The following is a 57,671-nucleotide window of genomic DNA, read 5'->3' as shown; positions in this document are numbered from 1 at the left end:
TTCCCAAAAACCTTCTGAAGTCCATTCTTCCAGGCTATGCCCAGTCAGTTTTTCCGCTTGTGCGGAAACATAGCTGAACCGCCTTAAACTTGGCAGATATTCCCATGCAACAACGTGAGTATGTTCGATTAATGACCGGTAAAACTCTTCACTTTTACTTTTTTCCAGTTCAGCCGCTTCTTTTTCAGCAATTAAGCGCTGTTTAAGCAACGCCTTGCCCAGTGTTCTCGGTAGTAACTCTAAATAAGCGCCTTCAAAGTCCTTGAGTACAAAATCTTCCGCGCCTTGCTTAATGGCATTGACCATTAATTGCATATCATTAATGCCCGAAATCATGATGCACGTGGTTTTAGGCTTCAATGCCAGAATAGACTTTAATACCTGAAGTCCATCCATATCGGGCAAATAAAAGTCGATCAACACTACATCGAAATCCTGGTCGCGCAATACCATCAAACCTTGACTACCGTACTCCGCATGCGCCACATGATAGTTTTCGCGCTTGAGTTTTATGCGTACCAACTCTGCAAGACCCAGGTCGTCTTCTATATATAAAATGTTGGTAGAGGGCATATCTAAATAGTGTAGAAAAAAGAACTTGGGTTATTTAAATGAAGGGACGGCAATAAGTCCAATCATCAGCCCCAATTCGCGTACAACTTCAGAGAACTGGTTAAATTCGACAGGCTTGGGCACATAGAGGTTACAGCCCAGGCTGTAACATTCGTCTATTTCACGTTGATCGTCGGTGGACGTTAAAATGATGACAGGGATATCGCGCAATCTATTGTCGTGTTTAAGAATCCGCAATAATTCCACACCGTTCATGACCGGCATGTTTATATCCAGCAGCAAAATACATCGATCAATAGGATTATTTTCAAAATCGCCGGATTTTCTGAGAAATTCCAGGGCTTGCTGACCATTTTCAAAGGCCTTGATGGAGTGGTTTTCGAGACCGCCGCGCCGTAAATTCTTCTCAATTAATTTCAGGTGGCCGGGATCATCTTCTATGATGATTGTTACAAACTGACTCTCAAGCACTTTATAACCCCAAAAATAATAATTGTATCAAATCGTCACCCATAAACTAACACTTACATTTAGCTTCATTACCAGCTATGAGTTTATTGGAAATAACAAGAATTACTAAAAATAATTTTTCATTTGATCTGAAAATCGACAGAGTATGGTTTTGTTTTTTCGCTAAGTGGTGGGTTTAGCCTCTTAAAATTAAGGCCAAGACTAACGTAAAGAAGTAGCATTATAAAATACGCCGCCTACGTTCAGCAGCAACGCCTTGCTTTTTATTGTTGTTGATAGACTGAAAGTATTGAACTCACCCAGCCGTTAATAAAATTTTCCGCCAGCAATACAATAGTATTTTCCACCTCGTCAATGCCGGCTATATCCAGTTTATCGGTCAGAGATAAGGTACAAATACCATGGACTCCGCTCCAGAGCGCACGTGCCGCCAGCTTACTTTGCTGCGTTGAACAGCCCGGCGCAAGTAGCGCAAACTGCGCTTCTAAGAGACCAAAAATCAGATTGATTTTCTGCCGATACCATTCGGGAAGCTCGGTATCCTGCACAAAAATCATATTCCAGCGATTAAGATTTTTGACGGCAAATTTTAAGTAAGCCCTGGCCAGCTCGACTATTTGGCGTTCAGGAGCGCAACGAGGTAGTTGTTGCAACTGCTCGGTAAGCTCATCCATCGTGTTCGCTTTAATATGCATAGCCAAATCCGCCATATTGGTAAATACCATGTAGATACTGGCAACGGTATAACCGATTTCCATCGCAATCTTTCGTACCGTCAACTCCGAATAGCCTTCATTAATGACTATGGTTTCCGCAGCGTCCAGCACCATTTCCCTTATTTCTTCCAGGCTGTGTTTGTTCCGTCTTGCCATATTTATACGCCTTTAGATGAACCTAAGCTCATTTTGCGAGTGTCGGTAAGTTTGTTATTTTCGGCAAAATACTTAACTAAAAAATGCACAAATGTCGCCAATTTGGCCGGCAGAAACCGTCTTTGCAGATAGATCGCATAAATTTCCAGCGATGGAATACGAAAATCCGTCAAAATTTCTATCAATTTTCCTTCTTCCAAATAATTCATAACCGACAGTTCAGGCGCTTGGGTTATACCCATGCCCAAAGCGGCCGCCTGGCACAGAGCCCGGCCATTGTTTGAGGCAAAGTGCCAGTTTGCTTTGATTCTAACCTCTTCGCCACCGTCATTAAACACCCAATAATCTTTATGCGGAGTATCCGTATAATGTAGACAGCGATGCGAATTTAGCTCATCAATGGTTTGCGGCTCGCCGTATTCGGCAATATAGCCGGGAGAAGCATACGTGCATAATCGTGTTTGGGCGATTTTTCTGGCAACCACGCCTTGATCAAGCGTATCCGTCACCAGGATAGACAAATCGAAACTGCCTTCGCTTAAATTAACCCGGCTGTTATGCAAGGTCATCAAGATATTGACATCGGGATAGGCGCGTTGATAGGCGTCAATGGCAGGTACCATATAGATTCCGCCAAAATCGATCGGCGCACTGATCTTTAATGTACCTTTTACCCGCCTTCCCATCTGGGACGTATATTCTTCCAGTTCCGAAAAATCATCCAGCAGCTGTTTGCTGCGGTAATAGTAGATTTTTCCCGCTTCGGTCATGCTCAACTGTCTGGTTGTCCGGTTTAATAAGGTGACTCCTAAAGATTCTTCCAGCTGAGCCATGTATTTGCTGATCATCATCGCCGAAAGATTCATCTCGCGGGCAACCGCTGCAAAAGTGCCCAGTTCAACAATCCGGCAAAATACTTGTATGTTGGTTAATTTAGCCATATATGTTTTTTATAAACTTTAAGTTTATATTGTATAACCTATATCGCTATTTGAAACCCTGCTTTATTGGAGTAGACTTTTAATTGGAGATAGTTTTACTGCCGCTTGGTCTTTATCATTCCCCTTAGTGATCTGGAACAAGCGGTTTTTTTATGGCCAAACAAAAATAATAAGAGGTGTTTATGAGCAAAATTCTTAATGAGGTTTTATCGGCAAACAGGGATTATGTGAATGATTTCGGCGACAAAGGCGATTTACCTTTGCCTCCCGGAAGGCATTTTGCGATCTTGACCTGCATGGATGCCCGTTTGGATCCGGCCAAATATGCAGGCTTATCCGAAGGCGACGCTCATGTCATTCGTAATGCCGGTGGCCGCGCTAGTGACGATGCGATCCGTTCTTTGGTTATCTCCTATAAGTTACTGGGAACGCGGGAATGGTTTGTTATTCATCATACCAATTGCGGTATGGAACTGTTTACCGATGAAATCATGCGTGATTTGTTGGGCAGCAGTTTAACAACAGCGTCTCTGGACGATAAAGGTTTATGGTATGACACCGGTGCAGGGCCTGGTTCGCATGAAGCTAAGCATATAAGCTGGCTGACCATTAGAGATCAGGAAGCTAGCGTTTTGGAAGATGTCACCCGCATTAAGAGCCATCCTCTGGTTCCTTCCGACATCCCTGTTTACGGTTATATTTACGACTGTAAATCAGGCCGGTTAATTGAAGTTCCTGCTGCAACAGAAGCAGGCAGAGCCGGTTAACTATCGTTCAGACATGTTCACATTCCTAGATGTGAACATGGTTTTAATTTTTCACAACGCGTAGCCGAAGCGATGGGTTTCGCGATGCTCTACCCATCCACAGACATGAATAACGAACTACTCTCTGTCGTTGATGAAAACGACTGTGTGATCGACACCTGCGCACGCCATATTATCCATGCGACAGGGCTTAGGCATCGCGCCGTACACATCCTGGTTTTTAACGAGCAGGGGCAGTTATTCCTGCAAAAACGCTCCTTGAAAAAAGATCTCAATGGCGGTCTTTGGGATACTTCGGCGGCCGGTCATGTTGACGCCGGTGAGGACTATGACGTCAGCGCCGGAAGGGAAATCGAAGAAGAGCTGGGCATTAGCGCTATGCACCCTCTGCAACCGCTGTTTAAATTACCGGCTACAGCGGCTATCGGCATGGAATTTATCCAAGTTTATCGCTGCATTCATAACGGCCCGTTCAATCTGGCAGCCGACGAAATTGACGAGGGCGGCTGGTTTAGCGTTGCTGAAATAGCCGAGCGCATTGCGTCGGACGATCAACTTTTGACCGAGACTTTTAAAGCCATTTGGCGACAATTTGAGGTTTTAGCCGCATGATCACCTGCTCGCAACTTAACGATTACTACCAAGCTTTACTTCGCCCTGAAACCTATGCCGACTATTGCCCGAACGGTTTGCAAATTGAAGGGACCGAGCAGATCGGGCGTATCGCTTTTGCCGTATCCGCAACCCGCGATTCCGTTAATCAGGCGGTTGAAAACAAGGCCGATGCGTTGGTCGTTCATCACGGTCTTTTCTGGACCTTTCATGGAGCCAAGCCGTTAACCGGCGCTTTCGCTCAGCGGGTTTTCCCTTTGGTAAAAAACGATATCAACCTGATCGCGTATCATCTGCCGCTGGACGGTCATCCCGACATAGGCAATGCTGCGGCTTTGGGACAGATGATCGGTTGCAATCAACAGCAACCTTTCGGCGATTACAAAGGCTCCGCGACTGGCGTTAAAGGCATACTTGATCATCCCCTAACTGCCGCCGGACTACAACAAAAACTGGAAACCGTACTCAAGCACAATGTCATTTTGGCAACGCCCGATAACAACGCGTTGATCAGATCGGTCGGCATTATTACCGGCGGCGCAAACAGTGAATGGCGTTTGGCCGAAAAAGAACAGCTGGATGCTTATATTACCGGTGAAATCAGCAAGCACGACTGGCATGAAAGCCAAGAGGCCGGCATACACATGTTTGCGGGCGGTCATAATGCGACTGAGCAATTCGGCATCCAGGCGTTAATGGAAAAAACCCGGCAGCAATTTGCAGTGGAGTGCTTTTTTATCGATAGCGAAAATCCGGCGTAGGGCGTGCCGTGCGCGCCTTCTTTATGGGCGCGCACGGCACGCCCTACGTTTCAGCAGATTTATAGTAAACTAGCGACTCCATTTTGCGAGGCTGAAACGATGACCGACAAGCAAGCATCTATTCCCCACGCAACATCCGAAAACATCATTGCGATTTTAAGTCTGCTTGGTATTAGCAGCTATCTGATATTGCACTATGCGCTCGATATTGGGCATGAAGTCTACATCCTATCGCTTAATACGGCTTTAAGCTCGGCGGCGGCTGAAATTTACCACGGGCAACTCGTTTTCCCTGTTGAACTGGCGTCTGTGCCGTTACTTGCCGTGCTGGCGTTGGGCGGCATTCCGCTGGTTTATCAACTTATCGTGAAATTGGGGCGGGGCGATTGGGGCGCCGATTTGCTGGCGGGTCTTTCCATAGTGACGGCAGTTTTGCTGGGTGAGTATCTAGCCGGAAGTTTAGTGGTATTGATGCTGTCCGGCGGTGTTGTGCTGGAATCCTACGCAGTACGCAAAGCCTCTTCAGTGCTTCAGGCATTGGCTAAGCGGATGCCGTCAGTCGCCCATAGAAAATCGGGCGATCAACTTGCCGACATTACCACCGGGCAAGTTAATGTCGGCGATACGCTGTTAATATTGCCGCATGAAATCTGCCCTGTTGACGGCACGGTATTGGAAGGTTCCGGCACCATGGATGAATCCTACCTGACCGGCGAACCGTACATGATGTCGAAAGTCAGCGGTTCGCAAGTGCTTTCCGGCGCGGTGAACGGCGATTCGGCGTTAACGATCCGCGCTGACAAGCTGGCTGTCGATTCCCGCTACGCCAAGATCATGGAAGTGATGCAATCGTCCGAACAGTACCGCCCGAACATCAGGCGTTTGGGCGATCAACTCGGGGCGTTATATACGCCGCTGGCCGTAATTATTGCGCTGGCTGCCTGGGCATTTAGCGGCGATGTGATTCGTTTTTTGGCCGTGCTGGTCATCGCTACGCCTTGCCCATTGCTGATCGGCATTCCGGTTACCGTTATTAGCTCGATTTCGCTGGCCGCGCGGCGGGAAATCATCATTAAAAATCCGGCCATTCTGGAAACCATCGGTACTTGTCGAACGGCGATTTTCGATAAAACCGGAACCCTGACTTATGGGCGGCCTTCTCTGACTGCGTTGATCCCCGGCGAAGGGCATAATGAGCAGCAGGTGTTGCTGCTAGTCGCCAGTCTGGAGCGCTACTCCAAGCATCCGCTATCCCGAGCGATTGTTACAGCAGCGGAAAAATCGGCATTATCTTTATTAAGCGTGACTAATATCACCGAATTGCCGGGGGAGGGCCTTAAAGGCAATGTCGCGGAAAAACAGATCCGGATTACCAGTCGCAAAAAGTTTGTCGAACAACACCCGGATGTTGCCAAAGAGTTGCCGGCAATCACCGGCGGCCTGGAATGCGTGGTGCTGATTGACGATGCTTACGCGGCGACCTTGCAATTTCGGGATGAGGTGCGCACCGACAGCTCATCATTTATCAACCACCTGCAACCCAGTCATCTGTTTGACAAGGTGATGCTGGTATCCGGAGACAGGGAGTCGGAAGTACGTTTTCTGGCCGACCAGGTCGGCATTGAACATGTTTATTTTAGTCAAAGCCCCGAGCAGAAGCTGGAGTTGGTGCGCAATGAAACCAACGCGGCAAAAACCGTGTATCTGGGCGACGGTATTAACGACGCGCCGGCACTGACTGCCGCAACTATCGGAATAGCTTTTGGACAGAACAGCGACATTACCGGCGAATCGGCGGATGCGGTGATCATGAACAGTTCGCTGCTAAAAGTCGATGAGCTGTTTCATATCGGTCAGAGGATGCGTAGAATTGCCCTGCAAAGCGCGATAGGCGGCATGGCGCTGAGTTTGATAGGCATGGTCTTTGCCGGATTGGGTTATTTGACTCCGGTAGCCGGAGCCATAACCCAGGAAATCATTGATGTACTTGCCGTATTGAATGCATTGAGGGCGGCTATTCCGCCAAAAACGCTTTCGGATTTTTAAAAAGGAACCCAATGCCACATCATCGAGAAACACATCGGACCCATCGCATCGGCTGGCTGCGCGCGGCGGTGCTGGGCGCAAACGACGGCATCGTGTCCACGGCCAGTTTGATTGTGGGCATTGCCGCCTCCCATGCTTCGCATAACGACATAGTTTTGGCCGGTGTAGCAGGTTTGGTTGCCGGAGCGATGTCGATGGCGGCGGGCGAATATGTATCGGTCAGTTCCCAAGCGGATACCGAACGGGCTGACTTAAAGCGTGAGCGGAAAGAACTGGCTGAAGATGGCGATCATGAACGAAAAGAGCTGGCAGCCATCTATGTATTGCGCGGGCTCGACCCGTTACTGGCCGGACAGGTTGCAGAGCAATTGATGAAGTATGACGCATTGGGCGCACATGCCCGCGACGAGCTGGGTATCTCTGAAACAGGCACCGCAAGACCCATTCAGGCGGCGCTGGCGTCTGCGGCCACTTTTGCTGTTGGTGCGGTGTTGCCGTTATTGGTCGTTGTATTGGCTCCCTATACCGATTTAGTCGTGCTGGTATCGTCCGCATCATTGCTGTTTTTGATGTTGCTGGGTATGTTGGCAGCCTATAGCGGCGGAGCGGGGATCATTAAAGGCGCTGTTCGCGTTACTTTTTGGGGAGCGCTGGCTATGGGACTGACCGCAGCCGTCGGTTCCGTTTTTGGGACGGTTGTGTAACGCTGTGAATTGGCAGGTTTATATCATCCTTTGCACCGATGACTCGCTTTATACCGGCATTACCAATGACGTTATCCGGCGCTTTAATCAGCATCAAGATAAACAAGGCGCTAAATATTTTCGCGGCAGGCAACCCAGAGAACTGGTTTATGTCGAAACCGGTCACGACCGCAGCTCGGCCAGTAAACGGGAAAGCGTCATAAAAAAGCTGTCTAGACTTGAGAAGTTGCAGTTGTTGGCTTCTGATAATAACAAGGTTGGTGATTTTCCGTTATTAATTTAGTAGGGATTTTTTACCATGAAGGACACGAAGAACACGAAGCTTCTTTCTTCATGTGCTTCGTGTCCTTCATGGTGAATTAATTAAAATTTTTTTCTCTTATATTGATACAAAGCAGCCACCTAAACCGACTTTAACAAAACATGTATCCCAAACAAATATTCGATCAAGACTGCAGACAGTGTAAGCGGCTGGATGATTTCCTGTGCGAAGTAAAACAAAAACACCCTGACTATCATGCGCGTCCGGTCGCACCGTTTGGCGATAGCTCGGCCCAATTGCTGATAGTCGGCTTGGCTCCCGGTATGCATGGAGCCAATGCCACAGGCAGGCCGTTTACCGGCGATTATGCGGGCTTGCTGCTTTATGAGACGCTTTACGAGTTCGGCTACAGCAACCAAGTAAAATCCGAGTCCTTGGCCGATGGTTTGATGCTTAAGAACTGTCGTATCACCAATGCCGTTAAATGCCTGCCGCCGCAAAACAAGCCAACCAATGCCGAGATCAATCAGTGCAATGACTATTTAGCCGTCGAGTTAAAAAACCTGCCGCAGCAGGCGGTCATACTGGTTTTAGGGCTGGTCGCTCATCAGGCGGTATTAAAAGCTTACGGGCTGAAACAGAGTAGCGCAAAGTTTGCCCATAACGCCCAGCATATTTTGCCGGACGGTTGTACGCTGATTGATTCTTACCATACCAGCCGATACAACGTGCAAACCAAGCGATTGACGAAAGAAATGTTTGCCGACGTTTTTAATGCAATTGAAGTTAAGCGGATGGCTTGGTGAATTTTTATTTATGTTATTGTTAAGCTGAATAATCTGGAAATACGGCCGCTAATAAAAGATGTCGCAAGCCGTATTTCTCTGAAGGTCTTGAATGAAAAATATAATATGTATATTAGCGCTATTCTTTTTTATCTCGGATTGTAGCGCTGACGCTAGAGTCTTGGCGCAATTAAGGGCGAAATCGAGCGCTAAGGCTAAAAGCGTGGTTTCAAAAACCAAGAAGTCGAAGAAAAATGTCAGGCATGTAAACCGTGTCTTAAAAAAGACAACGCCAAAACCAATAATTACTAAAAAAGACCTGGATATTAAAAATGATCTTGCTTATTTACCTAATGAAGATAAACCCTTTACAGGTAAGCATGAACAATATCATTCAAATGGAAAGAAATTTGTTGAAACAAATTACAAAGAGGGGAAGAGAAATGGATTACTTATCGTATGGGATGAATACGAGCATAAAGTAGGTGAATTAAGTTACATAGACGGGGAGCCGGACTAAATTCGCCAGGCATCGAATTTACTCTTCGGTAACTTAGCGATTACCGAAGAGCAAATATCTGTCTATGCAACAACTGTGTTTAAAATCAAACTGTTTTTGCAAAATCCGGACCTTATTCGTTTTCTATCCGGATGAAATCTTGCAGTATTACTCACGGAAAGAGTTCGAGCCAAGCCATCTGCGCTTTATGTGGATGGGTTGTTTCTTTTAGCGGTTTCCTTTCCAATTATGCCTGTGTTTTTAACCATGTTTGAAATTCTTCTAAAGCATATTGATAACCGATTTCAGCAATTTGCTCTCCATGCTTATAATCCCTCAATGAGAAATTAGTGACCGGCGGTTGCAAATAAAGATCCGCATAGCCATCCAGCATTTTTTTTCGTTGAGCAAGCCCCCCAATAATACTTGCACGAGTAAGTGTCTCAATCATATTTGGGATTTTAATCGTTGACGCTATCGGGTTTAATTTATTGAGCAAAACCTTCCAGCCGCTGATTCCGCCACTGTGCTCGGTGTTATTTAATAAGTCCTCGCGAGCATTAACATCGACAGCAATGATGGTGCCTTCTTCATTGTAGTTCCTCATAATGTCAACCGGGACATTATTAAGCAATGCGCCATCTACTAATAAATCCCCATGACTGACTTGAGGTGGGAACAACCCGGGGGGCGTATTACTGTTTAAAACAGCAGAAAGTAAAGAGCCTTTATCATGTGTCATAAGAGTTGCCCGGCTTATATTGCACGAGACAGTATAAAAATGGTGCCAGAGATCATCAATATGTATATCCCCAAACATAGCATGCAAACCTCGTGACATTCTCTTTCCGGAAAATATCGAGATAATAGGTAAAGTAAATTCGTCGCCGGCAAGGCAGAGTTGCATAGTCCGTTCAATCATATCCTTATGATGCCATTGCATGGCACTCTGCGCGGCGATAAGAGCGCCCATGCTATTACCGCCGATGAGGTCAATAGGAATATTTAATTGCTGTAAAGCACGAAGAATTCCGATATGCGCAAAGCCCCGCGCGCCTCCGCCTCCCAACACCAAGCCAACTGCTTTCCCTGTTAGAAATCGAGCTACTCGATCAAAATCGGATTGATTGGAATAACGTACATGATGGTGCATATCTACATTGCGTGGACTCAACCAGTGCGAAGTACCAAATGGAACAAGTTGCAGATTGTCGTGCATGATCAGCAATGTTTGTTTTTTGCTGGTCGATTCGATTTCATTGAGAATCTGAGTTTCAAACCGGCCTATTGCAGGATTATCTGTGGCATCAACAATAAAAATAATATGGTCCGCTTCGCGTAAGCAACGCAGGGTCCAATTGTTTAGCTCTGCATCAACAATGTAAATGACGTTCCTGTGAGCAATTTCCCATTCCGATAACCAATGTAATAAATCATCATTTTTCGGGTGGTTAAAATCTGTTTGCGCTGTACCCTTGCGACTGAATGCTTGATCAATAATCTCGCTACCGACAATAGAGGTTGAGCCCTGGTTAGCGAATGCGTCGGACAGATATTGAGCAATATCTTGAGTTTTAATTGAAGGCGACAAAACAACCATGGCAAAGGTTTCAGCAGCAGGCATTTTATGCTTTTTATGCATGGACAAGCGATTCGCAATGCTTTTTGAAAAAGCCCGATTTATTTGTAACGGAAATGACAGAAGTAATTGTTCAAATGATGCGCGACTGAGCTTGGCGACCATCGAATCCCGAGTCGCTAAAATGTCTACGGTTCTGGTGGTATCGCACAGCACACCCACTTCACCGATGGTTTCACCTCGCCCGACAACATCCAGGACAATGTTTTGACTATCCGCCGTAGCTTTTATAACTTGGAATTGACCATCAATAACAATACAAAGCTCAGTTGAAGTTACCCCTTTTTGGTAAAGTAGGGTATTGGCCGGAATTGATTCGATTTTCAGTTCTTTTGTTAGAGCCCGGACTATATCTTCACTTAAATCCCAAAATAATGGGCTTAAACGTAAAGCGCTGGTAATTTGATTCCAACATAAGCGATTGGTGACGCGGTTGGCTATTATCGAAAATTGCTGGGGGAAGGCCTTAAGTAAATTGTTAAAATCGGTAATAGATAAATAAAATAACTGGGAATCTTCGAGTGCAACTGCACTGGTTGTACGAATACTGTTGCCTAGCAGTAAAAATTCTCCGAATAAGTGATTATTTGAAGCATGCGAGAGAATATAGGTTTTCTTATTGCTACAGGTAAATATTTGCACCTTGCCTGAAACAACTAAATAAAGTCCTTTGGCTTCATCGCCTTGTTGATAAATCATACCATCTTGTTTAACGGTTACCTCGTGCAATTTTGTTGTTATTTTGAGCAAAATATTAGTGTCAATCCCGGTAAATAAAACATTATTATTAATAATGCTAACCCATTCAGGATGATTAATTATATTTTTGGGCATAGATAAAAAAATAAAATATGAAAAAGTAAATACTCACAGTAATTGTAATTATAGCAAAAACCTGTCCGGTTTCAGGTTTGCTGGGACGAAAGATTTGGCTTTCCGGAGTACAAAATCAGCTCTCCGGCATGAAATCGATTTAGGTGCTCCCAACTATAAAAGCAGAAACACGTCAAATGCTTTCATATTATCGAACAAACGCTTGCGCGGGTAATTTTGACGAATCAGACAAAAACTTGTCTTACATTAAATCTAAGCATAGGTAGCGAACAAAATGAGTATTTTGTTCGTAAGGAAAAAGCAATATATCCGTTTCATGCAAGAGCGGATTTATCTTCTGGTAATGTTATAAAATCTTCTTCTTAAATTAAACTTAAATGTCCACTATTTTTGCAGATTGCAACACTATCATAATCTAATTGATGTCAGTATTGGTTCGTTTGAATTAACTATGGTTGGTGAATTTGCTTTTAAGGTTTTGCCCATTTCCTTTGAAACGGGTTCTCCCATAAACTGTGCAATGCTAGTCAAGAGCTGATGTAATTGGCTAGCATTAGCAAGGGGTAAAAGAAAGGTGTATTCCCCCCTAGTCGGCAAGGTTGGGTTTAGATAGCCTGGATTAAGAAGTTTGAACTGCTCGTGACTCAGATTAACAAGCCGTGCGAGTACGGCAAACTTCTTGTCGGCTAGATATTTTATGCCGGTCTCTCGATCAATTTTTACTTTGACGAAATAAGGTTCGTTTTTTATTGGGGCAAATTTCAACCCATAAATTGCAGGGTTAGCAAAAATGTTGGATAAGGCTAATAAGCGTGGAACATATTCTTGTGTCTCTTCGGGTAAGCGTAAAGACCAGTAGTCGGTATCCAATCCATCGGAGAGATTACGACTAATGGCATTATCAATTGCACCTTGCCCACAATTATACGCGGCCAATGCGAGCAGCCAGTCTCCGTTGAAATGTTCTTTTAAGTCTGTTAGAAAGCGAATTGCCGCTTGAGTGGAGGCCAATATATCAAGCCTCTCATCATACTGGTTGCTTTGCTTTAAGTTGTAATCTTTGCCGGTGCTGGGGATGAATTGCCAGAGTCCGGCGGCACCTTTAGGTGATAGCGCTGTAGGTTGATAGGCGCTTTCCACCATGGGTAACAGAGCAAGTTCTAAAGGTAATTGGTTTTTACTGAGCCCTTCTACGATGTGGTACAGGTAGGGACGTGCGCGTTCAGCAACTTGATTCAGGTAGCCGGGATTTTGACTGAATACAGCAATATATTTATTGATTCGTTCATTAATCATCGCTTTTTTGGAGTTGTTTTGCTCCGCTATGTCACCTTGCTTCCTTGGTTTGTTTACGTTAACCAAGTGTTGAGCGGTACGGTTAATGCATGGTGTATGATTATTTGCTGTTTGGGCCGAAGAATCAGTCAATTCCGCTTTAGTTGGCAATATATTATTGGTGGAAGTTGGAACGGTATGCTTACGCAATTGGGCATGAAAACCTTGGGGTATGGAGTTCTCGGTACTGACAGTGTAATTGTTTTCAGATCTAAGTGTTTGTGCTTGCTGAGTTTGAGTCGAGGAAGATGCACAGCCGTCAGAGGTTGATGAGGGAGGGTTTGCGAATCTGAGGCGGTGGCCTAAAGGAGTGTAATTATGCAATGGGGCAATTGCGGTATGCGGTTGAATAATATATTTTGATTTAATCGGTTGTTCCGAGCTAGTGTTTTCTGCGGCTATAGATTCGCGCCTATTCTCGGTGGCTAAGGCTGATGGCGATGCAGAATGCAGGGAGTATATATTGGTGCGGCTATTTTTTACTGGAATCAGATCTTGCTTTGAGAGGGTTTGTGTTGAACTTGGCCAAGTAATTTTCATACCTAAACGAATGCGTTCCCATACGTCGCCAGAATTGTTTGGAACTTTTTCCCTAATGTATGTGTTCGCACGATACTGATTTTGTTCTTTGTTTGTCACCGAAGCAGCTAAAGTGCTACTGGTATTAACTGATAAAGACCCACAAATTACCAGATTTAAAATTAACACTCTAAAGTTTCGGATTTTATTTTCAGCCGTAAAGCAGCCATATATATTTGGTCTGCCGGTGTAATGTCTTAAATCAAAGTCAAAGAACGTACACAAGCCGTACGTTCTATACCTATTGTCGTCAAAGATAATGTTCGTGCTGTTGCAGTGTAGCTTTTGTTTCATCAGTACAAATCTCAAATATTTTTGGCTTCTTTGAAAAATCAACAGCTCAGCTGTGGCATACAATTTTAAAATATCAGTCGCTGACAAGGCGGTGTTAGCGACTAAGAATGACCCCCAATCTTTTGCTTAGCATATTGTCGGTGCCATCAATAACGAACAATAAGTGTACTCTAACTCATCATTATAGGGAAACGCTGATTAAATCCATTTATAGGCTTAGGTTGAATTATAAGTAATTGATTTTATTGATATTGATCTTTTCGAGCGATGAACGAAATCGATTTGATCAGCGCTTCCATTGCGCTTAAAGCCCTTCGTTAACTTAGTTGCGAAATTGAAAGAATTTGGCGGCCTTAAATTTAAGTAAAGTGGCCCAAAAAAATCCGGACAGTAGTTTAAGCTACGGCCTGCCGGAAAATAAGAGATGGGAAATAAACGAAAACTAAGGAAGATTTCTACAGGGATGAAAAAAACAAGGCAGTACTGGAAGTAACCAAGGATATGAAAGTGATCGCAAGCTGGTTCAGAGATTGATGCAAAAGTTAGGATGGGTAGGCAGGGCTTCCGGCTCTAATACCGGTAAGCTGATGTAGCTATACTAAGGGCGCACAATTAAAATATTGTGAAAAGAGTGTGATCCCAGTGTGGGAATATAATTAAATGTCGTTTTGGGCTTGTTCAGCTTTTTGACGTCGTATATATCTGTTAAAGGCTCGAAGTCCTACAAAATGTAAACGCTTCTTATGAACTGAACGCTCTGGAGCCCAATGTTTTTGTACTCTAATTATGTAGTAGAGTTCATATGCTTGCATGGTTAATTCTTTAGAGGTCATAGTCAATTCTCCAATCTCGTAAAATCCCATGTTGACCCTCATATGCGTAGTGCGTTCTGCTTACTGAGGTCTTTTGCCATGAATATACGTTAGGGCAAATAATTGAACATTGGTATATCGCCGAATACTTAGACGCTTTAGTCACGACTTTCTCATAAAAATCAATTTGTTTAGCTGCGAAAATTGAAAATTCAGGCGAACCCGTAAACTTTTGAATATATGCTTGAAAATTATGCTATCCAGTCTTTGTCGAGCAAAGTAAGCTCATGAAAAAAAACATAATTTATCCGTAATTTGCATTTGTCAGTCAGAGAAAGCGTAATCGCAAAATAGTCCTCGGTTTGGGCTTACGTGGATTACATTTTTCGGAGATCAAGGAGATCAAACAGCACAAAGCTTTATAAAGGCCTCAGCATGATGGAAATATGGTCTGTAGTAATAGACTTGATGGTGTTATTAAGATATTGAGGGAGAAGGGGCGATATGTTATATGTAACACAGAGAAATTTGTTCTTCTCGTTTTTTAAAAAACGGGTCAAATCAATAAGAAGAGGATATAATTGAATGGTGCCGAGGAGAGGACTTGAACCTCCACGGGGTTGCCCCCACCAGCACCTGAAGCTGGCGTGTCTACCAATTTCACCACCTCGGCAGAGGATAGCCGTAAAAGCTAAAGTGAGCGCGCACTATACCCATCCTCTTTAATTTTGTCAATTAAGCGTAAGTTTATCTAAACTTAAATGATCGGGTTAGGCATGGTGGCGCTAGTTTCCACAGTGTCTACAGTGAAGAATGCGGTTTTTTGTATACGACCAAAAGCTTTTTTCTTTCAATTCTAAATCGATATACTAAACCTATATACTAAGATATGTTTATTGTATCCATTCTTTTCAATTTTAATTATTTAAATGACATTGAAGTCTAAAAAAAACGTTGATTTTAATTCAATAAAAGATCCATATGCTCAGCGCGAAGCCGAGAAATATGAGAACCCCATTCCCAGCCGCGAATTAATTCTTCAATTAATCGAACACGCTGGAAAACCTTTGCGCCGCGAAGAAATAGCCGAAGCGTTTTCCCTTGAAACCGAAGATCAGTTAGAAGCCTTACGCCGCCGTATACGGGCTATGGAAAGGGATGGGCAATTATTATTTAACCGAGGAAAAAAATATTGCCTGGTTAATAATGAGGATTTAATTGCCGGCCGCATTATTGGTCATGCAGACGGTTTCGGTTTTCTTAAGCCGGATGACGGTTCGGATGACCTGTTCTTATCGCCCCGAGAAATGAATCCTCTGTTGCACAATGACCGGGCGCTGGTGCGTATTGCCGGAGTCGATAAAAAAGGCCGACGGGAAGGAGCGGTCGTTGAAATTCTACAGAGAAACACCCACCAGGTTGTAGGACGACTTTATAAGGAGGACGGCTTTATTTACGTGGTGCCTGACAACAAGAACATCGCGCAAACTATTCTGGTTCAAAAAGGCGGCGCGGGCAAAGCAAAACAAGGACAGATTGTCGTCGCTGAGATTGTCGAGCAACCGACCAAGCTTCACCAGCCTATTGGCCGAATCATCGAGGTCATGGGCGAACATATGGCGCCGGGAATGGAAATCGAAATGGCGATCCGTTCCTACGAACTGCCTAATCAATGGCCTGATGAGCTGCTGAAAGAAATTAAACCGCTTAAAAACGAGGTGCCGGAAGCGGCAAAACAAGATCGAGCCGATTTGCGGAAAACGCCATTGGTTACCATTGATGGCGAAGATGCCCGTGATTTTGACGATGCCGTTTATTGCCAGAAGACACCTAAAGGCTGGAAGCTGCTAGTCGCGATTGCCGATGTATCGCATTATGTGCAGATTAATTCGGAATTAGATAAAGAAGCTCAAAAGCGCAGTACCTCGGTATATTTTCCGGAGCGGGTTATACCGATGTTGCCGGAAATTTTATCCAATGGCCTGTGTTCGCTTAACCCTAATGTAGATCGGTTATGCATGGTCAGTGAGCTGCTTATCAACGAGCAAGGCCAAGTGACGCGATCACGCTTTTTTGACGCGGTGATGAGTTCTCATGCCAGACTGACTTACACCGAAGTTGCACTTATGCTTGTCGAAGGCGACAAGACACTCGCTAAGAAATACAAACTATTGATGCCGCATTTACAGGAACTCTACGCGCTTTACAAAGTTATGCGGGTGAGCCGCGAGCAACGCGGCGCGATGGATTTCGACACGCAGGAAACCCGGATTATTTTCAGCGCAGATCGTAAAATTGAAAAAATAGTTCCGGTGGTGCGTAACGATGCGCACAAATTGATTGAAGAGTTTATGATCACCGCGAACATGGCGGCCGCACGTTTTTTAAATCATAAAAAAATGCCCAAGCTGCTGCGGATACACGACGGCCCTAGCGCCGACAAGCTGCTTAACCTGAAAACCTTTCTTGGCGAACTGGGCTTGAGCTTAGGCGGAGGCGCTAAACCGACGCCGCTGGATTATATGCACCTGATCGATTCCATCAAAAACAGGCCCGATGCGCATTTGATCCAGACTGTATTGTTACGCTCGATGTCGCAGGCTGTCTATAGTCCCGAGTTAAAAGGCCATTTCGGCTTGGCATTGGAAGCTTACGCGCATTTCACGTCGCCCATCCGTCGTTATCCTGATTTATTGGTGCATCGTGCTATCAGGCATTGTTTGCAAGGCAAATCGGTGGAAAGCTTCTACTATGGAATCCCCGATATGGTTGTGCTGGGCGAGCAATGCTCCGCCAATGAACGGCGCGCCGATGACGCCACGCGCGATGTCGTGAGCTGGCTCAAATGCGAATATATGATGGATAAGGTCGGCGAAGAATTTCCCGGTATTATTTCAGCGGTCACCTCGTTTGGCTTTTTTGTCGAGCTAAACGAAATCTATGTTGAAGGCTTGGTCCATATCAGCAATCTGGGGCAGGATTATTTTCATTTCGATGCAACCAGTCACCAGTTAAGGGGTGAGCGTACCGGCATTAATTATCGCTTGGGCGATAGCGTCACAGTCAGCGTTGTTCGTGTCGATCTGGACGAGAAGAAGATTGATTTTGAGCTGGCGAAAAAACAAGCCGCGATGAATAAACCTAAAAAAAGACGCCGTAAAAAATGATTCGCAGTTGGGGCAGATCATTTCTTTATGACAAATCACAAGAGAATGCAAAATACGGATTTTATCTGCTACCGGATTTATTTCTGTTTGATTTGCATGAGCTGTCTTCTTTTTTTGTATTTATCCGTTGAGCTTAAGAGTGCTAGGGAAGCGCTGAACAAATTGATTCCATTCATGGTTCGACAAGGCTCTCCTGAGTACAGTCGAAGGACTCACCACGAACGGAATCAACAACTTATCGTTCGTCCTGAGCCTGTCGAAGGATTTAATCAGCGCTTACCTAGTGAACAATAAATCTGCTCAACCAAATAATCCCAAACACTTTTTATACAAACTGTCTTTGGTTTTGTGGATAGCGTCATTTGGACAAGCTGCTTCACAGAGGGGAGCCCCATAACATACGCAGCCAGTACACAATGCCGGATCAATGACATAAGCGTCTTCAGTCTGAGCAATAGCTCCATACGGGCATTCGGCATCGCAAACACCGCATCGCGCGCACTTATCTTCGTTAATAATCAGGGTCATACTTTAGTTTCAGCTAAATTTGTTAATTAAATATTGATGAACAAGTTCAGGGTCAAGATCTCACATGTAACTATGAAGTTTCCTCAATCAAACTTGGATAAATAGTTTCATAACTAAGCGCTTGATCATGTAATAGCTCAACAAACGCTTCCGCACTTAACGGAGGGCTTGTGAGATAACCTTGGTAGATATCGCAGTCTTTTTCCTGCAAGAACTTCAGTTGCGCCATAGTTTCCACGCCTTCCGCTAAGACTTTAAAGCCCAGAATATGGCCCATGGCGATAATGGTGGCGGCAATTTCCATATCATCTTGCAGATGAGGAATGTCATCGATAAAGCGTTTATCGATTTTTAGTATATCCAGCGGAAAGTGCTTAAGGTAAGCCAGCGACGAAAAGCCTGTGCCAAAGTCGTCAATGGCGAGACGAACACCCTGAGAGCGTAGCTTATGCAAAAGCTCGGTAACATTATCCAGGTTTTCCATCAGCCCGCTTTCCGTCATTTCCAATTCCAGGTACTCGGCCGGAAATCCTGTTTCACGCAGTGCCTCAGCAATCAGAGTACTTATATCGCCGCGACAGAACTGCTGAGAAGAAACATTGACAGCCAAGGTTAGCGGCGGAAAACCAGCATCCAACCACTGACGGCCTTGTCGGCAGGTCTCGCGCAATACCCATGCGCCAATTTCAAAAATCAGCCCTGTTTCTTCAGCAATGGGGATAAAGCGTAGCGGTGAAATCAGCCCTTCTACCGGGTCCAACCAACGCACCAAGGCTTCGGCGCCAATGATGCGCCCACTGACTATGTCTATTTGCGGCTGGTAGAAAACGCACAGTTCTCCTTGTTCGAACGCCCGCCGTAATCGGGTTTCCAATGAAATACGTTCACGAGCGGCTAGCGTCAAGTCTTCAGAAAAATAGGCATAGCAGCCACGACCGTGTTTCTTAGCTTTATATAACGCGGAATCGGCGCAGCTCATAAGCACTCCATAGTCGCCGCCGTGTTCCGGGTGCAGACTGATGCCGATGCTGACGCCAATACTTACTTCGTTGTTTTGATTTAATTGGAAAGGTTTGCTTAAAAAAGAGATGATTTCATTAGCCACCCGGGCCGCATCTTCCGGATGAGAAATGTCCTCCAGCAATACGACAAATTCATCACCGCCCAGACGCGCCACCGTGTCTACTTCACGTAGCCTTGCCAAGATGCGTACAGCAACCTGTTGCAGCAACTCGTCGCCAGCCAAATGCCCAAAGCTGTCGTTGACTACCTTAAAGCGATCCAGGTCAAGCATCAGTAATGCTAATTGCTTGCCGTCGCGTCTGTCTATTTCGATGCCGTGTTTGAGCCGCTCCTGCAGCAGCCGGCGATTAGGAAGCTGGGTCAGCGGATCATAAAAAGCCAGTTGTTTGATCTCATCTTCGACAGCCTTGCGTGAGGAAATGTCGGAAAACGAGGCAACGTAATTATTGACTCGCCGATTCAGATCATAAGGCTCCTTACTTGCCGTGATAATAAGCCATTCGGGGTATATTTCACCGTTTTTGCGCCGATTCCATATTTCGCCCTGCCATGCGCCCGTACGATTGATGGTCTCCCACATGTTGGCAAAAAATGCCTTGTCATGCTGTCCGGAACTGAGCATATGAGGCGTTTTACCAATGGCTTCCTCGGCGCTGTAACCGGTGATTCGGGTAAATGCCTGATTGACCTTGAGGATGACCTTGTCCGCGTCGGTGACCAACATCGCATCCTGTAATTCAAAAGCGGTGGCGGCGATGCGAAGGTCTATCTCATTCTGCTTTTGCTGGGTGATGTCGGTAACAAAACCGTGCCACAGTACGGAGCCATCCGTCTGCTGCTGGGGTAATGCATTGCCGAATAACCAGCAGACGGACTCGTCGTTAAATTTCAAACGGTATTCCAAATTCCATGGCGTTAAGTCTCGTGCCGATACCCTAATGGAAGTCTTGAAGTTCTCTAGATCATCCGGATGCAAAAACGTAAATATTATGTTCGCATCTTCGCTGACATCTTCCGGACTAACCCGGTAAATAGTGCGAATAGCCTCATTGGCATAAGGAATACAAGAACGGCCATCGGGAAATAACTGAAATTGAAAAACCAGTCCCGGCACTTGGCCGGCAATTTTCTGGAGGCGATTCAAGATATCTTGATTAGTCTGCTCGGCCTTCTTACGTTCGACCACCTCTCTAGCCAGCTGTACGGTGCGTGAAGAAAGCGCATCGAACATGGAGAGCATGGTTTCAATCAACACTCTCATTGCGCCACGCATCTCCTTATCGGCTTGCACTTTTGCCTGGTTTAACGGTACGCCCGATTGCACTGCCAGCAGTACCTTAGCCATCCGCATATCGGTATCCAGAATGTGAAAAGCCAACCATTGGGTCAAAAACCTAAGGATTTCCTCAATCACTTGCTCCGACGGGATAATATTTTGCTCACTCATTATTGAGTTTACTTTAGCCAGAAATTTACTGTGATCGCTTTTATGGTTTGTTTCCCAAATATCTTCAGGAAAAATTTTATGCCAAATTGTTTCTTCTGCCTGAAAGTGGTAAACGGTATACTCGAATAGTTCATTGAAAACATTAGCTAAAGTTGGCATATCCGATTGATGAATCAGATGACCGGCTAACACGTTTAATAACTCAACCAACCTTTGGTGCTGCTCATCGATCAGTGGCACTCCAACCTCGAAATTTTTATTCCATGGAAAAATTTCAACTGAATACATATCGGTTAACCTAAAGATTAATATATGGGATAAATGCTGTGGATTTTGTATTAGTTTTATAAAACAACTAGATGAGTAAATATTGGCGCAAGTCGTAACTTACAAAGGCGTATCAAAATTTGTTTTAATTCGGTTTCTAATCTCTAATATGAGAAGTAATTAATTTCTTACTTACCGGTTTAGATCTAAACTTAAACTAATACCGTCCACTTACCGTCTAATTACCCCCAGATATTTTTTACCTATGCCCAAAGACTTAAAAATATTGTTGTTGGGCGGATTTAATGTTCAGTTTGATGGTAAAACAATCGATGGTTTCTCTTACAAGAAGATGCGGGCATTACTCGCCTATCTTGCAGTCGAACAAGGAAAGGATCACAGCCGGGAGTTTTTGTCCGAGCTATTTTGGACGGATAATCTCCCTGAAACCGCTCGGGATAATTTACGTCGTGCTTTGTCAAAGTTACGCAATATCTTGGAAGCGCCCACCGGTCAAACCATATTCTCATCCACTAGGCACACCATCCGCTTTATGCCTGGTATCTATGTCGATGCGATAAAATTTACCGAACTGATTCCAACTCCACAGAATAATTGCGACACTGATTTATATAACAAGCAACAGCTCATTGCCCTGTACCAAGGTGAATTCCTGAAAGGCCTTTCATTGCCTGATTGCCCCGATTTCGAAGACTGGGTTCAGGTACAGCGTGAATCGCTGCATCTTCGAGCTCTAGCTCTACTTGAACAAGTATCTAACTACTACGAAGCATTGGGCGATTACAGCACCGCACTGAACTACGTCTTGCGCCGTACAGTATTTGAACCTTGGGACGAAGATGCCCATCGCATGGCGATGTCTCTATACTCGTTGAGTGGGCAGAACCGTGCGGCGATGAAGCAGTATGAAATCTGCTGCCGTGTGCTGAAAAATGAGTTGGGCGTATTACCCGACAAGAAGACCCAGCAGCTTGCCGAACAAATCCGAAATGGCGTCTTAAGGCACAGATCGCCGGATATTCCGGTGGAAATACCGCAGCCGCGAACTATTCCAATCTCTAATGAAGAACGACGTAGAACAGATCGTCGCAGTCCGAAACAACAAAATATCATAGCAAAAGAGCGACGCCAAGTGAGCGTGCTGTACTGCGAACTGATAATCTCGGCGATTGGCGACCCCGATGAAGCGATGGAGCTACTAGGACCATCTCAGGCCTACTGTGCGGAAATAATCCAGCAGTTTTCAGGGCATATCGTACAAACCCATGGCGGCGGATTGCTGGCTTATTTCGGTTATCCAAAAGCCAATGAACATGCTGCCCATCGCGCCGTGCGGGCAGCTTTGGCAATTACACGCGAAGCTACCCTGAATATTGATATTCGTACATCCATCCACACCGGATTGATTATCACCGAGGGTTACTCGTCTATACCCGACATTACCGGTAGAACCTCAAAGCTAGCTATCCAGCTACGCCGTCTTGTCAGATACAACAAGGTGATTATTAGTAAGGATACCTATGATATGGTGGCCGGGTATTTCGATTGCCTCAGTCTTGGCGTCCAATATTTACCTGACTTTGGACAAAATTTGGAAATATTCAAGGTGATGCAGGAAAGCAGCGCGCGCCCCCGCTTTGAAGCGGTGACGCAGTTAACTCCATTGGTCGGGCGCAAAGCCGAAGTCGCCAAACTTATGCGGTTATGGGAAGAAGCCGTGCAAGGCGAACATAATGTTGTGCTGGTTCAAGGCGAGGCGGGCATAGGCAAGTCTCGCCGCTACACCGCATAAAAAAACAGCTGGCCGACAAGCCGCACGTTATACGGGAATTCCGCTGTTTTCCGGAATTTAGCAAGTCGCCTTTTCATCCGTTGATCGCGATGCTCGAAGCTAATATGGGCTTCGAGCCCGATGATGCGCTTGATATAAAGTTCGGCAAAATGTTGAATTATGGTGAGGTTTATTATCCTTCATGGACGCAAGAGGCCGTCTCCATACTCTGCAATCTGCTTTCCCTGACTCCGCCCGAACATCACCGTATCCCCGCTTTATCGCAGCAAACTCTGAAAGAAAAGACTATAACCATCCTGCTTACTATGTTGCGTGCGCTTTCACAGCAACAGCCTATGTTGTTTATCGTCGAAGACTTACATTGGGTCGATCCCTCTACGCTCGAATTTCTAACCCAGTTCGTTGAGCAACAAACAACCGGGAGTATTTTAGCGATATTCACTGCCAGACCAGAATTTGATCCGCCTTGGCAGAGTGCCCGTATCTCAACGCTTCCGCTTGCTCCGCTTTCCATGGATGAAGCGGCCCAAATGACTTTTTCATTATCTGGGGATATTACGACAGAGACGCTCCGCCGTATTGTGAAACGTGCCGACGGCATACCGCTGTTTATTGAAGAGATAGTAAAAATTACAACACTCGACAATCAGGCAAACCTTCCAACAACATTGCACGATCTTCTGGCAGCGCGTATAGATAACTTGGGTAGCTCAAAAGTTATTGTGCAGCTTGCCAGCATTATCGGGCGTGAGTTCAATTTGGATTTGTTACGCAAAATATCGCTTTGCAATTATCACACCTTAGAACTTCATTTAAGTACATTACAAGATACCGGGTTGATATTGAATATCAATGAAACAACCAAACAATTCAAACACGCTTTGATTCAGGAAGCTGCGTATCAATCTCAAACCAAATCTGTCCGGCAGACAGTACATCAACGTATCGCACAAGTACTGCAAACCGACTTCCCCGATGTCGTCACAACCCAACCGGAACTTTTGGCCCAGCATTTTTTCTATGGCGGGGAAATACGGCAGTCCATCGAATACTGGATCAAAGCCGGGCAACGAGCCGCTCGGAACTCAGCCAACCTGGAGGCGATAGATCATTTCAATTCCGGCTTGCAACTCCTGATGAGTTTGCCTTCGGATCCGGACAGGGACTGTACGGAATTCCAAATACTGGTCAGTCTCTGTCCAGTGTTGTATGCCACAAAAGGCTACGGTTCAGAAGAAGCCACGCAGACTAATGCGCGCATTTCCGCTTTGAGTGAGCGGGTAGACAATAGTTCCGAACTGTTCTTGGCGCGTTGGGCGCTGCTGATAAACACCATTGCGAGCGTCGGCTCTTATGGTGTGACTGAGGCGGCAATGCATTTGCTGCCCATGGCGCATGACGACCCGCTGAAAAAACAGGCGGCCCACTATATCATCGCTGACTCAGCTTTCTGGGTAGGTGAGTTCGAAACCACGCATGCCCACACCGAACAAGCTATTACGCTTTATCATCCGGAACAGCATCAGATGTTGCAGGAGCAGTTCGGCGAAAACTTGTCCGTATCTTGCTCGGCATATTTGTCCTGGGCCCTCTATTTTCGTGGCTTCCCGGATCAGGCAAAAGATGTTTGCGAACAGATGTTAAGTCATGCCCGAGAGTTAGCCCACCCTCATACCCTTGCATTAGCGCTTTGCTTTGCTACCTTGCTGCATCGTTGGTCAAACAAGTCCACGGAAACCTTGTCCTTGTCCTTAGAGACTATCGCAATTTCACAACAGCACGACTTTTCCGTTTGGCTGGCTGCCGGTGAAATGGCTCACGGTTGGGCGCTTGTCTTGCATGGGCACAGTGAGATCGGTATCGCTAAACTTCAGTCGAGCATAACCAGGATGAAAGCATCAATAGGGGGAATTTCGGTGATTTTTCTGTCCGCGCTGATCGAATCCTACATACATCTGGAACTGTACGATAAAGCACTCAGCCTACTCGCGGAAGCACAGGCAGACGAGATAACCACTGGCGACAGTCATTTCACAGCCGAGCTTCATCGGCTCAAAGGCGTGTGCCTGCTGGGAACTTCCGAGTCAAACACGAAAGAAGCCGAAGCGTGTTTCAGCCAGGCAATCGCCATCAGCCGCCGGCAAAGCGCAAAATTCCTTGAACTGCGAGCGGCGATCAGTATGGCGCGGTTATGGTGGCATCAAGACAAGCGCGAAGATGCACGGAATATGCTGGAGGAAATTTATAATACGTTCACCGAGGGCTTCGATAGCCACGATCTTCAAGAAGCCGCTAGTTTAATAAATCTTTGATATAATTATCTTAAGGCTATCGTTATCCGACTTACGGCAGAGTTGGATGGGTGCATCGTTGCAGGCATTAGCCTGTGATGTTTCTGACTCGGCGCCATTAATACTTAACAAAAACTCTACATTCAAAACAAGAGCTTCTTATATTCCACAATCAATGAATTTAAGCAAAATATACGGCATACATTCGGTACAGTCGGCTTTAGATTATTCCCCTAAAAAGATCAATAAGGCCTGGATTGACGGCCAAAGACAAGACAAACGCTTAGCTCAGTTGGTCGAGGATTTATTGGATCTGGGCATAGAGCCGGAAAAAACCGACCGGAAAAAGCTGGATCGTTTTGCGGAAGGCAACAACCATCAAGGTATTGTTGTTGAAGTTGAAATGCCCGGCGAATTATCGGAAAGCAACTTAAAGGACGCGGTCTTAACGCTGTCGGGAACGCCTTTATTTTTGGTATTGGATAATGTCCAGGACCCGCATAATTTCGGCGCTTGTCTTAGAACCGCCGACGCTACCGGCGTGCACGGCGTGATTATCACCAAGGATAACGCCACCGGAATTACCCCGACAGTCTGTAAAGTGGCTAGCGGCGCCGCTGAAACGGTACCGGTTTATCAGGTGACTAACTTGTCCAGAACCTTGCGTTGGCTTAAAGAGCAAGGCATCTGGGTCATGGGCGCTGCCGGCGAAACCACGCAGAGCGCCTATCAAACCGACTTTACGGTGCCGTTGGCTTTGGTCGTGGGCGCTGAGGGTAAAGGCTTAAGACGGTTGACCAAGGAACAATGCGATATATTGGTTAAGCTGCCGATGCTGGGCCGGGTAGAAAGCCTTAATCTGTCGGTTGCAACCGGTGTACTGCTTTATGAAACCGTGCGGCAGCGATCGCTTGCCGGTTGATTTACCTTATAAATAATGCAAACAAAATCGACACATTCTCTTGAAGGCAAGAGTTTAAGCTGTATTCGCGATGACCGGGTGCTGTTTGAAAAGCTGGCTTTTGAATTGGTCTCAGGGCAAATTTTATTACTGGAAGGCAAAAACGGCAGCGGCAAAACTTCGTTGTTGCGCATTTTGTGCGGGTTCCGGGAACCGGACGCCGGAGATATTCTCTGGTGCGGCGACGCGGTAAAAGACAGTCAGTTTTATGCGCAAATGGCTTATGTCGGCCACTTGGATGGCATTAAAAAAGAACTGACGGTGCTGGAAAATTTAAAAATGTCCTTGGCTTTGAGTAGCCCCGGACAATATTCCATTCATGAGGCTTTAGCCAAAGTTCATTTGGCAGGCTATGACGATGTCCTCGTTCAGGCTTTATCGGCGGGCCAAAAAAGACGGCTGTCTTTAGCCAGATTGTTGATTACCGAAAATGTGTTATGGGTTCTGGATGAGCCGTTTACTTCATTAGATAAACAGGGCATTGCCCTTATCGAAACTTTAATGACCGAACATTGCGCTAATGGCGGAATGATTGTTCTTACGTCACATCATGACATAGCCTTGCATGATGTCGATGTCCAGCGTATTAATTTATCCTGATGTCTTTATCTCACGCATTTTTTGCCGTTATTCGGCGCGACTTGGTTTTGGCTTTACGGCGTCGTTCGGAAATAGCTAATCCATTGTTGTTTTTTATCCTGGTGATAACTCTGTTCCCTTTGGGGATCGGTGCGCAGCCGCATTTATTGCAAGCCATTGCGCCGGGTATTATTTGGGTTTCCGCATTACTGGCGGCGATGTTGTCTTTGGATAGCCTGTTCCGTTCGGATTTTGACGACGGTTCACTGGAACAGATGCTATTAAGCCCGCATCCGGCCTCGGTGTTGGTGTTGGCTAAAATTATCGCTCACTGGTTGGTGACAGGTTTGCCATTGCTGATTGTGGCGCCGCTGCTGGCGGTTTTTTTAGGTATGCCCAATCATTCGCTGGGAATTTTGTTGCTGACCTTGTTGCTTGGAACGCCGGTATTAAGCCTGATAGGCGCCATTGGCGTCGCGCTAACCGTAGGTCTGCGCCGGGGCGGCATGATTTTGTCGCTGCTGGTTTTACCGTTATATGTTCCGGTACTGATTTTTGCCGGTAATGCAGTGCAAATGGCAAGCGGTGGGTTGCCTGTCGATGCGCAAATTAATATTCTGATTTCTATTTTATTGATGGCTTTGGTTTTAGCGCCTTTGCCGGTAGCCGCAGCATTAAAAATGAGTATTAATTGATAATATCTCGTAGAATAATCGATCAATATTATCGACCTGGAATAAATGCTGACGGTGTCGACTAAATACTTGCTTAAAAACAGACTGCCCATATATCTTTAGTTTTGAACCTTTCGCCTGATTTTCTATGTTTTTAATTCCTGATCCCGTAGTTCGGTTTTTTCACCGCATGGCGTCTCCGCCGCATTTTTACTCGTTCACCGAGCGGCTGATGCCATGGCTGGTGGTTATTTTTCTGTTGCTAACAGCCGCCGGCCTTTACGGCGGCTTGTATTTAGCGCCTGCGGATTATCAGCAGGGCGACAGCTACCGCATTATCTATATTCATGTGCCTAGCGCCTGGATGTCGCTATTTATTTATATGGTCATGGCTGTTGCAGGCGGAATAGGCCTCGTTTGGCGCATCAAACTGGCGGAGATTGTGGCGATCAGCAGCGCGCCGGTCGGCGCAAGCTTTACCTTTATTGCGTTGGTGACTGGTTCGCTATGGGGCAAACCGATGTGGGGAACCTGGTGGGTGTGGGATGCGCGGTTAACGTCGGAGTTGATATTGTTGTTTTTGTATCTCGGCGTCATCGGGCTATACGGCGCGATAGACGACAAGCGCACCGCGTCCAGGGCCGTGGCTATTTTAGCTCTGGTCGGCGTAGTCAATATCCCGATTATTCATTACTCGGTCGAGTGGTGGAATACGCTGCATCAAGGGCCGACGGTAACGAAAATGGATAAGCCGTCGATCCATGTCAGCATGCTGATCCCGTTATTGCTGATGGCTATATCGTTCAAGTTTTATTACCTGATCGCGATGTTGCAGCGGGCCCGTACCGAATTGTTGCTGCGCGAACGTAATGCGCAGTGGGTTAAGAACATGATTTCGGAGTCTAAATAATGACTATGCAGGAATTTTTCGCAATGGGCGGCTACGCCTTTTATGTCTGGACCTCTTACGGCCTGACCTTAATCGTGCTGCTCGCAAATATTATTATTCCCGTTGTGCAGCGCAGACAGTTTTTACGTTCTTTGGCGCTCAAACAAAAACGGCAGTAAATTATGAAACCAGCCAGAAAACAGCGTTTAATACTGATCGGCCTGATGGTGCTCGGCGCAGCCTTGGCAACAGGGTTTGCACTAAAGTCGTTTAATGAAAATTTGATGTACTTTTTCTCCACTACTGATGTCGTGGAAGGCAAAGCGCCGAAAGATACTTTATTCCGACTAGGCGGCATGGTCATTAAAGGTTCTGTAGAACGGCCGAATGACGGCCTGATGGTGCGCTTCAAGCTAACTGATTTCAGCAAAGATGTAACGGTTGAGTATACGGGCATCCTGCCGGACTTGTTCAGGGAAGGCCAAGGTATCGTTGCGCACGGCAAGTTAAACGAACAAGGCGTGTTTATCGCCGAAGAAGTGCTGGCCAAGCATGATGAAAACTACATGCCGCCGGAAGTGAAAGGCAGTTTGAAAAACCAACCAGCGCCAGTTGAAGGCCAAAAATAATGATTGCAGAACTCGGACATTTTTCGCTGATTCTGGCCTTATGCATGGCCGTTATTTTAGGGATATTACCTATTATCGGCGCTTCCCGATCCATATCCGGCTGGATTGCTGTAGCAAGACCCGCCGCGTTTGGGCAACTGTTATTCATGGCGATCTCATACGCTTGCCTGACTTATGCGTTTTTAACTCATGATTTTTCCGTGGCTTATGTCGCCAGCAACTCCAATACCGCATTGCCGGTTTTGTATTTGATCTCCGGCGTATGGGGCGCGCATGAAGGCTCGTTACTGCTTTGGGCGCTGATTTTATCCTGCTGGACAGGCTTGGTTGCGTTGTTCAGCCGAAATATTCCAGACACTACCGTTGCTCGGGTTTTAGGTGTGATGGGCTTGGTCGCTATCGGCTTTATCCTGTTTTTATTACTGACATCCAATCCGTTTGATCGGTTGTTCCCTGCGCCAATCGAAGGACGCGACTTGAACCCCTTGTTACAAGATCCGGGCTTGGCGATACATCCTCCGATGCTTTACATGGGTTATGTCGGCTTTTCGGTAGCCTTTGCTTTTGCGATTGCCGCGTTGCTTGAAGGCCGTTTGGATGCGGCTTGGGCGCGCTGGTCAAGACCCTGGACCAACATCGCATGGATGTTTTTAACCATCGGTATTGCTCTGGGCAGCTGGTGGGCTTATTACGAACTGGGCTGGGGCGGCTGGTGGTTTTGGGATCCGGTCGAAAACGCCTCATTCATGCCCTGGCTGGTTGGTACCGCATTGATTCATTCGTTGGCAGCTACTGAAAAACGCGGTGTATTTAAAACCTGGACGGTATTGCTGGCGATTTTTGCGTTTTCGTTAAGTCTGCTCGGCACCTTCCTGGTACGTTCCGGCGTGCTGACTTCGGTACATGCATTTGCCAGCGACCCGGCACGTGGCTTATTCATCCTGGTATTTCTAGCCGTCGTGGTTGGCGGTTCATTATTGCTATACGCGATAAGAGCGCCTTACGTCAAAAGCAGCGCGACCTTTGAACTGGTGTCCAAAGAATCGGTCATCCTGCTGAACAACGTGCTGCTGGTGGTAACCGCTTCCAGTATCTTGCTGGGAACATTGTATCCGTTGGTAATAGATGCGTTGGGACTGGGCAAAATCTCAGTCGGCCCTCCGTATTTCAATGCCGTGTTCATTCCGTTAACCGCTCCTCTGGCAATTGCCGTGGGCTTGGGCATATTGCTGCGCTGGAAGAGAGATAATATCAACGCAATTGCGTTACGGGTGCGCTGGATTGTTTTAGCTTGCGTTGCAGGCGGTTTGCTGATGCCGTTGCTGATGCCGTTTTATTCTTGGGGCGCGGTACTGGGCTTAACCTTGGCATTATGGACGGTTGCGATAACTGCGCTGTCTTTTGTCGATCGCATGGGGCCGCAAAGATTCTCATGGCAACGGCTGCAAACCGTGCCGGCCGGTTTTTACGGCATGACCGTAGCGCATCTGGGCATTGCGGTATTTGTGGTCGGTATTACCCTGACCTCCGTTTACAGCGTCGAAAAAGATGTGCGTATGGCGCCCAGCGACAAACTGGACATGTCCGGTTATATTTTTGAATTCCACGGCGTCAAACAAACCCAAGGGCCTAACTATGTTGCCGAACAGGCGTTTGTGACTGTGAGTTACGACGGCAAACAAGTTGCCAAACTGGAACCGCAAAAACGGGTGTATCGGGTGCAAAAAATGCCGATGACCGAAGCTGCTATCGATGCCGGCTTGTTTCGGGATTTGTTTGTTGCTATAGGAGAACCGCTGGGTGATAAAGGCGCATGGAGCCTTAGAATTTATTATAAGTCATTCATCCGCTGGATTTGGCTCGGCGCGTTGTTCATGGCGGCGGGCGGTTTAATTGCCGCTTGCGACAGACGATATAAAATAACATCTGCAAAGGTGCCGGTTAATGCTTAAGTATATCCTTCCATTAATATTATTTATCGTCCTTGCGGTATTCCTGGCTTTGGGCTTAAACCTTCATCCCAATGAGATTCCATCGCCGTTGATCGATAAGCCGGCTCCGGCATTTTCTGCACCCAAGCTTCAGGCACCTACTGAAAAATTATCCCAGACCGATTTAAAAGGCAAAGTCTGGCTGTTTAACGTCTGGGCTTCCTGGTGCGCTTCGTGCCGCTCCGAGCATCCGATACTGAACCAATTGGCCCAGCAAAAAGCCGCCATTATCGTCGGCCTGAATTACAAGGATGAGCCCGAAGCCGCCTTAGGTTGGCTCGCGCAATTGGGCAATCCTTACGATGTCAGCATCATGGATCAGGACGGACGCATCGGCATCGACTGGGGCGTTTACGGCGTGCCGGAAACCTTCGTCGTCGATAAACAGGGCGTGATCCGGTACAAGCATACCGGCCCGGTTACGCCTGAAGATGTGCAGCAAATTTTCCTGCCTTTGATCGCCAAGTTACAGGCTGAAAATTAATGAAACGTTTATCTATTATCGGCAACTGCTCCCTGCGTTGCTCTACCTCCTGCATCCATGCAGTCGTTTTCCTGCTGGTACTGTCCGGCATAGCTTGCGCCGGTGTCGAATACCGCGAGTTTGCCAATCCTGAGCAACAAGAAGCTTACGAAAACCTGACTTCGGAATTGCGCTGCCTGGTTTGCCAAAACCAGACCATCGCCGACTCCAATGCAGAGCTGGCTGCGGACTTACGTAGACAAGTCTACGAAATGCTGCAACAAGGCAAATCTAAACAAGACATCGCCCAGTTTATGACCGACCGATACGGCGATTTCGTTTTGTACAACCCGCCGTTTAAACTCAAAACCGGCCTGCTGTGGATAGGGCCGGTGCTGTTCCTGTTAATCGGCTTGATCGCAGTGTTCTTGTTCACGCGGCGAAAAAAGACCGCTGAAACCGTTGAAATCAGCGCTGAAAAGCAGCAAAAAATCCGCAGCTTACTGGAAAAAGGTGATCAGTTTTGAATATGCTATTTTTGCTGATTGCCAGCGTGATGATCTTGATCGCTTTCCTGATTGTGCTGCCGCCGTTGTGGAGAATCCCCCCCGGCCCCCCTTTGCTAAAGGGGGGAGAAGGTTCTACCACTAGTCAAGAGGAAACTACGGATTCCTTACCCCCCCCTTTGGAAAAGGGGGGCAGGGGGGGATTTGCAGACCAGGACCAGCGCAATATCGCCATTGCCCGGCAGCGGCTGGCCGAGTTGAAAGAACAACTGCAAGCCGGCGCATTAAGCCAGGAACTTTATAATGAACAGCTAGCCGAGCTTGAACTGGCTTTAAGCGATGACCTCGATATACAAAGCCAAGTAAAAACATCGCAATCATCAGGCCGGTGGATGGCAACAGTATTGGTTCTGGCAATCCCTTTGGTTGCCGGTTCACTGTATTGGTCATTAGGCAACTATCAGTTAATAAGCCAAGTTGATCAACCTGCGGCGGCAAATCAAGCAATGCCCGAAATGGAACAAATTAACAATATGGTTGCCGGGCTTGCCGAGCGCCTGCAAAAACAGCCGGACGATGCGTTGGGCTGGACTATGCTAGGCCGCTCCTACAAATACTTGCAGCAATACCCTAAAGCCGTCGAAGCTTTTGAACACGCTTATAAGCTAATAGGCGATAAGCCGGAAATCATGCTGCTTTATGCCGATGCTTTAGCTTTTGCCAGTAATGAACAGTTGGCCGGAAAACCCGCAGAACTGGTGTTTAAAGCTTTGGCGATGGAACCCAATAACGTGACCGGCCTGTGGCTGGGCGGCATGGCAAAAGCGCAAACAGGCGATTTTGTCGGAGCGATGGGTTTATGGAAAAAACTTGAAGCGCAATTGCCGCCGGGCTCGGAAGCTCAGCAGGAAATACAAGGCTTGCTGGCTAAACTTGCCACCCAAATACCGGAAGGTGCTACTGCGCAAGCAGAATCAAAACCAGCACAGCCGGTTAAAGCAGCAAGCATCGATGTTCAGGTAAGTTTAGCGCCCGAGTTGCAAAACTCAGCCAATCCTAACGACACTGTTTTTATTTATGCCCAAGCCTTATCCGGCCCCAAAATGCCGCTGGCTATCGTAAAAAAACAGGTTTCCGAATTGCCGTTAACCGTCAGTTTGACTGATGCGATGGCGATGATGCCGACCATGAAATTATCGAATTTCGAGCAAGTCAAACTGCTGGCCCGCGTTTCCAAATCCGGCGATGCAATGCAACAGCCCGGCGATTTGATCGGCGTTATCGAGCAGGTTGCCTTGACCGATAAAGAGCCACATAAAATAGTCATCAATAGCCAAATAAAATGATGGATCAATCTATAAAATTCGATTTGGGCCTGATCAACCGTTACGATAAGGCCGGTCCGCGTTATACCTCTTACCCAACCGCGCTGGAACTCCATGAGGGCTTCGGCGACCGGGAATATCGCCAACACATCGCAAAATCCAATGCCGCTGGTGGACCGCTATCGCTGTATTTTCATATCCCGTTTTGCGATACCGTCTGTTTTTATTGCGCCTGCAATAAAATCGTCACCAAAAATCGCAAACATGCAGAACCGTACTTGGCGAATCTGTGCAAAGAAATCGCGATGCAGGGCGATTTGTTCGACTCCAGCCGGGTCGTCAATCAATTGCACTGGGGCGGGGGCACGCCGACTTTTTTAAGCTACGAGCAAATGAAAACGCTGATGTCGGTAACCCGTCAGCATTTCCACTTGAGGGATGACGACAAGGGCGAATATTCAATCGAAGTCGATCCTCGCGAAACCAACGACCAGACCATCAAACAATTGCGCGAACTGGGCTTTAACCGGGTCAGTTTGGGCTTGCAGGATTTCGATCCGGCTGTGCAAAAAGCCGTCAATCGCCTGCAAAGCGAAGAACAGACATTCAGCGTTTTAGAAGCAGCTAGAGCCGAAGGTTTTCGTTCGACCAATATCGATTTGATCTACGGTTTGCCGCTGCAAACGGTAGATACCTTTGCCAAGACCTTGGACAAAATTCTCGCTGTAGAACCGGATCGTTTCTCGATTTTTAATTACGCGCACATGCCCGCACGGTTTAAAACCCAACGCCAAATTAACGATTCCGATATGCCGACGCCCGACGTCAAACTGGCTATTTTGCAAATGGTGGGACAACGGCTTACCGAAGCCGGTTACGTTTATATCGGCATGGATCATTTCGCCAAACCCGATGACGAACTCGCCGTCGCCCAGCGCGAGGGACATTTGTACCGCAATTTCCAGGGCTATTCCACGCATTCGGATTGCGATCTAGTGGGCTTGGGCATTACCTCCATCGGCCGGGTAGGCGATGCCTATATCCAGAATGTCAAAGAGCTGGACGAATACGACCAGCTGATCGGCCAAGGACAATTGCCGGTATTTAAAGGCGTCGAACTGGATGACGACGACAAACTGTGCCGCGCTGTAATTACCCAACTGATTTGCCATTTCGATTTGACTTATACCGCTATCGAACAGCAATTCGGCATTAACTTTAGCGATTACTTTGCCAAGGAACTTGAGGCATTAGCCCCGATGCAAGCCGACGGTTTGCTGATGCTGTCGGCACAAGGCATTAAGGTTTTATCCGCAGGCCGTTTGTTGATCCGCAACATCTGCATGGTCTTCGACAAGTATCTGGCGCAAAAGCAACAACAGTTCTCAAAAGTTATTTAAGCTCCCTATGAATGACGAACGCATCATCGAATTGGAAATAAAAGCCGCTTATCAGGAAGATTTGCTGCAAGAATTGAACAAAATAGTCTCTGGCCAGCAGCAACAGATAGACCGTTTGGAAGCCACCTGCCAAATGCTCAACGAGCGTATTAAAAGCTTGTCTGTTGAAGGCGGGATCGGCGAAAATGTTGATGAAGTGCCGCCGCATTATTAGCCTTTGCAATAACACAGCTATAATTCAAATCAATTCCAGAATTCAAATCAATTCCAGATAGTGTCAAAAAATCAGACATAAATAATGATGAAGCAAACTATTCTCGCACGCCAACCTGGCGATTTAACAGTTGCTTGGGCTCAGCAAGTCGTTGATAAACATGATATCAACGCTGTGGTTGCCAAAGTGGATGTTGTTGCCGTTGACGTAGGGACGACAACGCGGGTTTGTGTCGCTGTCGAACATAATGGTCCGGCCACCTTGCCGAGCCGGTGGTTTGTAAAACTTCCGTCATTGAAATGGCGGGCGAGGATGATTACGACTTTACCGCGACTGCTACAGACCGAAGTGCGTTTCTATAACGAGTTGGCGGAGGCTGTCCCCCTTAGCAAACCGGTTTGTCTGGCGGCGCAAAGCCGGTTTGGCCGTGGTTCGACATTGGTGCTTGCCGACATTGCGGAATTCGCCGGTATTCCCAGTGCCGCCAGCGATACGTTGACGCTTGAGCAGGCAACTTTGGTTATCGAACAACTTGCCTGTAGTCATGCGCGGTTTTGGAATAACGTGCATCTCGATCCCGAATACCGCTGGTTGGCGGGACCGATCCGGCTTTTGGAAGATGCGCTGGGAACGGCTTTGGCGGTACCGTTGATGAAACGCGGTTTACGGCTGGCCGGAGACCACATACCTTCCGTTCTGCATGCTCCTGCCATTCATTATGCGCGGCATCGTCGGGCAGCGATGCGCTTCCTTTCCGAAGCTTCCAAAACGTTGGTTCATCACGATTGTCATCCCGGCAATTTATTCTGGAACAAGAACAGATCAATGGTTGGTTTTCTTGACTGGCAACTGGTCCGCATCGGCGAAGGCGTCAGCGATGTGGCTTATTTTCTGTCGACCGCACTGAGTGCAGAAACGCGCAGACTTTACGAAGGGGAACTGCTGGTCAAATACGCTCAAACGCTGGAAGAGAATGGCGTGACCGATGTTGAAAACACCTCGTTAGAGCAACGCTACCGCGCTCATCTTGTTTATGGTTTCGAGGCCATGATAGTCACGCTTGCCGTGGGCGGCATGATGAATTTGAATTGCAACCTGGAGCTGATACGCCGGACGGCTACGGCTGTAGAGGAATTGGATGCTTTTTCTGCGTTGCCGATATAAAGCTTAGTTCGCCGCAGATTTGCACGGATAAACACCGATAAAACGTTATGTTGTGTACATGCGTCGGTTCTGCCCCATCCGAAACATTTTGCATTGCTTCAGTATAACCACCTTGTTCCCGGTATTGCGGAAACATTAGAACCGAAGTTACAAACCCACTACCGTTAAGTTAAGGATGGGCAGTCCCTTCTCCCTCAGGGAGAAGGTTAGGATGAGGGGATTAAATAAAGCTTTTTTGCCTTTTTATTCTCCTCACCCCGACCCTCTCCAGCAGGAGAGGGGGCGTTTCGCTTAAATTAACGGCATTAGTTGCAAACCCTGGCCCCGCTTGCGTAGATTAGCTGAAAACATTTTAAGCACTGAGGTCTTAGCTATGAAAAAGCAATTTGCCGTTTTAATATTCATCTTCATCCTGAATGGCTGCACGTTTCAAAAGCCGGATTACCTGAAAGTTATAACTCCGGCCGAATTAAGCCAACTTACGCAACGCGAGGATATATTCCTTGTCGACGTTCATACGCCCGAACAGAAACATATAAAAGGCACCGATCTTTTTATTCCCTACAACGAAATCGAGAAATTCCAAGACAAACTTCCCAAAGACAAAAATACGCCTATTTATGTGTACTGCGAAAGCGGCCCGATGGGGAATTCTGCGGCAAGGTCTTTGCATGAGTTAGGCTACAGTAACTTAACCAATCTCGAAGGCGGAGCCAAGGCTTGGAGAAAAGCGGGGCTTGGTTTTGAGTAAGTAATTTTGCTATTTAGTCCTGTAGGTTCGCACCATGCACTATTTAAGAGCTCCACTGAATACCAACAGTGTTAAAAAGGGGCGAGATGCGCACCACACTACTCGACTTGTTGGGGCAAAGAAAGTCCTTCAAAGAAATTGAGCAATTCATGCAGTCTGGTGCTGGGATTCATTTCTCCACTCGCTATGGCTTCAGCAAGAATTTTAGGAGCTATTTTACGTGCTTCGGAAAATCCATTATTTAGTAGCAAGCTAAAGATACTTAAATCTTTGCCCTTTTCGTAGCTTTCCATACCCGGATGACTACGCAAGTCTTTGATAAGCAAATCTGCTGCCGAGTGTTTTCCAGCCACAGCATAGGGCTTGCGGTTGTAACGAAAGTGCAGCAATAGCCAGAATTCGAAGCATGGATAAGAAGCAATGACTTTAATTTTTTGGGAGCTCTTGACTAAGTTCAGCGCCTCGTCAAAAGTTTCGTGAGTGTCTCTATCTACCGCACAAAAAACGTGATCGAATTTTCTTTGGCGACTAATTGCCTCAGCAACAATTCCTTTCGGATCGGTATTCCCGCAATGGGTAATTTCCACCAATACATTGACCCGAAAATACAGGCTCGCATCTTCCAGATAGCGTTTTCCAGACTTACTATCTTCGCAAATGACCAATACCGTAGGTTGCGGTTTAAAACGAGGTTTTGAGCGACCGAAGGAATCAGCTTTACGCGCCATATTCAGCCTTTTCGCAAAATAGGAAGTCCTCGGTAGCGTCCTTCGTAATAGCGTTTTTCCAGGTCTTCACCTTCGCGCCCTTCAAAATCATGGATGGAACGTAATTGCGTAGCACCGTTAACATCGCGCTCGGTAAGCCAGAATTGATCGCGACGCAACAACTTGGCATCCATCAAATGAGTGTCGTGTGTGGTAAAAATAAGTTGTCCAGGCAAATCGGATTGAAGGTGTTTTTTTACCAAAGAGACGACAATCTCAGGGTGAAGACTGCTGTCCAGCTCATCAACCACTAGAGTACGACTTTCATTGGTAAGCTTTGAGCGACTGTGAACACTCCAAGGAAACCAAAATCCGATCAGATTTTTAGTACCCTCAGATTCTTCTTTGAAATCAAAATCGGCTTCACCTAACGCAGTTTTATGAGTTAGGATAGTTCGGCTTTTGGGGTTTTCATCAGGTAATGGTAATAAATCTTCCTGAGCTTGTTCCAATGCGTCTGAGTCTACCTGATCAAAGCGAATAGTACTAACAGGAACATCGACTTCTTGCAGAAATGATGAAATTTCTTTTGCAATAGAAGGAAACCTTTTTGCAAGCTGTTGACTGCCAACTGCCCATTTGCCCATTTTTCCAGAAACAGTCATGATCCCTGTCTGCAACCATTTTAATGGATCCCGTAATTGATTTAAGTCTTCACTACTATTTGCCACGGCCTGCGCAAGAAACAACACCTGAGGCCCTGTAGATTTTCTCCAAAGCTCATGCAAAGCCGTTCCGCCTTCCAACTTTGGACCGAAGCTATATTCGTCGCCAGAAGGCAAGTGACGGCGCTTATACAACAGAGTTTCTTTTCCCGCAGGAAAAGCAATCAAACATTCCTCGACGATACGTTGCTGAGTCAAAGCCAACTCAAATTGATAACGTTGCTCAGCATGAACAAAGTGCAGCTCAATGCAGCTAGGCTGACTAGCTAACAGAGGGTCAAAACGAAATGGAGAAACTGGAAGCGGTGTAGCTTGTGCACTAGGCTGACGTCCAGCAACATCTCTAACAATATCAAATGCTTTAATTAAATTGCTTTTACCTGATGCATTTGGCCCATAAATCGCTGCAACCTTTAATAAATCAGGGAGTTTTTCGCCTTTAACAACCGGCTTGAATACCTTGTCGCCTTTTTTTAAGTGAGGTGCTGCCACCATGGAAAAGGTTTGTTTTTCTCGGAAAGAACGAAAGTTGCTGACAGAGAACTCGATTAACATGCAGAAATCTCGTAGTTATATGGGTTAATTTGATTATCAATATAGTCCATTTTCATATTAACTGCATATTTTTTACATTAACTTCGTTAAATTGTAGATTTTCGTAACCCGGTATTTATTGCACAGATGCATTGGATCATAGTTAATATCTTTTATTAATCCATACACGATAAAGCGCAATTTGTAGGGTATCAATAGAGTAGCCTATGCGCCGCATGGACATCATTCGGCCCAATACGCAATGAATGCGTCCTACCCCAACATCAACCCCTGCAACACCTTAATCTCGTCCCTGATCTTAGCCGCCTGCTCGAATTCAAGATTTTTCGCATGCTGATACATCGCGTCTTCCAACTGCTTCAATTTCTTGCCCGCCTGTTTGGGTGACATGGTCGCTTTATAGTCGGCCGGAAATTCCGCCACTTTGCTTAGCACCGTGTTGGCGTTAGCCATGCCTGCACCGGGGATCGATACCTGTAAAATATCGGTGACCGACTTAAAAATGGTCTTCGGTTCGATATGATGCTCGATATTAAATTTATGTTGTTTTTCGCGGCGACGGTCAGTTTCATCGATCGCCTGCTGCATCGATTTGGTGATTTTATCGCCGTATAAAATCGCCTTGCCGTTGACGTTACGTGCCGCCCGGCCGATGGTTTGCACCAGCGACACGGTCGAACGTAAAAAACCTTCCTTGTCGGCATCGAGTATCGCAACCAATGACACTTCCGGTATGTCCAATCCTTCGCGCAACAGGTTGATGCCTACCAACACATCGAACTGCCCCAAGCGCAAGTCGCGGATGATTTCGACGCGTTCCACGGTATCGATATCGGAATGCAGATAGCGCACCTTCACATCATGCTCCATCAAATATTCGGTTAAGTCTTCGGACATTCTCTTGGTCAACGTTGTAACCAGCACCCGCTCTTTTACCGCAACGCGCTTGTTGATTTCCGATAACAAATCATCGACTTGGGTTGTTGCCGGGCGCACTTCCACAATCGGATCGAGCAAGCCGGTCGGCCTGACCACCTGCTCGGCAAAGACTCCGGAATGCTCTCTTTCGTATGGCCCTGGCGTTGCCGATACGTAAATCCGTTGCGGCGCTCTCTCCTCAAATTCATCAAACATCAATGGGCGGTTATCCAGTGCGGACGGCAACCTGAAGCCGTATTCAACCAGGGTTTCCTTGCGCGACCGGTCGCCTTTATACATCGCGCCGATCTGCGGCACGGCGACATGGCTTTCGTCGATAATTATCAGTGCATTGTCGCGCAAGTAATCGAACATCGTCGGCGGCGATTCGCCCGCGCTTCTTCCGGACAAGTGGCGGGAATAGTTTTCGATGCCAGAGCAATAGCCGATCTCCAAAATCATCTCAATATCGAACATCGTCCGTTGTTCAAGCCGCTGTGCTTCGACCAGTTTATCCAAGGAACGCAATTGCTCCAGGCGCTCCTTGAGTTCTATCTTGATCTTTTCAACCGCCTCCAATAACTGCTCTCTTGGCGTGACGTAATGGCTCTTCGGGTAAATTGTATAGCGTGCCAGCCGCCGGACGACTTCGCCGGTCAGCGGGTCGAACAATGACAAGCGTTCCACCTCGTCATCGAACAGTTCTATCCGTAACGCTTCGCTGTCCGACTCGGCCGGGAACACATCAATCACTTCGCCGCGCACCCGGTAGGTCGCACGGCGCAAATCGATGTCGTTGCGGGTGTATTGCATTTCCGCCAGCCGTCGCAGGATATCGCGCTGGTTGATCATGTCACCCTTGACCAGATGCAACACCATTTTGAAATACGATTCCGGTTCGCCCAAACCGTAAATCGCCGACACCGTTGCGACGACTATCGTATCTTCCCGTTCGATTAAGGCTTTGGTTGCGGATAAGCGCATTTGTTCGATGTGCTCGTTGATCGCAGCATCTTTATCGATAAAAGTATCGGAGGCCGGAACGTAAGCTTCCGGCTGGTAATAGTCGTAATAAGAGACGAAATACTCGACGCTGTTTTCCGGGAAGAATTCTTTCATTTCGCCGTATAACTGTGCGGCCAGGGTTTTATTCGGCGCCATAATCATGGCCGGACGCTGAACCTGATTAATCACATTGGCAATCGTGAAGGTTTTGCCGGAACCGGTCACGCCCAGCAAAGTCTGATGCACTTCGCCATCGCTCAAGCCTTCAACCAACGCTTGTATCGCGGTAGGCTGATCACCGGCAGGCTGAAACCGACTGTGGATTTTAAACTTCTTTTTCACTTGGACTTCTCAATATACTAATAGCACATTAATTTTTATCGTTCCGATACTGGAGCGTTCATCTTTATATATAAATATTGTATAAGGATAGGAAAGGTTATTACAGGGCAATAGTATTATGTTGTCACGCTCAGTAACTGCTGGCGATATGAGTCATTGCCTTGTTTAGATGGCGACGAATATTACGTTTGCCTGTTCGATCGCGGCGGATTAAGGTCAAGGTCATTCTTCGTATAAGTGCTGGTTCTAGTTTTCTCGAAATGAATATCTATATCCACTATTATTAGTTTTCAATGTGTCCATGATTTTTTCAAGCTCATTTTCAAAAAACCGGTAATCACCCTGAATCGATTTACAGTAAAGATCTTCGGTCCGCTAAAAACTGGTACTGGGTTTTCGTCAATTCTCGTTCAGAGATCGCGTCCGCAGTGGCTGGTGAGTGGAAGTTGGTGACGATGGCCTTCAATTAACCGGTTAACGAACCGAAGAATCAATACTGCCAAAAATCCGTTTTGGCCAAGCAATGAAGCATGCCGAGCCTTGTTCGACAGATTCCTGAACGGATAACTGAATTAATGGTGTCCTTGGTTAGTCAGCCGCAACCACGATTTTCTGGATAGATGCGGGATCAGCAAATGCAAAGGCATCTTCAACCAGTGGGAACGGATATATAAAAGCCAGCGTGCGAAACCGGTCCACTTATCGTTGCAGGTCGGATGCGGAGGATTAAGCGCCCGCAGAAAAAGGAAGTCCATTATCTTGATTTTTGAAGATCCGGGAGAATAAATCATCGAAGCGGTAATGATAGATTCAGGGGTCGGTGTTTTCAGTATTTTGTTGCTATAACGTAATGCATAAAATAGTGGTTTGCCCAAACCCAAGGTGTCTGCACGATCAAGCAAGTTTTGCCAAAACCGCGAATTTTTATCGCTGAACTCGCGCAGTAATAAATCAATATCGCTCAAATCGCGCAAGCCGTTTTCAAATTCGCCGCCCCAAAACAAATGGCTTGCTGTATGTAAAATCATGTCCTCAGGAGCCAATATCCAATAATTGCTGTTGGGAATATTAACTGCCGAGTTTAACAGCAAATTGGCATCTGGATATAAAGCGCAAGTCTCAGGAAGAATATTGTGATGAATATCTAAGGTCGTACCTCGCTGAATATGCCGCATAGGGGGTAATTCATGCATCCAGCGCTCATAATAGTTTTGATCGTAGCTGTCTAACGGCTCTGGGAACCACCCGTTCCACTTTAGTGCTTCCTTGACTTCTTGTAAACGCTGCTTGGGGACAAGAATGTCGATATCGCTAAAAACCCGCCCCAAATCCGCATTTAAATTCGCAGCCGAATAAGCAGTGCCTTTAAGTAAGATTAACGGCAACTTCAATTGCTCAAAAACCTGTTGCAGATTATGGAGCTCCCAATTTACGATACGTTTTTGCGATAGCCAGTATTTATAAGCAGAATTAAGATGTGTGGCGGCAAATCCGGGCGGTTCAAACATCCCGAACTTCTTCCAAAAAAAAGCCAATCTGGACATGACGCCAGCAGCTCTTGCCTGTCGCAGCAACAATTCCCAATTGGTATTAGTATGGCAGTCTTCGGTGCGCGCAAAAACCAATTGTTTGATGAGCAAATTTGCTATGTTTTTATCCATGCTCCACATCGTCCAACAACTGTTCAAAACAAGCCGATGCCTGATCAAAGTCGCCATCATAGATAAAATCATAAGCGCGGCTTCGTTCAACCAGTTTAGCCAAAACTTCAAAACCTTCAGCGCCCAACACACTGTAGTTGAAAGACAAGTCGGCTAGTTTCATAAAAGCTTCCGCTTTAGGCAGCGGTGTTAATTGCATATCAATATGCTGTTGGAATTTGGGAAAGACCACCAGGCACGGTAAGGCGATTTCATTAGCTCTTGATACTGCTTCTGTCGGCGGTTTCATCAGACTCACCGAACCTTTCAAGGTATCGTTCACAACGGGGCTGAATTCATTGTTCGGATAAGTGTCGGCAATCAGTTGTATTGATTCATTTTTCAGGCTGACCGGGCGAGGTACCGGGACGATATTGCCGGTAAGACAATCTATTAAAGTCAACTCGTCTGAAAGCAGCCGCCAACCTTTGTTAATGAGTGAGGCGCATAGGGTGCTTTTACCCGAACCCGGCGAGCCAGGCAGGATCAAAGCTTTGGAATTTTTTTCGACAACAGCCGCATGAATGATTAAATACTGGTGCGAATAACCGGATATACACCAGTTCAGTCCCCACTCAAAGAACGGAAAGGCTTGCGAATAGGGTAAAGGCTTAAAAGGGACAAACTGATCGAACGCGAACAGGGCTTGTTTGCGGAAAAAACGTCTAAGCCCGGAAGGACGGAACACTCTGACATAAAAGTCGCAGAAACTATCTTTAGGCAGCTGAGGATAGTCACAGTACAAACGAATAATGCTTTGTTGAACAGACTCAATCTCTGATTGTATCCGTACCGCAAAAGGGCCAACCTTTATTATAAAGCGCCCATTATTCATCAATTGTGTTGGCGAATTTAGGGTGCTCAAAATAACTCAACTGATTTTGACTAAATGTAGAGCACACAGCCCCTTCAAAATTTCTTCTAGCAATAGCGAATCTAGTTGGTTAAATCCATTCTGCCGGGCTTGGGCGATTAAAAATTCATGGTTCATTGGCGCTTTGCATTTCCAAAGCAAATCAAACACAAAGCCGGACTCCGCACCAAGCCAGTGAGTGTCGCCACTGCCAGTGTGATAAACCAAGCGCTGATCATCAATCATCCGGATAATAATCGCAAAATCTTGACAAATCTCCCAAGACCTCGGGCTTTCCATTTATGAAGATTAATGATGAAGCGATTCTAAATAACTTTTGACGCCGCTTCCGTTGGTGCCGCCGTTAAAGGTGCCATTAATCAACACCCCGTCTTGCGAAGTAAAAGAAGAGATTTGTCCGGTTGCCAATTTATAGAGGTTGACGATATCGAAAGCGCTTACTCCGCTATATACAACTCCGAAACCTGCATAATTCACCGGATCGGCTGCATAAAGAAGGGCGTTAAGATAATCGGCAACGGCATGCCATTCCAGGGTGCCTTGATGTTGATCCAATACATCCCATAGAGATCCTTGAAGATTACCGCCAAAAATCGGTGCAAAAGCTGTCGCGGTTGCCGGTTGGCCAAATTTACTTTTAATAGCCGTAAAAATAGAAAGCCAATTGTTAGCAGCAGTTGCAGTTATCCAAGTGCCCTGTACCTGTATCTGCTTAACTTTGCTCGAGCTCGGGGGGATAGCGGCATATTTAATAGAAAAAGGATTTATCCCTGCTTTGCACCATTGGTTAATATTTCCATCCTGATTGCCTGATTTACTGGCATTTTGCCACCAGCCGCCAGGTGAAAAGCCGACGCCGCAATTTGTAGTGTTATCATGGGGACTGGAATGATTGCCCGATTGTGTGCCGGAAATTGTGCAGTGATAGGCGCTGCCCAACGCCGACTTACTGGTCAAGGTCATGATAACCGGCGCAACCGCCCCTACTTTGGCAAACGATCGCCGCGATTTATCAACTGTTTGATTTACATTTTGGCTTTCGTCTGGTTTAACAATTTTATTACTTTTTGCATTCATTGTTGTAATACCTTTAAGTAAGTTGGCCAACGTTATTAAGGTTAACAAAAACTCTTTTTTTTGTCTACTTCGGTTCTCAGTCTCATTGTAATGCAAAATGAGTTTAAACAAGAGATTATTTTTAATAGAAAAAGGCCGGTAAATACCATAATTTTTTTGATTGAGGAGTGTAAGCCGATCTCGAAATATACGACTTAAATATCGTGCAAGCTAAAGCAAATTTTTAGCGGTTATTCTTCTCGCCAAATGCCCGATTGAACTATGTTATGTTAGAATTTAATTGATATTTTACTTAGCCTTTCCACATTGATGTAACTATAGCTAGAGAATTGTTAATGAAGTCATCTGATTACTGGGTAAAAGCAGCGTGGGGGGTGTTTTTAATTGCACTCTTATCAATATCCATCTTCTTTGATACATGGCGCTCTATTGTTGAGACTTGGTATCGTTCCAGTTCATATAATCACGGCTTTGTCATTGCTCCAATCAGTTTATGGTTATGCTGGTCGCGAAGAAGTACTTATCTGGCTTTATGTCCGACAATCAGTTGGATAGCGTTAATTGCCGTAATTGCAAACGGTTTTCTTTGGCTTGTTGCGGACTTGGTTAATATTCAGGTTGTTAAACAATTTGCTGTTGTTGGGATGTTAATAAGCGGGTTTTGGGTAATACTAGGCGACCGTATCACCTCAAAAATATTATTTCCGTTGGGTTATCTTTTTTTTATGGTTCCTGTCGGGAGTGATCTTATCGCTCCGTTGATGGAATTTACCGCTACATTTTCAGTGTATTTAATCCGCCTCACAGGAATTCCAGTTTTTCGGGAAGGACTTAATCTTACCTTAACTTCCGGCAACTGGACAGTTGCTGAAGCTTGTAGCGGTATCAATTATTTAATTGCATCGATATCGCTCGGATTTGTATACGCTTACATTACTTTTTCCAGTTATTGGAAAAGAGTATTGTTTATGCTGCTTACTATTATTGTGCCTATCTTTGCTAACGGTATTCGTGCCTTTTTAATTGTAATGCTAGGACATTTCAGTAATATGACATTGGCTGTGGGTGTCGATCATATTATTTACGGCGCATTATTTTTTGGTTTGGTAATGATGCTATTGTTTTATCTCGGCTCTTTTTGGAAAGATCCGCCAATATCCCAAACACAAGATTTATCAATATCTCATCAAGGAACGGTAACAACTTTTGCTAATCAAGCGTTTTTTTCGGCTTTATTTTTAGTCGGTTTTTTAAATTTAATCTGGCCTGTAAGTTCTGTTTGGTTATCCAAGGTGCAACAAATGCCTGAGAATAATGGGCTGGATCAGAAGATTGCTTTCAGTGGAAAGGGTTGGGAGTCTGTACAAGATCCACAATGGGGATGGACGCCTCGTTTTAATGGAGTTAGTTCGGATTCGATGATGTATTTTTCTAATGGTCAAGATATTTTCGGTGTCTATCGGGCAAGCTTTGGACGAGAATCCCAAGGAGGGTCGGAACTTGTTAATTCACAGAATGTGTTGGTGACATCGGCGCAGCATATCGCATGGAAAACGGTTCAAACCGGCACTGTTCAGTTGAAGGAGTATGATGATAAACCGCTGGTGGTTGATCAGGCTGTACTTGGCGGAAGCGAAAGAAATTTAGTTGTTTTGCGTTGGTATCAAATTGGTGCCCACAATACAGCTGACCCTTATCGAGCTAAGTGGCTACAATTAATTAAACGCTTATCGAAAGATTCATCATCTGAATTACAAGTTGTCTTATTGACTGAAGCCCCACGTGATGACTATCAACAAGCGCAGTTCTTTTTAAAAAATATTGCACAAAGCTGGCTTACTGTTAACTAAGTATGCATTATATTTTGTGAGTCCTAAATAAAAGCCCGTGCTATTTTATTAAGTGATACTGGGCGTTCAAAAGCTATTTAACATTTTCAGATAGATTTTGGTTTTGGCTAATCTCTACTTTCGATATCAGCCAAAACATCAAGCGGGCATTCCTAAACAAGGAACAAGCTTATATTGTCGCCGATCTCCAACACGTTGATCAATAATGTCTTGAGGGATATCGTTGGAAGCTCTTCTTGGATCGTTTTGTTCAGATCTAATGTGATATTCTCTAACAGTTATACGTCTACCATTTACAACTTTTCTATCAAGCTGTTTAATGACCAGAGATGCAACATCATCGGGCATTATTGTGACTACGCCATGAGCATTAAGTATGTTTTGTTCATTGTCTAATAAATTGAGCAGCGTTATATCAACAATAGTTCCTGGAAGACTAAAAAGTCGATAAAAAAGATTGCGCTTAATAGCAGGTTTGATGACCTCAATCAAATCTGATTTTTGGGTAGTCGGTGGAATATTTTTAAAAAAGACAAGCATATATCAAACCTTAAAATAAAAGATGCGCCATGTATTTAAAATGATGGTTCTTTAGTTACTTTCTCTAATAGAAAGGAGGTCAAATTTTTGAAAGCCAGCAACCTTTTTATTATTCTTATTATTCATTTTTATTCCCCTTAGTTTTTACCGTTTGTGTGGGACATATTTATAATAGTTTGAAATGCAAATTTTAAAAGGCTAAATGCTAATAGCGTTATTAGTTCTTAAATTAAAGCATTATTTGAACCAAAAAATAATTTATATTAAATTACAATGTATTGTGATTATATGGCATATATTTGATGGCTAAAAATTTTTAATTGTGTAAAAAAAACTGACAATTTGTACGGATGTAATGTTTATATTAGTCATTTTGGACGCCTCTCGTTATTGAGATTTTTCTTCGCAAAAATCCGGTCGAGCACAATTCGCGCAATTTTCACCTTGGATAAGTAGGTGATCAAAATTCTTTTTGATTAGCAAGCTGCTTCACCAGGGCAAACAAATTAAAAACGGCATTTAGAATCAGAGCATTAATTGCTGCTATATTTAGATATTTGATAAGAACCAAATGAGCTGTAATCTTATGAAATACTTTCCCCTCTTTAAAATATCTCTGTATTGAGCTCAAGAAATTACGTGGTGTCTGAAAGGAAATCTATAATTAATTTTTTCTAACAGATTATTTTTCATGTTGAGCTATGCTATACAATTTAAATAGCTTCAATTTTCCAGTTGATACTGCAATTAAAGTTTGATTGACAGGTTTATCACAAACAGGATTGTATTAATGTACTTTCGTAAACTTAGCACTCTTCAGTTAATTATTTTTCTTAGTTTAAATGCTGTTATCGATTTGACTGGCTTTGCCTCGGCAGAACAAATTACGGAGACGAAGCTAGATGGTTCAAAAATACCCAGTGATCAGCTTATGGGTGTTGGTGCTCTAGGACGGATCGAACCTCGTAGCCGGGTAATTCGCGTCTCTCATAATGCTGGTGTTGAAGGCGCTAATTTACAGAAACTTTTTTTTCAGGAAGGTGATCTGGTCAAAAGTGAAGACATATTAGGTTTATTGGCTGATCATAGTAAAAGGCAAGCGGATATTGAAGTCGCAAAAGCTAATGTGAAGGTTCTTGAGGCAAAACTAGCCGTTGAAAAAATCGCCCATGCCTATAATGAGAAAGAACATGCGCGTTATCAATCGCTTATTAAAACAGCTACAGCCAGCGTTTCAACAGCCGATCAAAAGCGTCTGTCTTTCCAGCAATCGCAAGCAATAATAACTCAATTGCAAGCGGAAATCGCAAGCGCCAAGGCCGATCAACAGGTAGCGGAAGAAAATCTGGCTAAAACCGTCATCAAATCGCCTATTGCCGGCACTATTATCAAAGTACAGGCCCGGCCTGGTGAAAGAATTACAGACAAGGGTTTATTGGAAATAGCTGATTTGACTCAGCTTGATGTTGTGGCGGAAGTTTATGAAGCCGATTTGACCAAAGTCCATGTCGGACAAACAGCGGAAATCCAATTAATAGGCTATCCAACCCCTTATAAAGCTCAGGTGCGAGAGCTTGGCTTTCAGGTCAGAAAAAATGACTTAAACGATACCGATCCGCTGGCCGACAAAGACAACAGGGTTATCGAGGTACGCCTGACTTTGGAAGATAAAGCGGTTACCGATTTACAACACCAGATTTATCGGCAGGTTCAAACACGGATACGGCCATGAGTCTGATTACATCATTTTGGTTTCCTGCGCGTCTGGCTTGGCGGCAATTGTTTCATGACCGCACCAAGCTCATAGCCGCTATATTCGGCGTATTGTTTGCTACGGTGTTGGTTTTTATGCAGATTGGCTTTAAAGACTCACTTTTTGCCGGCGCTTCTTCTTCGCCAACCAAAATGAATGGCGATTTATTTCTTATGCACAAACAAACCGAAGCAATGTGGCGTTCGGTACAATTTGAACGCAGCGAACTAATGCGCGCCCTTGGCCATCCTGAAGTAGCTTCCGCCTATCCTATGTATATGGGGTTAGCTCAATTCAAGGATACAGAAACACGAATTAAAAGAACATTGGTAGTCTATGGATATGACACAGACGTTAATCTTATGGATATCAAGGAAATCCAGGCTAACCATGAACAGCTTCGCCAACAAGATACGATACTCTTTGATGAATCCTCCCGGCCTGAATTTGGCCTCATGCGTAAATTAATTTCCGAGGGAAAGGATCTTAATGAAATAAATGACCATAAAGTTAAAACGGTAGGGCTTTTTCGGTTGGGAATCTCGTTTTCGGCCGACGCTAATGTGGTCACCAGTGACTTGAATTTTTCACGGATTTTTCCCAACCGGACTCTTGAAAAGATCGACCTTGGAATTATCAAACTGGCGCCAGGTGCTAATGTAGAGAAAGTAAGGTCAGAACTTACGGCCATGCTTAATAAAAATATCAATTTTTTCACGCTTGATCAATTAGTCGCATCTGAGAAGCTTTATTGGCAAATTAGGACCCCTATCGGTTTTATCTTTGGTTTTGGGGCAGTTATGGGGTTGGTAGTAGGCATGGTAATCGTTTACCAAATTCTCTTTACTGATATAGCTAACCATCTGAATGAGTTTGCCACTTTAAAAGCGATGGGATACAAGAACAATTATTTTATAAGAGTTGTTTTTGCATCGGCATTTTTTTTGGCTATTTTAGGGTTTATGCCGGGCTATATATTGTCAATTGGTCTTTATCACTTGGCTGAGGGACAAATTTATATGCCCATGCCTATGACATTGAATAAAACTATTACCATCTTCCTATTTATTTTAACCATGTGTGCAACGGCCGGTATGCTCGCCATGCGTAAACTTAAATCGGCTAATCCTGCGGATATGTTCTGATGGCCGACAGACATGATTAATGTACAAGATTTGAGTTTTAGCTATGGCAACGGTGAATTGCAAAGACAGGTGTTAAAACAGGTCAACCTCTCTATAGATGCCGGTGAGATTGTTATCATGACCGGGCCGTCGGGATCGGGGAAAACCACCTTATTGACTATTATTGGTGGATTACGCCAAGCGGAAGAAGGTAGTGTTTCAGTATTGAACAAGCAGCTTGTAAACAGTATAGAGCACATCAAAGTGCAAATACGCCAGCAAATAGGCTATATCTTCCAGCAACACAACTTGCTTAAATCATTGACTGCTGTGCAAAACGTCAGCATGGCTCTTGAAATGCACAGTGACTTGAATGAGCGAGAACGACTTAAACGTTCCGCAGAGTTGTTGTCTGCCGTAGGCTTATCCAGCCGTCTTCATTACAAGCCGGACCAACTTTCAGGCGGCCAGCGCCAACGCGTATCAATTGCGCGGGCTTTGGTCGGTAATCCAAAAATCATACTTGCCGATGAACCTACTGCATCGCTGGATAAGCAAAGCGGTCACGACGCAGTTGGCATACTTAAAAAACTTGCCAGAGAATCAGGCACGACCATATTGCTGGTGACTCATGACTATCGAATTCTTGATATCGCTGATCGGATAGTGGAACTCGAAGACGGTATTATTAAAAACTGAGAAACTAAAAAAATTAAATAACTTAGCTGCAGTATTTAAGATAGTTTCTAAGAAAAATCCCAACTATAATTATAGAGAGTTCTAAATTTTTATATATGGGTATGCTCTATGCTAATGAATAACAATTGTCTGATTGCCGGCTTGATGAGCGTTTTAATAATATTGACTGCTACAGAAGCTTCGGCGGAAACGTTGGAAGATGCCTGGAGCATTGCTATCGAAAATAACCATCAGATCAAATCAGCAAAAGCCGATACCAGCGCATCAGAACAGCAGTTGAATTCGGTTAAAGGGCAACGATTGCCAAGCCTTAATGTGAGCAGTGGTTATACTCAGTTTAGTGAAACACCCACAGCAAAAACCCAAATAGACGGCCAAACAGCTCAGTTTAATACCAGCCAGGCCGGAAGCGTAAAAGCTCAGGCGATCGCCTCGGTGCCTATTTTTACCAGCGGCCGCATCAGTCATAGCATTGATGCCGCCGAAGCTTCATTGCAAGCAGTTCAATCCAACGAGATCACCTCGGTATTAAACATCAAAATGCAGGTGGCGGAAGCCTATGTCACGGTATTGCGCAAGGAAAGCGCCTTACAGGTCGCGCAAAGTCATGTCGATATGTTAGGGCAGCACATGAAGGATGTGAACAATCTGTTCGATCAAGGCGTAGTCGCGCGCAATGACGTATTGGCGGCCAATGTCGAATTAGTCAATGCCCAGCAGCTGGTTGTGCAGGCGAATAATCAGCTGGATGTTGCTAGGGCGCACTATAACCGGTTGTTGGATCGAAATCTTGCCAATGCCGTTAAACTGGTCCACCAGTTCCCGAATGTTCCAAAAGAAACATTAAGCGACCTGAGCAGCAACGCGTTAAAAATGCGTCCGGAATTGGCAGCACTTGCACAACAGACAGAATCATTGGAACAGCAGGCGGAGAGTGCAAAAGCCGATCTGCTGCCACAGGTTGCCGTTAATGGCGGCTATCAATATCAGGAAAACCGCTATCAGGCGTTTCAGGGTATGTGGATGGCTAATGTCGGAGTGGAGTGGAAAATATTTGACGGCAGTTCCCGTCATCGAAGCGATACGATTACTCGGCAAGCTATTTCCTTAAAAGAGCAGCGGGATGATTTAACCACCATGATCGGATTAGAAGTAAGACAGGCTTGGTTGGATTTTCAAGAAACACAAAAACGCATAACGGTGACTCAGCAAGCCATAGCGCAAGCCGATGAAAACTTAAAAGTGACTGCCGACCGCTATCAGCAGGGTTTGTCCACCAATACAGACGTGCTTAAGGCGGAAGATTTACGTACTACTACGCACGGCAATTTTAACGATGCCAATTATGATGCGGCATTGGCTGTGCTGCACTTACGCCGTGCAATAGGCATCTTGTAAATTGATTACTGGTATGAATTTCATATACTACGACGCTGCATGCCTTAAACAAGGTAAACGTTATCTTTGACTTTGTCATGTTTGTAGTGTTACTTGTCCGCAGGAAGTAAACCGACAATGATGCGTATGGGCATAGTTAATTTTAGGCTATATGGCCCAGAACTGTCCTTTATTAGTTAGCACATCCCAATATTCTGTGTTTTTTCTTGCCACTCCATTCAACAAATCATCTACCCTAATGGTACAAGGACGCCGCATGCCATGATAATCCGTTAATGGACCGATGCCGATAAAATTCATCCCTATGCTTGAAAAAACCCGTATCAATGCCGGTTCCATAACTGCATACCAATCAAGGACGTTGTTTTCGCGACTCATTTTAATTAAACAGGTGAACAACGCAAGGGTAAGATGAGGAAAAATACGCCGCTCATCTTGAGCAAAAACTTTTTCTACTTCTTCACTAATACCCGATACGGTATTTATCTCATGTTTTCTTCGTCTAAACTCCTTTGATACGCAAAATCTCGACGCTTCCGCTAGACAATTTCTTGATATATGTTTTAGCGCTCCAAAATCGTCTATTTTTGTATATATTTCGATTGGATATAGTTTTTCAATGTTCTCCGGGCAGGGCAGGATAAGACGAGTCGTTGCCATATAAACACCAAGTTTTCGATGACGAATCAGATAATGGACAGAATGACTGTCAAACTCGTCGTATTCCATACCGTCAGGGTGTAAAGCGGGGTCTTCAAATCCGGTTTCAAGGCAATATACCTGATAACGCAATTTATAAACCTCGTTTTTAAGCTCGTCCGAAATTGCAGGTACTATATCGAAATATTCGTTAAAGGTATCAATAATGCTTTTAGTCATAGGAATACCGTTTTAATTTTAATATAGGTAATTAATTGTTTGGAAAATTATAGCGGAATAATAAAAATGGTTCTTAACAATCTGAAAAAATAAACATCGAAAACCAGTTTTTGTTGATCACATAAATAAGGAGAGAAGAATTTATTCTCAATATATTCAATTAATAATCGGTTAAATAAATGGATTGTCGAATTGTTAAAGATGATATATGGTTAGAAACGATTAAGCTCGTCCCGCAATTTAAATTATCAGGACCATTACCATGACCAACACACTCTTTGATTACCATACTGCTTTTTCAAGAAACATCGGCTGGATGACCCGCGAAGAACAAAATATACTAAAAAACAAACGCGTCGCTATTGCCGGTTTAGGTGGTGTAGGTGGAAGCCATTTAATAACCCTGACGCGATTAGGTGTCGGAAAATTTAACATTTCCGATTTTGACCGTTTTGAACTGCCTAACTTTAATCGCCAGGCTGGTGCCAGCATGTCTCATCTTAATCGCCACAAATCCGAAGTCCTTGAAGAAATGGCACTTGATGTCAATCCTACGTTGGAAATAAAAAAATTTCCAGACGGTGTAACCCCGGATAATCTGGCAGAATTTTTAACAGATGTGGATGTATATGTGGATGGCATCGATTTTTTTGCTTTTGCCGCCCGTGAATCAATTTTTGCCGCTTGCGCCGAACGTGGTATTCCAGCGGTCACTGCCGCGCCGCTAGGTATGGGTTCAGCATTCTTAAATTTCCTGCCCGGGCAAATGACTTTTGAACAATACTTTCAAATGCAAGGAAAGTCGGACATGGACAAAGCTCTGCATTTTTTAATCGGATTATCGCCCGCCATGTTGCATGGCGGCTATCTGGTTGACCCGACAACCTTTGATCTACTAAATCACAAAGGTCCCTCCACACCGATGGGCTGCGAGCTCTGCGCAGGTGTTGCAGCTTCCCAGGCGTTAAAAATCTTGTTGAAACGGGGCAATATAGTCGCGGCGCCATGGGGTCTGCATTTTGACGCTTATCAAAACAAGCTGGTCAAAACTTGGCGTCCCGGAGGAAACAGCAATCCTTTACAACGCCTTAGGTTAATGCTGGCAAAACGGCAATTTAAAAAAATAGCTGAGAAAACAGTAGCTTGATTTAGGTTGTATCGCTGTATAGTATTTATGTGGCTATCTATTTCGAGATAATGATAGCTATCATTAATAGCTTAATTTTTCATACAAAATAGGCGCTGCTTGCATTGCCAGGATAATTAGAGGTTATTGAGTTGCAAAAAACAGCAACCCAATAACCTAACGGCTATATGGAACAAACAACTTCAAGTGGTAGCCGCTTCGACAATACCGGAGTTTTTTTAGGATAGCCAACCCGTAGCAGCATCTGTAATGTTTCTCCTTCGCCGAATTGGAATATTTCCCTAGCCTTGGTAAAGACTGCATCGGCCTGTTTTTCTAAACCGGCAGGAATTGCCCCTGCTTGCCGCCTGTGTAACTGATCGGCAATCACATAATAGGGATGAACTGCGATACCTTGAGCGTTTAAATCAATCCAGATACGGTCCATCAACTGGCCTGCAGCTAAAATATCCTGAAAGCCCGAAGGTCCGACAATGGCCACCAGCGCAGGAGCATCTTTAACCGGCCTGGAATCAATAAATGACAAAGCTTTATAAGCGCCTAATAAATTAAGGATTTTCATGCGCGGCCAAGCACTGATTAGCTTCAGAAAGGCAATGCCGCCTGGAGGTAAATCCAAAGTATTCACATCTAAACCGTCATCGTACGAACCAGAGGATTTGCCAAAGCGTAAACTTTTAGCAAGCCATTCGTGGATTTCACGGGTTTGAAATCGAATTTCAGAAGCCTGTTTAACCAAACCGGCAACCTGACTGATTGTCGACGGCTGATCGATAACCACCACGTGGGCCGATGCTTCTGTTTGTTTTTTTAACGTATTGAGCAAGGTTTCGGGTAGCCTTTGTGCTCGATAAGGTAAGCGGTTGGTGTGCCGCTTGAATAAAGGCAGCGCATCAGCGGAAACTTGAGTGCTTTCAGTGGCTTGTTCAAGCAGAGCCTGACAGTAAACAGGCTGATTAGGATCCAGGCTGGTAGGAACTTGCCATGTAAGTGGGTGTCCGATTGCATTCGCGGCCTGGGTAATGTTTTCCTGAGCCGCACCTATTGTTAATAGGGTCGCCGGGCTATCGGCCGGGAAAGTTTTATGGCTTACCCGAGCGGTGTCATAAGCAACGCTTAAAGTTTGATTAAACCAGCCCAATCGCCACGGCTGGGAATTGTCGGCGGACGGTGCTTGGTGCGCGGCTTGTAAAATGAGGTTTAAAGCGCCGGATGTGGGCATGGTGTTCTCTCCTGATTTAATAATTGTTGTGGAGGAGCATTTTTACATGGAGCGTGGAAAATGGATTAATTTTTTTCAAATTAGCCAGGGGGATTTCTAGCACCGTGTTTGTTGTATTGACGATAGATATTTACGCAATATGCCCCGTCCAGCTTTGGGAATAAAGATTAGTTTGGTATGTGGGTTTTTACACTGTCAAAATTGATCCGGGTGGAACACATTTTTTAAATCGGGAGGGCTACAGCCCATGTATTGCGGGGATTATTGCTCGTAAGCAGTAACGAAAAACGGCATTCTTAAATAGGTAAGAGGTGGTATTGTATCTGGAAGCTCCACGGATGGTGCTTCCAGATAACTAATGCCGGATTAAGCTTGGTTTTTACGCTGTCTGAATCCAAAACCAAATAGACCTGCGCCGAGTAGAGCTAGACTGGTTGGCTCGGGTACTACGTTGATATGAAAATCGGTATCGCTGGATACGGTGTAGGGGAAGTTGGGGTTTTGGGCCAAAATTTCTTTTGTGCCTAAAACGGAACCGCTAGCAGCAAGCTGAACTTTGCCGTCGCCTGCGCAGTTATAAAGAATTCCGGGTAGGCAATCCAAATCTACCAATTTAAGATCGGGAGCATTGTGCTTGTCGATAAGGCCAAGTGCAAATTTGAAGTTGCCCAAAGCCAAGCTTGTTGAAACGCCCGTGAAGATATCAGGATTCACTGGTGTGTTTGTAGAATTCCATTCTTCATCGGCATCCCCAGTAAAGCCAAATTCCCACCATGCAGATGCGCCTGCGGTTAAAAGAGTTTCACACGCGGCAAATGATGTACATCCACCACTTGAAGGAAATGTCTCAGCATTCAGTGCGAAAAACTTGAATATTGATGTTTCGCCCGTTTTCGTGCCGAAACTGTAATTTGCAAAACCAGGCACTATATCGGTTCTGGAGGTAACCTCGGTCTTGAAGATTGCGGCTAATTGGGTTCCACTGCCTAGAACGTTATTAAAAGGAAGGCCGGGTATGCTTTGTCCTACGATTTTTGTAATATTGACTATACCTTCTAACGTATCGCCCACGTCAAGTTGGTTATTGCCGTTAGTATCGACGACTTGAGATTCAAAATCATCGTCCTCCAATAAATTTTGGCCAGGATAAATTGTAAAAGCATTTGCGCTACTTGCTGCTGCCAATCCCATTACCGCTGCGAGTGCGGCAGCGCTTGCTGTCAATTTTTTAGTTTTCATGGTTTCTATTCCTATTTGTGTTTTTAATTAAGTGAAAGTTAATTATTTCAGAGTGGTTCAGTCCACCTGCAATAACATATGCAGGTCTTGTGCCAACAAGGTGATTAAAATAACAATATATTGATATATAAGGAGTTATTATGAATATGATTGCATGGGTTTCATTCTATGTACTATGGACGCAAGCGTAGTTGTAAAAAAACATGACACTTTTTCGCTTTATTGGAAACTCAGTTGTTTTTAACGCTACTCAGTAAGCGCGCCAGGATTTTTCGCGAGAGCTAAAATGTGATTCATCCGAATTTTGGAAATGGAATAACTTGAAGATTAACGCCCGTATTAACGATCCGTGTTGCTTTTACTACGGTGCGTGCTTCATTTGTATATACGGTTCCTGATTTATAATTTATCTGTGGCTAATGAGAAATTAATTTTTATGGTATTAACTTCCTGTTTTATTTGTCTCTTTAGAAGTTGTAATAATTCTTGACATCTAACCCCTTGACGGAAGGAATGGCTTACTCATATAGAGCGTTCTTTAGATCTAACCCGCGCACGGCTGCAAGGTAGGGATGATCTAGCCTCGGGTGTAATTAAAGGAAGCAAATACTGTTGGTTTCGATCAAATTTGGATAAAGTGACGCATAAATTCATGCCGGTGAAATGGTTGAATTCAGTGCTATTTTACACATAGATGAGACATAGAAGCTGATAAGTCCGACAGTCTTCTAAGAGAGAAATGAGAGGTAAACCGGCAGCCAAGAAATTGAATTACACTCTCCAGTCCATCTGAACATCTTAAGTCTTCGGCGTACGACAAAGATTGTAAAAATATATTCCAGAGTGTCTATCGGCCCGATCTGAGGTTCTTATCAACAAAATGCTGCGGCACGCTGACAGATATTTGAGGATTGAAATATTCAATGAAGCTGAACTTATTTGGTTTTTATGTAAGTACGAATAGCATTTGCAAGAATTTGCAAATGAGGAGGCTGAAAAATTTCGCCATGCGAACCGGAAATAGAATGGCGAGTCAGGTTACAGAAAAT

Annotated in this window: 51 protein-coding genes and 1 tRNA gene (1 of these 52 running past the window's edge); 31 read left to right on the top strand and 21 right to left on the bottom strand. The window is 45.2% G+C overall.

All coding sequences use genetic code 11. The features are described from left to right. From EPO18_RS14345 to EPO18_RS14330, 4 genes are all read right to left on the bottom strand, one after another. Positions 1 to 573: the 5' end (the start) of an EAL domain-containing protein gene (locus tag EPO18_RS14345; RefSeq protein ID WP_292434338.1), read on the bottom strand. It extends 1,893 nt beyond the left edge of the window; 573 of the gene's 2,466 nt are visible here — the first part of the coding sequence; its start codon is at positions 571 to 573; the stop codon falls past the left edge of the window. A gap of 30 nt (positions 574 to 603) precedes the next feature. Then, positions 604 to 1,044, bottom strand: coding sequence for a response regulator (locus tag EPO18_RS14340; RefSeq protein ID WP_292434337.1), 441 nt, complete (start codon positions 1,042 to 1,044; stop codon positions 604 to 606). Between the two features lie 263 nt (positions 1,045 to 1,307). Next, positions 1,308 to 1,916 (bottom strand): TetR/AcrR family transcriptional regulator, encoded by a 609-nt coding sequence (locus EPO18_RS14335; protein WP_292434335.1) that lies wholly within the window; start codon positions 1,914 to 1,916, stop codon positions 1,308 to 1,310. Between the two features lie 2 nt (positions 1,917 to 1,918). After that, a complete protein-coding gene (locus EPO18_RS14330; RefSeq protein ID WP_292434333.1) occupies positions 1,919 to 2,857 on the bottom strand; it encodes a LysR family transcriptional regulator in 939 nt (312 codons plus the stop codon). Between the two features lie 182 nt (positions 2,858 to 3,039). On the opposite strand from EPO18_RS14330, the gene EPO18_RS14325 reads away from it, so the two are divergent. The 8 genes from EPO18_RS14325 to EPO18_RS14290 all read left to right on the top strand — a co-directional run bounded on the left by EPO18_RS14325 (position 3,040) and on the right by EPO18_RS14290 (position 9,314). Then, positions 3,040 to 3,624 carry a beta-class carbonic anhydrase gene (locus tag EPO18_RS14325; protein ID WP_292434331.1) on the top strand — a complete coding sequence of 195 codons (585 nt, stop codon included), beginning with the start codon at positions 3,040 to 3,042 and terminating at the stop codon, positions 3,622 to 3,624. 105 nt (positions 3,625 to 3,729) lie between these two features. Next, the gene (locus tag EPO18_RS14320) at positions 3,730 to 4,236 is read left to right on the top strand and encodes an NUDIX hydrolase (RefSeq protein ID WP_292434329.1); all 507 of its coding nucleotides are present in this window, start codon (positions 3,730 to 3,732) and stop codon (positions 4,234 to 4,236) included. Beyond that, complete coding sequence (locus tag EPO18_RS14315; RefSeq protein WP_292434327.1) at positions 4,233 to 4,997, top strand: Nif3-like dinuclear metal center hexameric protein; 765 nt, start codon at positions 4,233 to 4,235, stop codon at positions 4,995 to 4,997. The genes EPO18_RS14320 and EPO18_RS14315 overlap by 4 nt, the downstream gene beginning before the upstream one ends. 99 nt (positions 4,998 to 5,096) lie before the next feature. Next, positions 5,097 to 7,043: a heavy metal translocating P-type ATPase gene (locus EPO18_RS14310; RefSeq protein WP_292434325.1), complete on the top strand. Its 1,947-nt coding sequence runs from the start codon at positions 5,097 to 5,099 to the stop codon at positions 7,041 to 7,043. A gap of 11 nt (positions 7,044 to 7,054) precedes the next feature. Then, positions 7,055 to 7,747, top strand: a complete 693-nt coding sequence (locus tag EPO18_RS14305) for a VIT1/CCC1 transporter family protein (protein WP_292434324.1) — start codon at positions 7,055 to 7,057, stop codon at positions 7,745 to 7,747. 4 nt (positions 7,748 to 7,751) lie between these two features. After that, entirely contained in the window at positions 7,752 to 8,030 is a 279-nt protein-coding gene (locus EPO18_RS14300; protein ID WP_292434321.1) for a GIY-YIG nuclease family protein, read from the top strand. Positions 8,031 to 8,170: 140 nt separating this feature from the next. Further along, on the top strand, positions 8,171 to 8,815 hold the full coding sequence (locus EPO18_RS14295) for a uracil-DNA glycosylase (RefSeq protein ID WP_292434319.1): 645 nt from the start codon (positions 8,171 to 8,173) through the stop codon (positions 8,813 to 8,815). A 91-nt stretch (positions 8,816 to 8,906) separates the two neighbouring features. Beyond that, a complete protein-coding gene (locus EPO18_RS14290; protein WP_292434317.1) occupies positions 8,907 to 9,314 on the top strand; it encodes a toxin-antitoxin system YwqK family antitoxin in 408 nt (135 codons plus the stop codon). 226 nt (positions 9,315 to 9,540) lie between these two features. Here the strand turns inward: EPO18_RS14290 and EPO18_RS14285 are convergent, their stop codons facing one another. From EPO18_RS14285 to EPO18_RS14270, 4 genes are all read right to left on the bottom strand, one after another. Then, entirely contained in the window at positions 9,541 to 11,766 is a 2,226-nt protein-coding gene (locus EPO18_RS14285; RefSeq protein WP_292434315.1) for a cyclic nucleotide-binding and patatin-like phospholipase domain-containing protein, read from the bottom strand. 408 nt (positions 11,767 to 12,174) lie between these two features. After that, positions 12,175 to 13,974 (bottom strand): transglycosylase SLT domain-containing protein, encoded by a 1,800-nt coding sequence (locus EPO18_RS14280; protein WP_292434313.1) that lies wholly within the window; start codon positions 13,972 to 13,974, stop codon positions 12,175 to 12,177. 656 nt (positions 13,975 to 14,630) lie between these two features. Then, entirely contained in the window at positions 14,631 to 14,807 is a 177-nt protein-coding gene (locus tag EPO18_RS14275; protein ID WP_292434311.1) for a hypothetical protein, read from the bottom strand. Positions 14,808 to 15,372: 565 nt separating this feature from the next. Further along, positions 15,373 to 15,459: transfer RNA gene (locus EPO18_RS14270), tRNA-Leu, on the bottom strand. 256 nt (positions 15,460 to 15,715) lie between these two features. Here EPO18_RS14270 and rnr point away from each other — a divergent pair. Then, on the top strand, positions 15,716 to 17,953 hold the full coding sequence (gene rnr, locus EPO18_RS14265; protein WP_292434309.1) for a ribonuclease R: 2,238 nt from the start codon (positions 15,716 to 15,718) through the stop codon (positions 17,951 to 17,953). Between the two features lie 300 nt (positions 17,954 to 18,253). On the opposite strand, the gene EPO18_RS14260 is transcribed toward rnr, so the two are convergent. Both EPO18_RS14260 and EPO18_RS14255 read right to left on the bottom strand, forming a co-directional pair. Beyond that, entirely contained in the window at positions 18,254 to 18,481 is a 228-nt protein-coding gene (locus EPO18_RS14260) for a 4Fe-4S binding protein (protein ID WP_292434307.1), read from the bottom strand. A 70-nt stretch (positions 18,482 to 18,551) separates the two neighbouring features. Continuing rightward, complete coding sequence (locus EPO18_RS14255; RefSeq protein ID WP_292434305.1) at positions 18,552 to 21,239, bottom strand: bacteriohemerythrin; 2,688 nt, start codon at positions 21,237 to 21,239, stop codon at positions 18,552 to 18,554. 244 nt (positions 21,240 to 21,483) lie between these two features. Between EPO18_RS14255 and EPO18_RS14250 the strand changes: the two genes are divergently transcribed. From EPO18_RS14250 to EPO18_RS14175, 16 genes are all read left to right on the top strand, one after another. Next, positions 21,484 to 23,031: a BTAD domain-containing putative transcriptional regulator gene (locus EPO18_RS14250; RefSeq protein WP_292434303.1), complete on the top strand. Its 1,548-nt coding sequence runs from the start codon at positions 21,484 to 21,486 to the stop codon at positions 23,029 to 23,031. A gap of 89 nt (positions 23,032 to 23,120) precedes the next feature. Beyond that, positions 23,121 to 25,343 (top strand): hypothetical protein, encoded by a 2,223-nt coding sequence (locus EPO18_RS14245; RefSeq protein WP_292434301.1) that lies wholly within the window; start codon positions 23,121 to 23,123, stop codon positions 25,341 to 25,343. 154 nt (positions 25,344 to 25,497) lie between these two features. After that, positions 25,498 to 26,244: a 23S rRNA (guanosine(2251)-2'-O)-methyltransferase RlmB gene (gene rlmB, locus EPO18_RS14240; RefSeq protein WP_292434299.1), complete on the top strand. Its 747-nt coding sequence runs from the start codon at positions 25,498 to 25,500 to the stop codon at positions 26,242 to 26,244. Between the two features lie 15 nt (positions 26,245 to 26,259). Then, positions 26,260 to 26,883 carry a cytochrome c biogenesis heme-transporting ATPase CcmA gene (ccmA, locus tag EPO18_RS14235; protein WP_292434297.1) on the top strand — a complete coding sequence of 208 codons (624 nt, stop codon included), beginning with the start codon at positions 26,260 to 26,262 and terminating at the stop codon, positions 26,881 to 26,883. Next, positions 26,883 to 27,557 (top strand): heme exporter protein CcmB, encoded by a 675-nt coding sequence (gene ccmB, locus EPO18_RS14230; protein ID WP_292434296.1) that lies wholly within the window; start codon positions 26,883 to 26,885, stop codon positions 27,555 to 27,557. The genes ccmA and ccmB overlap by 1 nt, the downstream gene beginning before the upstream one ends. 127 nt (positions 27,558 to 27,684) lie before the next feature. Then, positions 27,685 to 28,446 carry a heme ABC transporter permease gene (locus EPO18_RS14225; RefSeq protein ID WP_292434295.1) on the top strand — a complete coding sequence of 254 codons (762 nt, stop codon included), beginning with the start codon at positions 27,685 to 27,687 and terminating at the stop codon, positions 28,444 to 28,446. Beyond that, positions 28,446 to 28,604, top strand: a complete 159-nt coding sequence (gene ccmD / locus EPO18_RS14220; protein WP_292434293.1) for a heme exporter protein CcmD — start codon at positions 28,446 to 28,448, stop codon at positions 28,602 to 28,604. Before EPO18_RS14225 ends, ccmD begins: the two co-directional genes overlap by 1 nt. Before the next feature lie 3 nt (positions 28,605 to 28,607). Continuing rightward, a complete protein-coding gene (gene ccmE, locus EPO18_RS14215; protein ID WP_292434291.1) occupies positions 28,608 to 29,054 on the top strand; it encodes a cytochrome c maturation protein CcmE in 447 nt (148 codons plus the stop codon). Beyond that, positions 29,054 to 31,006 (top strand): heme lyase CcmF/NrfE family subunit, encoded by a 1,953-nt coding sequence (locus EPO18_RS14210; RefSeq protein WP_292434289.1) that lies wholly within the window; start codon positions 29,054 to 29,056, stop codon positions 31,004 to 31,006. The genes ccmE and EPO18_RS14210 overlap by 1 nt, the downstream gene beginning before the upstream one ends. After that, on the top strand, positions 30,999 to 31,529 hold the full coding sequence (locus EPO18_RS14205) for a DsbE family thiol:disulfide interchange protein (RefSeq protein ID WP_292434287.1): 531 nt from the start codon (positions 30,999 to 31,001) through the stop codon (positions 31,527 to 31,529). Before EPO18_RS14210 ends, EPO18_RS14205 begins: the two co-directional genes overlap by 8 nt. Next, the gene (locus tag EPO18_RS14200; protein ID WP_292434286.1) at positions 31,529 to 32,035 is read left to right on the top strand and encodes a cytochrome c-type biogenesis protein; all 507 of its coding nucleotides are present in this window, start codon (positions 31,529 to 31,531) and stop codon (positions 32,033 to 32,035) included. The genes EPO18_RS14205 and EPO18_RS14200 overlap by 1 nt, the downstream gene beginning before the upstream one ends. Then, a complete protein-coding gene (gene ccmI / locus EPO18_RS14195) occupies positions 32,032 to 33,360 on the top strand; it encodes a c-type cytochrome biogenesis protein CcmI (protein ID WP_472850902.1) in 1,329 nt (442 codons plus the stop codon). Before EPO18_RS14200 ends, ccmI begins: the two co-directional genes overlap by 4 nt. Beyond that, the gene (gene hemN, locus EPO18_RS14190; RefSeq protein WP_292434388.1) at positions 33,360 to 34,739 is read left to right on the top strand and encodes an oxygen-independent coproporphyrinogen III oxidase; all 1,380 of its coding nucleotides are present in this window, start codon (positions 33,360 to 33,362) and stop codon (positions 34,737 to 34,739) included. Before ccmI ends, hemN begins: the two co-directional genes overlap by 1 nt. Before the next feature lie 7 nt (positions 34,740 to 34,746). Continuing rightward, the gene (locus tag EPO18_RS14185) at positions 34,747 to 34,953 is read left to right on the top strand and encodes a SlyX family protein (RefSeq protein ID WP_292434285.1); all 207 of its coding nucleotides are present in this window, start codon (positions 34,747 to 34,749) and stop codon (positions 34,951 to 34,953) included. Positions 34,954 to 35,037: 84 nt separating this feature from the next. Beyond that, complete coding sequence (locus EPO18_RS14180) at positions 35,038 to 36,117, top strand: aminoglycoside phosphotransferase family protein (protein ID WP_292434283.1); 1,080 nt, start codon at positions 35,038 to 35,040, stop codon at positions 36,115 to 36,117. A gap of 373 nt (positions 36,118 to 36,490) precedes the next feature. Continuing rightward, a complete protein-coding gene (locus EPO18_RS14175; protein WP_292434281.1) occupies positions 36,491 to 36,868 on the top strand; it encodes a rhodanese-like domain-containing protein in 378 nt (125 codons plus the stop codon). A gap of 98 nt (positions 36,869 to 36,966) precedes the next feature. On the opposite strand, the gene EPO18_RS14170 is transcribed toward EPO18_RS14175, so the two are convergent. The 7 genes from EPO18_RS14170 to EPO18_RS14140 form a co-directional block, all read right to left on the bottom strand. Continuing rightward, positions 36,967 to 37,596: an RloB family protein gene (locus tag EPO18_RS14170; protein WP_292434279.1), complete on the bottom strand. Its 630-nt coding sequence runs from the start codon at positions 37,594 to 37,596 to the stop codon at positions 36,967 to 36,969. A gap of 2 nt (positions 37,597 to 37,598) precedes the next feature. Next, positions 37,599 to 38,855 (bottom strand): AAA family ATPase, encoded by a 1,257-nt coding sequence (locus EPO18_RS14165; RefSeq protein WP_292434277.1) that lies wholly within the window; start codon positions 38,853 to 38,855, stop codon positions 37,599 to 37,601. Between the two features lie 252 nt (positions 38,856 to 39,107). Further along, complete coding sequence (uvrB, locus tag EPO18_RS14160; protein ID WP_292434275.1) at positions 39,108 to 41,120, bottom strand: excinuclease ABC subunit UvrB; 2,013 nt, start codon at positions 41,118 to 41,120, stop codon at positions 39,108 to 39,110. Between the two features lie 572 nt (positions 41,121 to 41,692). Further along, on the bottom strand, positions 41,693 to 42,781 hold the full coding sequence (locus EPO18_RS14155) for a nucleotidyltransferase domain-containing protein (protein WP_292434273.1): 1,089 nt from the start codon (positions 42,779 to 42,781) through the stop codon (positions 41,693 to 41,695). Further along, positions 42,774 to 43,685 (bottom strand): HprK-related kinase A, encoded by a 912-nt coding sequence (locus EPO18_RS14150; protein WP_292434271.1) that lies wholly within the window; start codon positions 43,683 to 43,685, stop codon positions 42,774 to 42,776. The genes EPO18_RS14155 and EPO18_RS14150 overlap by 8 nt, the downstream gene beginning before the upstream one ends. A gap of 6 nt (positions 43,686 to 43,691) precedes the next feature. Continuing rightward, positions 43,692 to 43,919, bottom strand: a complete 228-nt coding sequence (locus tag EPO18_RS14145; protein ID WP_292434269.1) for a hypothetical protein — start codon at positions 43,917 to 43,919, stop codon at positions 43,692 to 43,694. 63 nt (positions 43,920 to 43,982) lie between these two features. Then, complete coding sequence (locus tag EPO18_RS14140) at positions 43,983 to 44,771, bottom strand: hypothetical protein (RefSeq protein WP_292434267.1); 789 nt, start codon at positions 44,769 to 44,771, stop codon at positions 43,983 to 43,985. A gap of 335 nt (positions 44,772 to 45,106) precedes the next feature. Here EPO18_RS14140 and xrtA point away from each other — a divergent pair, with 335 nt between their 5' ends. Then, entirely contained in the window at positions 45,107 to 46,621 is a 1,515-nt protein-coding gene (xrtA, locus tag EPO18_RS14135) for an exosortase A (RefSeq protein WP_292434265.1), read from the top strand. 138 nt (positions 46,622 to 46,759) lie between these two features. Here xrtA and EPO18_RS14130 read toward each other — a convergent pair whose 3' ends face one another. Then, the gene (locus EPO18_RS14130) at positions 46,760 to 47,161 is read right to left on the bottom strand and encodes an RNA recognition motif domain-containing protein (RefSeq protein ID WP_292434263.1); all 402 of its coding nucleotides are present in this window, start codon (positions 47,159 to 47,161) and stop codon (positions 46,760 to 46,762) included. Positions 47,162 to 47,951: 790 nt separating this feature from the next. On the opposite strand from EPO18_RS14130, the gene EPO18_RS14125 reads away from it, so the two are divergent. The 4 genes from EPO18_RS14125 (at position 47,952) to EPO18_RS14110 (ending at position 52,135) form a co-directional block, all read left to right on the top strand. Further along, positions 47,952 to 48,893, top strand: coding sequence for an efflux RND transporter periplasmic adaptor subunit (locus EPO18_RS14125; protein WP_292434261.1), 942 nt, complete (start codon positions 47,952 to 47,954; stop codon positions 48,891 to 48,893). Then, on the top strand, positions 48,890 to 50,059 hold the full coding sequence (devC, locus tag EPO18_RS14120; RefSeq protein ID WP_292434260.1) for an ABC transporter permease DevC: 1,170 nt from the start codon (positions 48,890 to 48,892) through the stop codon (positions 50,057 to 50,059). Before EPO18_RS14125 ends, devC begins: the two co-directional genes overlap by 4 nt. A gap of 12 nt (positions 50,060 to 50,071) precedes the next feature. Further along, positions 50,072 to 50,737: an ATP-binding cassette domain-containing protein gene (locus EPO18_RS14115; protein ID WP_292434258.1), complete on the top strand. Its 666-nt coding sequence runs from the start codon at positions 50,072 to 50,074 to the stop codon at positions 50,735 to 50,737. Positions 50,738 to 50,851: 114 nt separating this feature from the next. After that, on the top strand, positions 50,852 to 52,135 hold the full coding sequence (locus EPO18_RS14110) for a TolC family protein (protein ID WP_292434256.1): 1,284 nt from the start codon (positions 50,852 to 50,854) through the stop codon (positions 52,133 to 52,135). A 147-nt stretch (positions 52,136 to 52,282) separates the two neighbouring features. Here the strand turns inward: EPO18_RS14110 and EPO18_RS14105 are convergent, their stop codons facing one another. Further along, positions 52,283 to 53,014: a PEP-CTERM/exosortase system-associated acyltransferase gene (locus EPO18_RS14105; RefSeq protein ID WP_292434254.1), complete on the bottom strand. Its 732-nt coding sequence runs from the start codon at positions 53,012 to 53,014 to the stop codon at positions 52,283 to 52,285. Positions 53,015 to 53,276: 262 nt separating this feature from the next. Here EPO18_RS14105 and EPO18_RS14100 point away from each other — a divergent pair, with 262 nt between their 5' ends. Further along, entirely contained in the window at positions 53,277 to 54,161 is an 885-nt protein-coding gene (locus EPO18_RS14100) for a ThiF family adenylyltransferase (protein WP_292434252.1), read from the top strand. Between the two features lie 163 nt (positions 54,162 to 54,324). Here the strand turns inward: EPO18_RS14100 and EPO18_RS14095 are convergent, their stop codons facing one another. Together EPO18_RS14095 and EPO18_RS14090 are read right to left on the bottom strand one after the other, a co-directional pair. After that, positions 54,325 to 55,383, bottom strand: coding sequence for a nitroreductase family protein (locus EPO18_RS14095; protein WP_292434250.1), 1,059 nt, complete (start codon positions 55,381 to 55,383; stop codon positions 54,325 to 54,327). 366 nt (positions 55,384 to 55,749) lie between these two features. Further along, positions 55,750 to 56,622, bottom strand: coding sequence for a PEP-CTERM sorting domain-containing protein (locus EPO18_RS14090; RefSeq protein WP_292434248.1), 873 nt, complete (start codon positions 56,620 to 56,622; stop codon positions 55,750 to 55,752). Between the last annotated feature and the right edge of the window lie 1,049 nt (positions 56,623 to 57,671).

Source organism: Methylobacter sp., assembly GCF_004322395.1.
Taxonomy (GTDB): domain Bacteria; phylum Pseudomonadota; class Gammaproteobacteria; order Methylococcales; family Methylomonadaceae; genus Methylobacter_A.
The sequence above is the reverse complement of the archived record's forward strand: the minus strand, read 5'-3'. Positions and strand labels throughout refer to the sequence as shown.

What these genes read in the sequence shown, in the direction of transcription:
- EPO18_RS14335 (WP_292434335.1), bottom strand. Translation starts at nt 1,916, where the DNA reads ATGGCAAGACGGAACAAACACAGCCTGGAAGAAATAAGGGAAATGGTG.
- EPO18_RS14330 (WP_292434333.1), bottom strand. Translation starts at nt 2,857, where the DNA reads ATGGCTAAATTAACCAACATACAAGTATTTTGCCGGATTGTTGAACTG.
- EPO18_RS14325 (WP_292434331.1), top strand. Translation starts at nt 3,040, where the DNA reads ATGAGCAAAATTCTTAATGAGGTTTTATCGGCAAACAGGGATTATGTG.
- EPO18_RS14320 (WP_292434329.1), top strand. Translation starts at nt 3,730, where the DNA reads ATGAATAACGAACTACTCTCTGTCGTTGATGAAAACGACTGTGTGATC.
- EPO18_RS14315 (WP_292434327.1), top strand. Translation starts at nt 4,233, where the DNA reads ATGATCACCTGCTCGCAACTTAACGATTACTACCAAGCTTTACTTCGC.
- EPO18_RS14310 (WP_292434325.1), top strand. Translation starts at nt 5,097, where the DNA reads ATGACCGACAAGCAAGCATCTATTCCCCACGCAACATCCGAAAACATC.
- EPO18_RS14305 (WP_292434324.1), top strand. Translation starts at nt 7,055, where the DNA reads ATGCCACATCATCGAGAAACACATCGGACCCATCGCATCGGCTGGCTG.
- EPO18_RS14295 (WP_292434319.1), top strand. Translation starts at nt 8,171, where the DNA reads ATGTATCCCAAACAAATATTCGATCAAGACTGCAGACAGTGTAAGCGG.
- EPO18_RS14290 (WP_292434317.1), top strand. Translation starts at nt 8,907, where the DNA reads ATGAAAAATATAATATGTATATTAGCGCTATTCTTTTTTATCTCGGAT.
- EPO18_RS14285 (WP_292434315.1), bottom strand. Translation starts at nt 11,766, where the DNA reads ATGCCCAAAAATATAATTAATCATCCTGAATGGGTTAGCATTATTAAT.
- EPO18_RS14280 (WP_292434313.1), bottom strand. Translation starts at nt 13,974, where the DNA reads ATGAAACAAAAGCTACACTGCAACAGCACGAACATTATCTTTGACGAC.
- EPO18_RS14275 (WP_292434311.1), bottom strand. Translation starts at nt 14,807, where the DNA reads ATGACCTCTAAAGAATTAACCATGCAAGCATATGAACTCTACTACATA.
- rnr (WP_292434309.1), top strand. Translation starts at nt 15,716, where the DNA reads ATGACATTGAAGTCTAAAAAAAACGTTGATTTTAATTCAATAAAAGAT.
- EPO18_RS14260 (WP_292434307.1), bottom strand. Translation starts at nt 18,481, where the DNA reads ATGACCCTGATTATTAACGAAGATAAGTGCGCGCGATGCGGTGTTTGC.
- EPO18_RS14255 (WP_292434305.1), bottom strand. Translation starts at nt 21,239, where the DNA reads ATGTATTCAGTTGAAATTTTTCCATGGAATAAAAATTTCGAGGTTGGA.
- EPO18_RS14250 (WP_292434303.1), top strand. Translation starts at nt 21,484, where the DNA reads ATGCCCAAAGACTTAAAAATATTGTTGTTGGGCGGATTTAATGTTCAG.
- EPO18_RS14245 (WP_292434301.1), top strand. Translation starts at nt 23,121, where the DNA reads ATGCTCGAAGCTAATATGGGCTTCGAGCCCGATGATGCGCTTGATATA.
- rlmB (WP_292434299.1), top strand. Translation starts at nt 25,498, where the DNA reads ATGAATTTAAGCAAAATATACGGCATACATTCGGTACAGTCGGCTTTA.
- ccmA (WP_292434297.1), top strand. Translation starts at nt 26,260, where the DNA reads ATGCAAACAAAATCGACACATTCTCTTGAAGGCAAGAGTTTAAGCTGT.
- ccmB (WP_292434296.1), top strand. Translation starts at nt 26,883, where the DNA reads ATGTCTTTATCTCACGCATTTTTTGCCGTTATTCGGCGCGACTTGGTT.
- EPO18_RS14225 (WP_292434295.1), top strand. Translation starts at nt 27,685, where the DNA reads ATGTTTTTAATTCCTGATCCCGTAGTTCGGTTTTTTCACCGCATGGCG.
- ccmD (WP_292434293.1), top strand. Translation starts at nt 28,446, where the DNA reads ATGACTATGCAGGAATTTTTCGCAATGGGCGGCTACGCCTTTTATGTC.
- ccmE (WP_292434291.1), top strand. Translation starts at nt 28,608, where the DNA reads ATGAAACCAGCCAGAAAACAGCGTTTAATACTGATCGGCCTGATGGTG.
- EPO18_RS14210 (WP_292434289.1), top strand. Translation starts at nt 29,054, where the DNA reads ATGATTGCAGAACTCGGACATTTTTCGCTGATTCTGGCCTTATGCATG.
- EPO18_RS14205 (WP_292434287.1), top strand. Translation starts at nt 30,999, where the DNA reads ATGCTTAAGTATATCCTTCCATTAATATTATTTATCGTCCTTGCGGTA.
- EPO18_RS14200 (WP_292434286.1), top strand. Translation starts at nt 31,529, where the DNA reads ATGAAACGTTTATCTATTATCGGCAACTGCTCCCTGCGTTGCTCTACC.
- hemN (WP_292434388.1), top strand. Translation starts at nt 33,360, where the DNA reads ATGGATCAATCTATAAAATTCGATTTGGGCCTGATCAACCGTTACGAT.
- EPO18_RS14185 (WP_292434285.1), top strand. Translation starts at nt 34,747, where the DNA reads ATGAATGACGAACGCATCATCGAATTGGAAATAAAAGCCGCTTATCAG.
- EPO18_RS14180 (WP_292434283.1), top strand. Translation starts at nt 35,038, where the DNA reads ATGATGAAGCAAACTATTCTCGCACGCCAACCTGGCGATTTAACAGTT.
- EPO18_RS14175 (WP_292434281.1), top strand. Translation starts at nt 36,491, where the DNA reads ATGAAAAAGCAATTTGCCGTTTTAATATTCATCTTCATCCTGAATGGC.
- EPO18_RS14170 (WP_292434279.1), bottom strand. Translation starts at nt 37,596, where the DNA reads ATGGCGCGTAAAGCTGATTCCTTCGGTCGCTCAAAACCTCGTTTTAAA.
- EPO18_RS14165 (WP_292434277.1), bottom strand. Translation starts at nt 38,855, where the DNA reads ATGTTAATCGAGTTCTCTGTCAGCAACTTTCGTTCTTTCCGAGAAAAA.
- EPO18_RS14155 (WP_292434273.1), bottom strand. Translation starts at nt 42,781, where the DNA reads ATGGATAAAAACATAGCAAATTTGCTCATCAAACAATTGGTTTTTGCG.
- EPO18_RS14145 (WP_292434269.1), bottom strand. Translation starts at nt 43,919, where the DNA reads ATGATTGATGATCAGCGCTTGGTTTATCACACTGGCAGTGGCGACACT.
- EPO18_RS14140 (WP_292434267.1), bottom strand. Translation starts at nt 44,771, where the DNA reads ATGAATGCAAAAAGTAATAAAATTGTTAAACCAGACGAAAGCCAAAAT.
- xrtA (WP_292434265.1), top strand. Translation starts at nt 45,107, where the DNA reads ATGAAGTCATCTGATTACTGGGTAAAAGCAGCGTGGGGGGTGTTTTTA.
- EPO18_RS14130 (WP_292434263.1), bottom strand. Translation starts at nt 47,161, where the DNA reads ATGCTTGTCTTTTTTAAAAATATTCCACCGACTACCCAAAAATCAGAT.
- EPO18_RS14125 (WP_292434261.1), top strand. Translation starts at nt 47,952, where the DNA reads ATGTACTTTCGTAAACTTAGCACTCTTCAGTTAATTATTTTTCTTAGT.
- devC (WP_292434260.1), top strand. Translation starts at nt 48,890, where the DNA reads ATGAGTCTGATTACATCATTTTGGTTTCCTGCGCGTCTGGCTTGGCGG.
- EPO18_RS14115 (WP_292434258.1), top strand. Translation starts at nt 50,072, where the DNA reads ATGATTAATGTACAAGATTTGAGTTTTAGCTATGGCAACGGTGAATTG.
- EPO18_RS14110 (WP_292434256.1), top strand. Translation starts at nt 50,852, where the DNA reads ATGAATAACAATTGTCTGATTGCCGGCTTGATGAGCGTTTTAATAATA.
- EPO18_RS14105 (WP_292434254.1), bottom strand. Translation starts at nt 53,014, where the DNA reads ATGACTAAAAGCATTATTGATACCTTTAACGAATATTTCGATATAGTA.
- EPO18_RS14100 (WP_292434252.1), top strand. Translation starts at nt 53,277, where the DNA reads ATGACCAACACACTCTTTGATTACCATACTGCTTTTTCAAGAAACATC.
- EPO18_RS14095 (WP_292434250.1), bottom strand. Translation starts at nt 55,383, where the DNA reads ATGCCCACATCCGGCGCTTTAAACCTCATTTTACAAGCCGCGCACCAA.
- EPO18_RS14090 (WP_292434248.1), bottom strand. Translation starts at nt 56,622, where the DNA reads ATGAAAACTAAAAAATTGACAGCAAGCGCTGCCGCACTCGCAGCGGTA.